Source organism: Leptolyngbya sp. UWPOB_LEPTO1 (assembly GCF_017302695.1).
GTDB classification, from domain to species: Bacteria; Cyanobacteriota; Cyanobacteriia; order Leptolyngbyales; family Leptolyngbyaceae; genus Leptolyngbya; species Leptolyngbya boryana.
The window spans coordinates 1-57,671 of sequence record NZ_JAFLCJ010000015.1 but is presented as its reverse complement, the minus strand read 5'-3'; the positions used below and the strand labels follow the sequence as shown (position 1 = coordinate 57,671).

The 57,671-nt window shown below is 46.6% G+C and carries 50 protein-coding genes, 1 other RNA gene and 1 pseudogene (1 of these 52 running past the window's edge); 28 read left to right on the top strand and 24 right to left on the bottom strand.

The genetic code is table 11. The features are described from left to right. Positions 1 to 66 carry the 5' end (the start) of a sterol desaturase family protein gene (locus tag J0L70_RS21150; protein WP_017290899.1) on the bottom strand. It extends 432 nt beyond the left edge of the window, so the window shows 66 of its 498 coding nt (coding positions 1-66); it begins with the start codon at positions 64 to 66; its stop codon lies off the left edge, out of view. A gap of 89 nt (positions 67 to 155) precedes the next feature. Between J0L70_RS21150 and J0L70_RS21145 the strand changes: the two genes are divergently transcribed. After that, entirely contained in the window at positions 156 to 473 is a 318-nt protein-coding gene (locus J0L70_RS21145) for a c-type cytochrome (RefSeq protein WP_287455769.1), read from the top strand. A gap of 53 nt (positions 474 to 526) precedes the next feature. Next, positions 527 to 958: a hypothetical protein gene (locus J0L70_RS21140; RefSeq protein WP_287455768.1), complete on the top strand. Its 432-nt coding sequence runs from the start codon at positions 527 to 529 to the stop codon at positions 956 to 958. 62 nt (positions 959 to 1,020) lie between these two features. On the opposite strand, the gene J0L70_RS21135 is transcribed toward J0L70_RS21140, so the two are convergent. The 4 genes from J0L70_RS21135 to J0L70_RS21120 form a co-directional block, all read right to left on the bottom strand. After that, on the bottom strand, positions 1,021 to 1,737 hold the full coding sequence (locus J0L70_RS21135) for a F0F1 ATP synthase subunit B (protein ID WP_268179885.1): 717 nt from the start codon (positions 1,735 to 1,737) through the stop codon (positions 1,021 to 1,023). Continuing rightward, complete coding sequence (gene coaD, locus J0L70_RS21130) at positions 1,647 to 2,198, bottom strand: pantetheine-phosphate adenylyltransferase (protein ID WP_190648490.1); 552 nt, start codon at positions 2,196 to 2,198, stop codon at positions 1,647 to 1,649. The genes J0L70_RS21135 and coaD overlap by 91 nt, the downstream gene beginning before the upstream one ends. A 151-nt stretch (positions 2,199 to 2,349) precedes the next feature. Further along, positions 2,350 to 3,522: an aldo/keto reductase gene (locus J0L70_RS21125; RefSeq protein ID WP_287455767.1), complete on the bottom strand. Its 1,173-nt coding sequence runs from the start codon at positions 3,520 to 3,522 to the stop codon at positions 2,350 to 2,352. Positions 3,523 to 3,548: 26 nt separating this feature from the next. Further along, complete coding sequence (locus J0L70_RS21120; protein ID WP_287455766.1) at positions 3,549 to 6,194, bottom strand: CBS domain-containing protein; 2,646 nt, start codon at positions 6,192 to 6,194, stop codon at positions 3,549 to 3,551. Positions 6,195 to 6,293: 99 nt separating this feature from the next. On the opposite strand from J0L70_RS21120, the gene psbZ reads away from it, so the two are divergent. From psbZ to J0L70_RS21105, 3 genes are all read left to right on the top strand, one after another. Next, positions 6,294 to 6,482, top strand: a complete 189-nt coding sequence (gene psbZ, locus J0L70_RS21115) for a photosystem II reaction center protein PsbZ (RefSeq protein ID WP_017290892.1) — start codon at positions 6,294 to 6,296, stop codon at positions 6,480 to 6,482. 248 nt (positions 6,483 to 6,730) lie between these two features. Then, a complete protein-coding gene (ribH, locus tag J0L70_RS21110) occupies positions 6,731 to 7,306 on the top strand; it encodes a 6,7-dimethyl-8-ribityllumazine synthase (RefSeq protein WP_017290891.1) in 576 nt (191 codons plus the stop codon). Positions 7,307 to 7,456: 150 nt separating this feature from the next. Further along, the gene (locus J0L70_RS21105) at positions 7,457 to 8,473 is read left to right on the top strand and encodes a sulfate/molybdate ABC transporter ATP-binding protein (protein WP_017290890.1); all 1,017 of its coding nucleotides are present in this window, start codon (positions 7,457 to 7,459) and stop codon (positions 8,471 to 8,473) included. 80 nt (positions 8,474 to 8,553) lie between these two features. Here the strand turns inward: J0L70_RS21105 and ssrA are convergent. Beyond that, positions 8,554 to 8,944, bottom strand: a transfer-messenger RNA (tmRNA) gene (gene ssrA / locus J0L70_RS21100). 138 nt (positions 8,945 to 9,082) lie between these two features. Here ssrA and J0L70_RS21095 point away from each other — a divergent pair. Beyond that, positions 9,083 to 9,553, top strand: coding sequence for a deaminase domain-containing protein (locus J0L70_RS21095; protein ID WP_287455765.1), 471 nt, complete (start codon positions 9,083 to 9,085; stop codon positions 9,551 to 9,553). Positions 9,554 to 9,567: 14 nt separating this feature from the next. Continuing rightward, on the top strand, positions 9,568 to 10,377 hold the full coding sequence (locus tag J0L70_RS21090) for a hypothetical protein (protein ID WP_287455764.1): 810 nt from the start codon (positions 9,568 to 9,570) through the stop codon (positions 10,375 to 10,377). A gap of 11 nt (positions 10,378 to 10,388) precedes the next feature. On the opposite strand, the gene J0L70_RS21085 is transcribed toward J0L70_RS21090, so the two are convergent. From J0L70_RS21085 to J0L70_RS21045, 9 genes are all read right to left on the bottom strand, one after another. Beyond that, positions 10,389 to 13,652 carry a WD40 domain-containing protein gene (locus tag J0L70_RS21085; protein ID WP_287455763.1) on the bottom strand — a complete coding sequence of 1,088 codons (3,264 nt, stop codon included), beginning with the start codon at positions 13,650 to 13,652 and terminating at the stop codon, positions 10,389 to 10,391. 271 nt (positions 13,653 to 13,923) lie between these two features. Next, the gene (locus J0L70_RS21080) at positions 13,924 to 14,904 is read right to left on the bottom strand and encodes an S-layer homology domain-containing protein (protein WP_268179897.1); all 981 of its coding nucleotides are present in this window, start codon (positions 14,902 to 14,904) and stop codon (positions 13,924 to 13,926) included. A 112-nt stretch (positions 14,905 to 15,016) separates the two neighbouring features. After that, positions 15,017 to 15,991 (bottom strand): SIS domain-containing protein, encoded by a 975-nt coding sequence (locus J0L70_RS21075; protein WP_287455762.1) that lies wholly within the window; start codon positions 15,989 to 15,991, stop codon positions 15,017 to 15,019. A 3-nt stretch (positions 15,992 to 15,994) separates the two neighbouring features. Then, positions 15,995 to 17,230: an MFS transporter gene (locus J0L70_RS21070; protein WP_268179901.1), complete on the bottom strand. Its 1,236-nt coding sequence runs from the start codon at positions 17,228 to 17,230 to the stop codon at positions 15,995 to 15,997. A 44-nt stretch (positions 17,231 to 17,274) separates the two neighbouring features. After that, on the bottom strand, positions 17,275 to 17,694 hold the full coding sequence (locus J0L70_RS21065; RefSeq protein WP_017290881.1) for a fasciclin domain-containing protein: 420 nt from the start codon (positions 17,692 to 17,694) through the stop codon (positions 17,275 to 17,277). A gap of 81 nt (positions 17,695 to 17,775) precedes the next feature. Continuing rightward, positions 17,776 to 18,477, bottom strand: coding sequence for a gamma-glutamyl-gamma-aminobutyrate hydrolase family protein (locus J0L70_RS21060; RefSeq protein ID WP_017290880.1), 702 nt, complete (start codon positions 18,475 to 18,477; stop codon positions 17,776 to 17,778). 68 nt (positions 18,478 to 18,545) lie between these two features. Further along, complete coding sequence (locus J0L70_RS21055) at positions 18,546 to 19,328, bottom strand: ABC transporter permease (RefSeq protein WP_190648465.1); 783 nt, start codon at positions 19,326 to 19,328, stop codon at positions 18,546 to 18,548. Continuing rightward, a complete protein-coding gene (locus tag J0L70_RS21050; RefSeq protein WP_287455761.1) occupies positions 19,325 to 20,113 on the bottom strand; it encodes an ABC transporter permease in 789 nt (262 codons plus the stop codon). The genes J0L70_RS21055 and J0L70_RS21050 overlap by 4 nt, the downstream gene beginning before the upstream one ends. A gap of 123 nt (positions 20,114 to 20,236) precedes the next feature. Beyond that, positions 20,237 to 21,256: an amidohydrolase family protein gene (locus J0L70_RS21045; RefSeq protein WP_287455760.1), complete on the bottom strand. Its 1,020-nt coding sequence runs from the start codon at positions 21,254 to 21,256 to the stop codon at positions 20,237 to 20,239. Between the two features lie 186 nt (positions 21,257 to 21,442). Here J0L70_RS21045 and ccsB point away from each other — a divergent pair, with 186 nt between their 5' ends. Then, entirely contained in the window at positions 21,443 to 22,402 is a 960-nt protein-coding gene (gene ccsB, locus J0L70_RS21040; RefSeq protein WP_287455759.1) for a c-type cytochrome biogenesis protein CcsB, read from the top strand. A gap of 33 nt (positions 22,403 to 22,435) precedes the next feature. Further along, complete coding sequence (locus J0L70_RS21035) at positions 22,436 to 22,822, top strand: KGK domain-containing protein (protein ID WP_017290875.1); 387 nt, start codon at positions 22,436 to 22,438, stop codon at positions 22,820 to 22,822. An 18-nt stretch (positions 22,823 to 22,840) separates the two neighbouring features. On the opposite strand, the gene J0L70_RS21030 is transcribed toward J0L70_RS21035, so the two are convergent. Both J0L70_RS21030 and J0L70_RS21025 read right to left on the bottom strand, forming a co-directional pair. After that, the gene (locus J0L70_RS21030; RefSeq protein ID WP_017290874.1) at positions 22,841 to 23,161 is read right to left on the bottom strand and encodes a DUF5615 family PIN-like protein; all 321 of its coding nucleotides are present in this window, start codon (positions 23,159 to 23,161) and stop codon (positions 22,841 to 22,843) included. 1 nt (position 23,162) lies between these two features. After that, entirely contained in the window at positions 23,163 to 23,381 is a 219-nt protein-coding gene (locus tag J0L70_RS21025) for a DUF433 domain-containing protein (RefSeq protein ID WP_026148973.1), read from the bottom strand. A gap of 164 nt (positions 23,382 to 23,545) precedes the next feature. Between J0L70_RS21025 and tilS the strand changes: the two genes are divergently transcribed. Then, positions 23,546 to 24,517, top strand: coding sequence for a tRNA lysidine(34) synthetase TilS (gene tilS, locus J0L70_RS21020; protein ID WP_287455758.1), 972 nt, complete (start codon positions 23,546 to 23,548; stop codon positions 24,515 to 24,517). Positions 24,518 to 24,633: 116 nt separating this feature from the next. On the opposite strand, the gene hmpF is transcribed toward tilS, so the two are convergent. Further along, positions 24,634 to 26,415: a pilus motility taxis protein HmpF gene (gene hmpF, locus J0L70_RS21015; protein WP_268179922.1), complete on the bottom strand. Its 1,782-nt coding sequence runs from the start codon at positions 26,413 to 26,415 to the stop codon at positions 24,634 to 24,636. A 144-nt stretch (positions 26,416 to 26,559) separates the two neighbouring features. On the opposite strand from hmpF, the gene J0L70_RS21010 reads away from it, so the two are divergent. From J0L70_RS21010 to J0L70_RS20980, 7 genes are all read left to right on the top strand, one after another. Then, a complete protein-coding gene (locus J0L70_RS21010; RefSeq protein ID WP_190648439.1) occupies positions 26,560 to 27,792 on the top strand; it encodes a response regulator in 1,233 nt (410 codons plus the stop codon). A 128-nt stretch (positions 27,793 to 27,920) separates the two neighbouring features. Continuing rightward, on the top strand, positions 27,921 to 28,286 hold the full coding sequence (locus J0L70_RS21005) for a response regulator transcription factor (RefSeq protein WP_017290869.1): 366 nt from the start codon (positions 27,921 to 27,923) through the stop codon (positions 28,284 to 28,286). A gap of 11 nt (positions 28,287 to 28,297) precedes the next feature. After that, positions 28,298 to 28,828 (top strand): chemotaxis protein CheW, encoded by a 531-nt coding sequence (locus J0L70_RS21000; protein ID WP_017290868.1) that lies wholly within the window; start codon positions 28,298 to 28,300, stop codon positions 28,826 to 28,828. Between the two features lie 255 nt (positions 28,829 to 29,083). Further along, the gene (locus J0L70_RS20995; RefSeq protein WP_287455757.1) at positions 29,084 to 31,723 is read left to right on the top strand and encodes a methyl-accepting chemotaxis protein; all 2,640 of its coding nucleotides are present in this window, start codon (positions 29,084 to 29,086) and stop codon (positions 31,721 to 31,723) included. A 194-nt stretch (positions 31,724 to 31,917) separates the two neighbouring features. Then, positions 31,918 to 37,518 carry a hybrid sensor histidine kinase/response regulator gene (locus tag J0L70_RS20990; protein ID WP_287455756.1) on the top strand — a complete coding sequence of 1,867 codons (5,601 nt, stop codon included), beginning with the start codon at positions 31,918 to 31,920 and terminating at the stop codon, positions 37,516 to 37,518. Between the two features lie 625 nt (positions 37,519 to 38,143). Further along, entirely contained in the window at positions 38,144 to 39,214 is a 1,071-nt protein-coding gene (locus tag J0L70_RS20985) for a glycosyltransferase family 4 protein (protein WP_287455755.1), read from the top strand. A 145-nt stretch (positions 39,215 to 39,359) separates the two neighbouring features. Then, positions 39,360 to 40,736: a glycosyltransferase family 4 protein gene (locus tag J0L70_RS20980; protein WP_017290863.1), complete on the top strand. Its 1,377-nt coding sequence runs from the start codon at positions 39,360 to 39,362 to the stop codon at positions 40,734 to 40,736. 200 nt (positions 40,737 to 40,936) lie between these two features. Here J0L70_RS20980 and J0L70_RS20975 read toward each other — a convergent pair whose 3' ends face one another. Both J0L70_RS20975 and J0L70_RS20970 read right to left on the bottom strand, forming a co-directional pair. Next, on the bottom strand, positions 40,937 to 41,071 hold the full coding sequence (locus tag J0L70_RS20975) for a hypothetical protein (RefSeq protein WP_017290862.1): 135 nt from the start codon (positions 41,069 to 41,071) through the stop codon (positions 40,937 to 40,939). Positions 41,072 to 41,098: 27 nt separating this feature from the next. Then, positions 41,099 to 42,184 carry an aliphatic sulfonate ABC transporter substrate-binding protein gene (locus tag J0L70_RS20970; RefSeq protein ID WP_287455754.1) on the bottom strand — a complete coding sequence of 362 codons (1,086 nt, stop codon included), beginning with the start codon at positions 42,182 to 42,184 and terminating at the stop codon, positions 41,099 to 41,101. Positions 42,185 to 42,579: 395 nt separating this feature from the next. Here J0L70_RS20970 and J0L70_RS20965 point away from each other — a divergent pair, with 395 nt between their 5' ends. From J0L70_RS20965 to J0L70_RS20945, 5 genes and pseudogenes are all read left to right on the top strand, one after another. After that, a complete protein-coding gene (locus J0L70_RS20965) occupies positions 42,580 to 42,741 on the top strand; it encodes a hypothetical protein (protein WP_287455753.1) in 162 nt (53 codons plus the stop codon). Positions 42,742 to 42,779: 38 nt separating this feature from the next. After that, positions 42,780 to 43,496: pseudogene (locus J0L70_RS20960) on the top strand (TauD/TfdA dioxygenase family protein); the annotation flags it as partial. An 889-nt stretch (positions 43,497 to 44,385) separates the two neighbouring features. Next, entirely contained in the window at positions 44,386 to 44,907 is a 522-nt protein-coding gene (gene cpcB, locus J0L70_RS20955) for a C-phycocyanin subunit beta (protein WP_017290859.1), read from the top strand. A gap of 59 nt (positions 44,908 to 44,966) precedes the next feature. After that, complete coding sequence (gene cpcA / locus J0L70_RS20950; protein ID WP_017290858.1) at positions 44,967 to 45,458, top strand: C-phycocyanin subunit alpha; 492 nt, start codon at positions 44,967 to 44,969, stop codon at positions 45,456 to 45,458. Positions 45,459 to 45,845: 387 nt separating this feature from the next. Beyond that, the gene (locus J0L70_RS20945) at positions 45,846 to 47,132 is read left to right on the top strand and encodes an MFS transporter (protein WP_287455752.1); all 1,287 of its coding nucleotides are present in this window, start codon (positions 45,846 to 45,848) and stop codon (positions 47,130 to 47,132) included. A 9-nt stretch (positions 47,133 to 47,141) separates the two neighbouring features. Here J0L70_RS20945 and J0L70_RS20940 read toward each other — a convergent pair whose 3' ends face one another. Continuing rightward, positions 47,142 to 48,839, bottom strand: a complete 1,698-nt coding sequence (locus J0L70_RS20940) for an iron uptake porin (RefSeq protein ID WP_287455751.1) — start codon at positions 48,837 to 48,839, stop codon at positions 47,142 to 47,144. A 772-nt stretch (positions 48,840 to 49,611) separates the two neighbouring features. Continuing rightward, a complete protein-coding gene (locus J0L70_RS20935; protein WP_287455750.1) occupies positions 49,612 to 49,968 on the bottom strand; it encodes a hypothetical protein in 357 nt (118 codons plus the stop codon). A 374-nt stretch (positions 49,969 to 50,342) separates the two neighbouring features. On the opposite strand from J0L70_RS20935, the gene J0L70_RS20930 reads away from it, so the two are divergent. The 4 genes from J0L70_RS20930 (at position 50,343) to J0L70_RS20915 (ending at position 53,087) form a co-directional block, all read left to right on the top strand. Further along, the gene (locus J0L70_RS20930; RefSeq protein WP_287455749.1) at positions 50,343 to 50,948 is read left to right on the top strand and encodes a thioredoxin family protein; all 606 of its coding nucleotides are present in this window, start codon (positions 50,343 to 50,345) and stop codon (positions 50,946 to 50,948) included. A 78-nt stretch (positions 50,949 to 51,026) separates the two neighbouring features. Next, positions 51,027 to 51,827 (top strand): SDR family oxidoreductase, encoded by an 801-nt coding sequence (locus J0L70_RS20925; protein WP_287455748.1) that lies wholly within the window; start codon positions 51,027 to 51,029, stop codon positions 51,825 to 51,827. A 6-nt stretch (positions 51,828 to 51,833) separates the two neighbouring features. Next, entirely contained in the window at positions 51,834 to 52,610 is a 777-nt protein-coding gene (locus tag J0L70_RS20920; RefSeq protein ID WP_287455747.1) for a sulfite exporter TauE/SafE family protein, read from the top strand. A gap of 180 nt (positions 52,611 to 52,790) precedes the next feature. Next, on the top strand, positions 52,791 to 53,087 hold the full coding sequence (locus J0L70_RS20915) for an antibiotic biosynthesis monooxygenase family protein (RefSeq protein WP_190648409.1): 297 nt from the start codon (positions 52,791 to 52,793) through the stop codon (positions 53,085 to 53,087). Positions 53,088 to 53,116: 29 nt separating this feature from the next. Here J0L70_RS20915 and J0L70_RS20910 read toward each other — a convergent pair whose 3' ends face one another. Further along, positions 53,117 to 53,461 carry a 4Fe-4S dicluster domain-containing protein gene (locus J0L70_RS20910; RefSeq protein WP_287455746.1) on the bottom strand — a complete coding sequence of 115 codons (345 nt, stop codon included), beginning with the start codon at positions 53,459 to 53,461 and terminating at the stop codon, positions 53,117 to 53,119. After that, positions 53,458 to 55,086, bottom strand: coding sequence for an FAD-binding protein (locus J0L70_RS20905; RefSeq protein WP_287455745.1), 1,629 nt, complete (start codon positions 55,084 to 55,086; stop codon positions 53,458 to 53,460). Before J0L70_RS20905 ends, J0L70_RS20910 begins: the two co-directional genes overlap by 4 nt. 259 nt (positions 55,087 to 55,345) lie before the next feature. Here J0L70_RS20905 and J0L70_RS20900 point away from each other — a divergent pair, with 259 nt between their 5' ends. Both J0L70_RS20900 and J0L70_RS20895 read left to right on the top strand, forming a co-directional pair. Next, positions 55,346 to 56,017: an HAD family hydrolase gene (locus J0L70_RS20900; protein WP_287455744.1), complete on the top strand. Its 672-nt coding sequence runs from the start codon at positions 55,346 to 55,348 to the stop codon at positions 56,015 to 56,017. Between the two features lie 345 nt (positions 56,018 to 56,362). Beyond that, a complete protein-coding gene (locus J0L70_RS20895; protein WP_287455743.1) occupies positions 56,363 to 57,319 on the top strand; it encodes a TauD/TfdA dioxygenase family protein in 957 nt (318 codons plus the stop codon). Positions 57,320 to 57,671: the final 352 nt, after the last annotated feature.

The window sequence follows — 57,671 nt, the reverse complement described above, 5'->3', positions numbered from 1 at the left end:
GACCAGACTCGCGAGAACAAACGCGATCGCAAAACACGCAACGCCAATAGCAATTTTCCCGATCACGACAAGCTCCTGATTTCCTCACAACATTTGCTATTGTGCCGAAGAAATCCGGAGTATGTCAAAATCCAGAAAACTGATTCGCAACCTCAATGCTGAAATTCATTGCCGTTCTCTTAAGTGCTGTTTTACTTTTTTCCTCGCCAGCTTGGGCAGACAATTCACCTGCACAGTTATTTGAGCTTCAATGTGCAGGCTGTCATGTAAATGGCGGCAACATTATTCGACGCGGAAAAACGTTGAAGCTCAAAGCCTTAGAAAAGAATGGATACGGGACAGTCGAAACGATCGTAGCAATTATCACCAATGGGAAAGGAAATATGTCTGCCTACAAAGATCGCTTGAGCGAATCGGAAATTCAATCCGTCGCCGAATATGTTCTCGATCGCGCCCATCAAAACTGGAACTGAAACTGAAATCTTGATGTATCGTGTTGAACACAGGATTACATAAGGATACAGAGATGTCGCAACAAGTTGTTGGCTGGCTGCAAGAAATTAAAGACCTACAGCAACAAGTCAAGGCAGCCCAAGCGTCAGAGCAGGCTGCTCATGCGAGTGCTGATAATTGGCGCAGACGCTATGAGATTGAAGCAGAACAACGCCGTTCTGAAGTTCTTGCACTACAAGATGCGATCGCTCAATTGCACGCAGAACTCGATCGTGTCAAAACTGCTTCGTATGCCTCCGAAACTGAAGTAGAATCCGAAATTTTTGAGATGCAAACCGTTTCAGAGCTTCAGGCGAAGTTAATTGAAGTGTGGAGCGATCGCAATCAACTCGCCCAAGATCTGCAAGCTGAACAACTCAGCCACAGCGAAACGCGCAAAAGCTTAACGACTGCATTAGGAGATGCAGTTGAAATGCTCTCGAATTTGAAAGCAGGACAAGGTTAAGACGAATCCCCGCATTGAGTGCAGCCGAAACTCAATCTTCGCGACAGATTCGGCTTTGCACTCTACTGCTGCGGCTTCCGTTGTTCTGGATTGCCCTTCGGCGGCATCGGTTTGGGTGGAGCAACTTGTTGTGGTTGCGGCTGATTGATTTGCAACTGTGCCCGACCATTGCGGACAATTCTTAGCATCTCTGTCATCTGCGATTCCATGTCGCGCAGCACCTTATCAGCGTACTCATCCGCCCCATTCTGCACGTCTTCGCTTTCCTCGATCGCCATGCGACGCATCTCTTCTAGATCTTGCTGAGCTTGGCGACGCATCTGCTCAATTTGAGCGATCGTTTGCTGTTGGACGGCTTCACATTCTTGCTGTACCGAGAGGCGAATCTGCTGCGCTTCTTGCTCTGCCCGTTGAATAATGCCGGACTCATTCATCAGTTGAGCCGCTCGCCGTTCTGCTTCTTCGACAATTTCTTGAGCGTACTGTTCTGCCTGATCGAGAATCTCATCTCGATGACGGGCAATTTCGACCGCTTCATGAAATGCTTCGGGCAAGCTCAACCGGACGAGATCTAACTGATCGAGAAACTGCTCTTCATCAATCAGCGTGCGACGCGATAGCGGAATTCTGGGGCTGTCGAGAATCATCTCCTCCAGCCGATTCAACTCTCTTTGAATATCGAGACTTCCTACTCTTTGCACGTCTCTTGCACCATTGTTGCGGCGTTCGGGAGCGGTGAATCCGTCAGGGCTGATACTGGGTGATTCTTGGCGTAGCATCGGTAAATATCTTCGGCGACATGGGTAGGAACAAGATGGTCGATCGAACCACCAAATCTGGCGATTTCTCGAACAACACTACTGCTCAGAAAACTGTGCTCGTTCGAGGTGGCAAGAAATACCGTCTCGATTTGAGTCGATAATGTTTTATTGGTGTGTGCCATTTGTAACTCCATCTCAAAGTCGGAAACGGCTCGTAATCCTCGTAAGAGGGCAGATGCGCCTCGCAGTTGAGCGTAAGTTACAGTCAAGCCCTCAAAACTATCGGCTTCCACATTGGGAATGTGCTGGACTGCGATCCGGATCTGCTCTAAACGCTGTTGAACAGTAAAGAGCGGAGTTTTGTTAGGGTTTCGCAGAACGGCGACGATCACTCGATCGAACAACAGCGCACCTCGCTTAATTAAGTCGAGATGTCCGTATGTAATCGGGTCAAAACTGCCAGGATAGATCGCAATCACAGAAAAAATTCAGTGCCTGCACTGAGGGCAATAAAACAGAATCTCCTTACTTTACCCTGTCCGAAAAAGTTTGCACGTTTAAATTTGCAGAAATTTCTAATTTCGTTTCGATGTTTACGGATGGATGAGGAGCGTCGATCGAGAAATTCTTCTATTGTTGCGATAGACGTTTCACGGTTTCGCCTCCCAGCAGTTGATCAGCCTCACGCAGAACGTCGAGAATGCGATCGCGAAATGGACTGTCTTGTAAAACAGGGCGCAATGCTTCTAGATCAATTTCACTGACGCGCGCGCCCGGAAACCAATGGCTGGCTTGACCCAGCAGGTTGTAGCGCATCTTCGCATAATCGACTAAATCGTAAGCGATCGCTAAATTTCTCAACCAGATCACTGTATGAAGATTTAAGCGTCCAGGAGTTTCATCGACCGAGGGTAAGCCAACGTGCCACCGCTTAAACCAATCTTCTCCCAATCGCTCGATCGCGGCTTGCTCTAGACGGTGAATGATTGGAGGCAGAATTTCATCTGCGCGATCTATCCACGCCAATGTTTTCAAATGCTCATCGAAATCAGTCGGTTTCGCGGCTCCAATACTCAAGGTATGAACCTGAGAATGACTGAGGCAGAATAAATCATTAAACACAACTGGAGAAAGCGGCGCACAAAGTTCTCTTAGCCTAGCTGGAGGCTCGTGCAGATTGCCGCCTTTGTTTGTCGGACTGATGATAAAAACGCCCATATCGTGAGCGGCTGCGGCTGCGATCGCGCTCCAATTTAGTTGATTGATGTAGTACCAATGCAGATTGACGTAATCGAATTGATTGGTTGCGATCGCTTTGATAATAATTTCTGTGGAACCATGTGTCGAAAATCCGACATGGCGAACTTTGCCTTGTTCTTGCAGCGATCTCACTACGTCTAAACAGCGAAGCGCATCTTCAAATGTTTCCGTGTCATTAATGCCGTGCAGTCCGAGCAGGTCAACATAGTCGAGTTTTAAATAGCTCAGTGAAGTCTCAAACGTTTTTCTAAATTCGTTTGGGTCTGCCACAGGTGCAACTTTGGTTTGAGCAATCAGCTTCTCGCGGGGCAATTTTGGCAGAATGTTGCCCAATTGCATTTCAGAAGAACCATAGCCGCGAGCCGTTTCGATGTGATACATCCCTAATTCAAACGATCGTCGAATTGTCGCTTCTAAGTTTGCCTGCTGATCGTTGGGGACTTCATCCGGCGCAACATCTTGCCATTTGAACTGATATCGCATTCCTCCGCAGGAAAAAACGGGCATTTGCAGTTCGGTGCGTCCAAAACGTCGATATAGCATTCGTCGATCGCCTAAAAGTTCAGACCCTATGTTAACGGATACCGCTTGTGTAGAAAGGCTTCAGCTTGTGAACGATCGCTAATCTCTCCGTCAAGCGTTGCTGCTAGCAAGTCGTCTAACATTTGCTTAAACTGCTTTCCAGGTTTGTATCCCAAGGCTTTGAGATCTGTTCCATCAATTGGTGCTTTGACCAATGACCAGCGCGAGAAATACGTCCAGATCAATCGCCGGATGGTTCTTGAACTTCTGACGGCAACTAATATCAGTGTTTCTGAGCTAAACAGTTTGAGCAATTGCACCATCTGGCTGGTCTTTTCACAGTGCGGCAATTGCTCTAACTGGCGTTCAATTTCTGCTAAATTTGCCAGCCGCTCGATCGCATCTGCGGGAAGCTGTAAGGCTTGAGCAAAGTTTGCTCGATCGTCAATTTTCGCAATCAACACTTCGAGCAAAATTTGCCAATGCGGAATGGTCATGTCACATCGCTGTAACCAATCTGCAAGTCTCATTTGTCGCCACAGACCTGCATCTAGCTTGAGCGTCGGGTGAATACAAGTAAGAGCATCCAGATCAGCGAGCTTGCGAATGGCTGCCCTCCAGTACGGGGCTTGCAAAATGTATTTCAGTTCTGCTTTCAGTCGAGTTTGCAATGCTGGAACAATGCGATCGCGCTGTTCATACACACCACTGTCGATCGCATGTCGAATATAGCCCTCGGTCTGGGGTTCAAGGACAAATCCCAATCGCACAGCAAACCGAACGGCGCGATAGATTCGAGTTGGATCTTCAATGAAACTATTCGCATGTAGCACTCGGATTTGCCGCGATCGCAGATCCAACACTCCCCCAAAGAAATCGAGCAGCTCACTCGATCGCGGATTGGTCAATCTCAAAGCCAAAGCATTGACGGTAAAATCGCGGCGATATAAATCCTGCCGAATTGAACTAGCTTCAACTTCCGGATTCGCCGCTGGATAAGGATAAAACTCAGTTCGTGCCGTTGCAATATCAATCCATAGTGAATCGAGTTCTGCATCGTTATGCCAAAGGAGTGCCGCCGTTTGAAACTTGCCGTGGATTTCTAAGCGGGCTTGAGGATAGAGAGCTTGTAGCGATCGAGCGAGTTCGACTCCTGCTCCAACCGTTGCCGCTTGATGAAAGCCATCCACAACTAAATCAATATCACTGAGCGCGACGGGTTCAGACGGATCAGCCAGTAACAGATCTCGAACGGCTCCGCCCACTAGATAAAGATGCCATCCCCGTTCTGCGGCGGCTTGAGCCGCGATCGTCAAAAGCTTCTGAAACGGTTCTGCAAATCGCTCCAATCTCAAGAGATACCGGAGTGGAAACAAATCTTTCTCAGGTTCTTTTTTGCCCTGATGCAATTGCCGCAACACATCCGTGCGCGTGACAATGCCAACTAAGTTTCCCTGTTCTAAAACTGGAAGCCTGCCAATGTCATACGTCACCATCAACGCTTCGAGCTCTGGGAGTGAAGTCTCTGGTGTAATTGTCTTCAAATTTGAAGCCATATAGCCCTTCACTGGCGCATGGCTAAACCCATGATGCAGCGCGATGTCTAAATCTCGACGGGAAATCACGCCAACGAGTTGATCCTCTTGATTCACGATCGACAATCCCGAATGCCCATACCGCAACAAAATCCGCTGTGCATCCTCGATCGTCGTTTCAGGTCGGATCGTCCGCACAGGTGAAGACATCAATTCGCGCGCACTCAAAGGCTTGGGAATCTGCGCCTTGAATTGTTCAATTAAGCGATCGAGAAATGCCTCCGCATCGACATCTCGCACACTCAGCGAAGCGGCTTTTGCATGTCCCCCGCCTTGGGGTTGAAAGAGGTCATTCAGATTCGTCCCGTCAATATTAGATCTTCCAATTACGGTTAAGGCTTCTCCTGTCCCTCTGGAATAGCGATGCCCAAGTAAAAGCGCATCGCTTTCGGTCAACTCCATCAAGCTCGAAGCTAAGCTCGACAATCCAGGCACAAATTCCTCTGTTTCGAGCATTACCCAGGCGAGCGTATTCCCTTCAATCTCCTGAGTGTGTAAATGCTCCATGGCTGTGCTCAAAAGTGACTGCAACTGTGGAGATAACCCTGGATCGACATATTGCGCGATCGCTTTTAAGCTTGCACCTTGCTGCATCAACCAACCGAGCGCGAGCGCATCTCTCGCCGTCGCATGATCAAATGTCAACGACCCCGTATCGACATGAATTCCCAATGCCATAACGGTTGCTTCGATCGGTGTAATTGAAATTTCTTCCGCTTGCAACTGTTCGACCACGATTGTCGTGGTCGCGCCAACAGCATCAAAAAATGTTTGTTCAGCCACAATATCCCGATCGACTTCAACATGATGGTCATATAAAGTAATTTCCACCTGTGGCAAATCGAGCCATACAGCCGTACTGCCTAAGCGATCGCGCATTTGAGCATCCACGACCGTAATCGATCGAATCGATTCGGGTTTGACCGACCGCCGTTCAATCATCGGATACTCATCTCGATGCAGCGCCAAAAAATCTCGAACTGGAGGATGCGCTCCTCCCGACAAAACGATGCGAGACTGCGGACGTAACCGACTCACCCCAACAGCCGCGCCGAGGGTATCAAAATCCGCTGTTGTATGGCATAGAATCACGTCCATGTTTTCTGATAACGTACTAATCAGGACTTTTCGATCGCGTCTCGGTTATTTATAAAAAGAAATTGAGACACTCACAAACGCTGTTTTAGGGAGAGAAAAATGACATTCATTTTCCAACTCGCATTGTTGGCACTCGTTTTATTTTCGTTCATCATGGTCGTTGGCGTACCTGTCGCTTACGCTTCCCCCCAAAACTGGGACACCTCCAAGCGCTTACTCTATCTTGGCTCCGGAATCTGGTTTGCTTTGGTGATTGTGGTCGGGCTTTTAAACTATCTCGTGATCTAAATTCATGCGTATACTGGGGAGGAACTTGGGGTTCGTCCCCAGTTTTTTGAGTTTACTTGAAGATCTCTCAGTGTTAGTACGGAGAAGAAACTCTAAAATCTGTGGACTCAAATGTAAAATCTAAATAAATAGAGCGATCAGCACTATTCAAAGCCTAAGTTCCCAAGTTAAATTTAAGTGAATCCTCGGAGAAACTCTCTTTGGGGAAAACTGGTAGCTATTGAAGTGTTGATACTCAGATTCAAACGATGACAATTTTTGAAGGAACGTTCTCTCAGACCGAATCTCTGCGGTTTGCGATCGTGGTTGGGCGATTTAACGACCTCGTGACCACCCGCTTGTTAGAAGCTTGTCAAGATTGCCTGAAGCGCCACGGAATCAATGTTGATCCGCATGGCACACAGGTTGATTATGCCTGGGTTCCAGGTGCATTTGAACTCCCTCTAGTGGCACGCCAATTTGCGCTGTCAGGGCGATATGATGCCGTCATTTGTTTGGGGGCTGTGATCAAGGGACAAACTCCTCACTTTGATCATGTGTCTTCAGAAGTCTCGAAAGGGATTGCTGCGGCAGGTTTTCAGACTGGCGTACCTGTCATTTTTGGAGTCTTGACGACTGATACGATGCAGCAAGCTTTAGAGCGCGCTGGCATCAAGAGCAATTTAGGCTGGGAATATGGTATGAGCGCGCTGGAGATGGCAAGTCTTATGCGACAAGTCAAGGGCAGTGTGAACAATCAGCAGTTCAATCCTTCTCTCTCTTCGTCTCTCCCGCATACGCTGCCTGTGTCTCATTCCGACTCCACGGGCAACAATGTCCATTAAGTTTTAGGTTTGTGGTTGAATGTTTTCAAGACATCTCTTTCGGGGATGTCTTTTTTTTGCGATTCCTTTAACCAATCGATCGCGGGATTATGTTATAAAACTACAGTAATCTTATCAAGAAAGTGGGAATTCCCTTTCGAGGTCAATGCCGTGGGTATCGTAGTACAGGACGTTTCTAAGCGATTTGGCAGTTTCCAGGCCGTAGATCAGGTCAGTTTGGAAATCAAAAGTGGCTCGTTGGTGGCACTTCTAGGGCCATCAGGTTCAGGTAAATCGACGCTGCTGCGGCTGATCTCAGGATTGGAAAGTCCAGATTCAGGACGAATTTTTCTCACGGGCGAAGATGCGACCGATCGCAGTGTTCAGGATCGCAATATCGGCTTTGTGTTTCAGCACTATGCTTTATTTAAGCATCTCACCGTGCGGCGCAATATTGCATTCGGCATGGACATTCGCAAAATGAATGCTGAAAAGGTCAAACGCCGTGTGGACGAGCTTTTAGAACTAGTGCAGTTGACGGGATTGGGCGATCGCTATCCGTCTCAACTCTCCGGAGGACAGCGGCAGCGGGTCGCATTGGCGCGAGCATTAGCAGTAGAGCCGAAAGTTTTGTTATTAGATGAGCCATTTGGAGCTTTAGATGCGAAAGTGCGCAAAGATCTGCGGGCTTGGCTGCGGCGACTCCATGATGAGGTACATGTGACGACCGTGTTTGTGACGCACGACCAGGAAGAGGCGATGGAAGTCTCGGACGAAATCGTAGTGATGAATAAGGGCAAAGTCGAACAAATCGGTACGCCTGCCGATGTGTATGATCATCCGGCGAGCGCATTTGTGATGAGTTTTATTGGCCCAGTGAACGTGCTGCCCAGTTCGTCTAGAATTTTTCAAAATAATGGCTTTGATTCGGCGCATCCGGAGATGTTCTTGCGACCACATGATGTATTAGTCGAAACCTCTCCAAATGGTTCGACGGTTGCTGCGCGAGTGACGCGATTGATTCACTTAGGTTGGGAAATTCAGGCGGAACTGACGCTGGATGATGGACAAGTCGTGTCGGCACATCTGACCCGCGATCGCTTTGATGAGTTGAATCTTGTTCCTGATCAACGGGTGTATGTCAGACCCAAAGACGCAAAATCTTTCCCGCTCTATTATTCGATTTAATCAAGATTCGATTCAATCGATATTTAACTCCATCAATATCGATTGAATCAATCATTCAATGAGTAAAAGTCAATCAGCAAAAGTGGAGCTGACGGGAGTCGAACCCGTGTCCAAACTGGGTATTAGCTCTATCAATCATTCACAGGTTTAGCTTCTCTAATCCTCGAAGCGGGAACTGTCCTTTGTCCCGGACAATAGGATGCTTTGGTATTGTCTTAGCTAGAATGCCGACCAAAGGCGAAATTCTAGAGCAACCGTTGGGGTTGTGCTTACTATCTTTAACGGTGTCAGACGGTAAGCGCTCGAACCTGAATTAGAGGTGTTTTATGCTGCAACAGGTGCAGTTTTACGAGCGAAAGGTACGATGTTGTTTGCATCTATTTTTTTGAGCCTAGATTTACGAGAGTGGACTCCCTCTCGACCTGCATCTCGATGGAACGTTCGCCAACCTGTCGAAACCGTTACAGCCCCGTGATGTTTTCCTAGTATAGCGCGGTTTTTAGAGATGTGTTCTTGATGTGAGTCGTATTAAGACCCTTTAATTTGCTAAATAAGCGATCGCGACCAGTAAAATTGGGGGTTGTGATAACCGCAGTAGGTGCGCGTGCAGTGGATGAAATCTCAAAGTTGTTTGGTGAAGAAATTCCAGAGATTATCAAAGCTGAACTTCTGGCAAAGGCTAAAACTGTGCGGGAAGACTACATTGGAAGAGATTTCCCATCAGGCAATGTCGCCGTTGCAAAAGTCGTACTGTCCAATGGAGCTATACTTTTTCAAGAAGGAACCTCAAGAGCGAGAAGCCCCTCGCCTCTCCCTACTCCAAAATCTGCCGGGGGGATATTTGAACCGAGTATCGACTCGCATTCTCAACGACTAATGGAGACTGATGCAGAATATAAGATTCTGTCCGCACTTGCTCTAACTCTACTTGAAGAGTTAAAGCAAGTTCAAGTTGAAGGAAAACTTTACCTCTATACTGAAAGGAAACCTTGTGAGAGTTGCCAAAATATTTTGCGACAGTTTAGGGAACTCTTTCCAAGTGTAGGAATCAGCGTTGTCTGGGATCATCCTTATCCTTAGTTGGAGGAAAACTTATGGAACTTGGATTCGTAACCAGTAACCCGCGAAACTATCAATCTTCTGCAGCAAGGAAACTACCCACTTCTCTCCAACGGCTGTTATCTCAAGTGAATCAACAGCGTTATGAAGAACTTTACGAAGAGAATACAACTGGAACATCCCTAAAGGATGCACTCCAAGAAATTTTGGATGGTTTTCGTTCACTGGATCAATTGAGGTGTCATCCTCGCTGGATTTGGATGGCTGTGCTCCTAAGCTTGACTGCAAAACCTACGGTAGAAGCCTACTTACCCAATGACAACAGACCCAGGATTGCGATCGCCCTAATGCTGATGCAACTAGAGGATTGCCATGATGCAACGTTGATTCCAAAAGCAATCCAAGAGAAAATCATCTTACCGCTTCGTGAACAGATTGCAGACAGCAAAATTTCAAATGATTTAACTGGATCAGTTCACAAGCAGCTGTGTCCATCTAAACTGGTCGATGTCCTGTTTCCCAGGTTATCTGAAGGATGTCAAGCCTTAGACGAAAGTTTAGATGTTCTTAAAAATGGATTGAAGGCGCTGAATCAAAGTGATGCACAACTTGCGTTACTCAGCATTTTAGAAGATTGTTTCGAGGGATATGCAATCTTTCCTGGCACTTCTGAACGGCATAAGCTACTGACTTGGTGGCTTTATGAGATTGTCCCTGCGGTTTGGGACTTTCACCTTCCTCAATCTTTCATGACGATTAGAGGTGTTCAGACCGTTGAGACAATCTTAGAAAGCTTCATTTGGGAACCCTCAGATACACTGCTCCTGCTCGATCTGCTGCACTAAGAAAATTAGGCTCAAGAACATCCTATTGTCCGACTTCCCGCCAATTGACAGCCTGTCTTCATCAGTGAGTTGAGATCAAGGTTCCAAATCTTCAAGCCATACTGGTTGCCGACACTGGACAAGGATTGGTCATTGGCGGTGAATGTCAGTTGCTCGATCGGATCTTTAGCGCCGAGGAGGGTTTTGAGGAAAGTTCCATTCTGCATATTCCAGAGACGAATCGTACGATCGCGTCCGCCGGATGCCAAAATTTGTCCACTAGCATTAAAGCTTAAACTGGTGACTTCCTCTTCATGCCCGGTCAGCGTTTGCGTGGGAATGGCTTCGCGTTCGGTCGTTGCTGAGCCAACATTCCAAAGTCGAATTGTTTTATCAACTCCAGCGGATGCGATCGTTTTGCCGTCCGGTGTGAAAGCCAAATCGTTGATGCCTTGCCCGACTGCTGTGCGGTCGTGACTGCCGAGGAGAACCGGATTTTGACTATCGGGATACCAGAGATGGATGGTGTTCGTTGTGGTTCCAGCCGCGAGGATGCGACCATCAGGACTGAATCGAATCACACTCGCGACTGCATTATGTCCTTTAAAGGTGTCGAGGATGCGACCATTTGAGATGCCCCAGAGTTTGATCGTCTGATCGGCACTGCCCGATGCGAGAACTTCACCGTCGGAGCGGAAGCTGAGGGCTGTGACAGCTTGAGTATGGGCAGCTAAAGTTTGAATCAGAATGCCTTTTTCGACATCCCAAATTTTGATCGTCTTATCTGCACTTGATGAAGCAAGGCGTTTTCCATCTGGACTGAAGATGAGTTTGGCGATCGCAGCTTTGTGTCCACTCAATTCTGTTTCACGTTGTTGAAGTTGAGCGTCGTTTTGTCGCCAAATCTGAATCGTGTTCTTGCGCGTTGAAACGGCAAAAGTTTTTTGATCAGGACTGAGAGTGGCATTGGAAAATCCAGCACCGATTGGTGTTGAGCTACCTTCAGCCATCGAGACAGCTTGTTGAAGCGTGGCGATCGCGCTCAATTTCAAACTCTCTGGCACAAAATTCCAGGGACGATCGACGCTTTGCAACATTTGCCCCGCTTTGAGGGCGGTTGCTAAGGCTTGGCTGTCTTGATTCGACTGCATTTGCGTTGTTGCAGTGCTGGAGAGGGTTTGAACCTGATGAATCCGATCGTTGCGGTACATATAGGCTCCAATGCCTGCCATGCTAAGCGTAACGACTCCTAGCGTTTTGAGTGCCGTTGTTGCCAGTTGGCGAGTTTCAGGGGCTTGTGTACGCTCAGCCGCTTTGCTCCAGGCAGTATTCGCAGTTTGATGGAGGTTGCGGGTGGAGCGATCGAGATTTTGAACCGCATCAGTGGCGATGTGATTCGCTTCAGCCACACTTTGACGATAAAGAGTTTGACCAGAATTTGCGGCTTGGCGGGTCGCCTGGCTCAGCGAACCGATCTTTTTCGAGAGTGAGTTGCGAAGGAGGGACACTTGCTGTTTCGCCTGCGTTTGTTGGGATGTTGCAAAGTTCCCGACCGATTGGGTGGCTCCGCGAACTGTTCCATTAAACGCGATCGCTGCCGAATTCCAGCGTTTTTTTATCACGCGCTGGAAGCGCTGAACCTGCCGTTGAGTGTCAGGGCGTGTTCGAGGGGGTTTAACAGGCGCGATCGAGTCTGCAACTTCAGGCAAAGCGTGTTGAGATTCAACTGAGTGAGAGCCGAGTGCGATCGATTCTGCGAGGTCGGAAGCGGCGGCTTCGTGTTCTGGTTCGATCTCGTTTGGTGGACTTGGTTCTTGCGTCAGTGGAGCCGACTCTACCCATTCGAGGGAAACTTCCGAAACGGCAGGGGCGATTGCGATTGGCTCGACCACTTCTAACCGTGGTTCTTCGATAGGACTCGGTGCGAAGGAAATCGGAGAATCTGCAACGGGTTGTTGAATCGAGCTAAGGTCTGAGCTAGGTTCCGGTGCAGCGGAAACGTTGGCTTCTGGTTGTGTTTCCTGAAGTGAAATTGGTTCTGGGATTTCTGGTCGCGCCAGCTCGATCTCATCAATTGCTGGCTCAATGGGTGGAGTCGGTTCGACCGGAATCTCTTCGACTTCTGGAGCTTCAATTAATGGGGTTGGCAGGTTTGCGTCGAGAACAGAAGGCTCAACGAATTCGGAAACAGGCTCTTGCGCTTTTGGCAGGACAGGCTCGATCGAGATTACTTCTGGGATCGGTTCAGGAGCAGGTTGTTCAGGAACAATCTTTTGGAAGGGTGGAATCGTTGACTCGATCGTGGTTGGTTTCTCGATCGGGGGTGGAATGAGGTTTTGCGCATCAAGCGTTGGCTTGCGTCTCGAGGCAGATCGAGCAAGCGGTGGTTCAATATCAGGTGCTTTGATCTCTGGGAATAGATACTCTAATGGATCTTTGGGGCGAATGCCGATTGGGAGTTGCAGTTGGGTATTACCGAATCGAGCAGGTTTTTGCACGATGGCTTTGGAAGAACGATTTTCTCCATCTCGGTGCAGCCATTCCAACTGCTGATTGGTGCGATCGATGTATTGAATCATGCGATCGTGAACGTAATTTCCCAAAACAGAAGCCGTGACGATGCCTTGAGGATTTGCGGCTCCTCCGCGCAATCCTTCAATCAAGAAATGGCTAAAAATGCTGTGACCCAATTCGGGAAATTTCCAGGACTGTTGCTTGTGATCGCAAGACAGTAACGCTTGAAATCCGGGATTCTGAGATGCGCGTTGCCGAAACATCTCGCTCAATTGCCAGGTTGGATTATCTAAAATTTCAGGTGTATCAGTTTGCAGCGTCATTCCATTTGCATGACATGCATCGATCCAGAGGATTTGCTGTTTTGCCGCGCAGTTTCCAAGTGATCCCAAGAGACTAATCGCGCTTAATCCCGTTTGCAGCATGGCATCTTTCTGCGTGTCAGCTAAGCAGAATACGACTTGCTGCATTCGCGAGTCGAGTGCCCCATGTCCAGCAAAATAGAACAGAACCGTATCGTCTGGCTTGGCATGTTCCACAATGTCTTGCAGGCTCGATCGCACTTCGCTCAGGGTCGGGGGTAGCGCGTTATCGTGATGCAGTTTCAGGCTGGTATCAGGAAATTCCTGAATGACTTCTGTGAAGGCATCTGCCAGCCGCTGAGTATCGACTGTGGAGTATTGCAGGATCGGAAATCGCTGATCGTGGTACTGGCTAACTCCCACAAGGAGAATCCAGAGTTTCGCTTGACCAGTTTTGAGCGCGAGTTGGGCGTGACTCATGGCAAAGGAATTATTGACGCTAATTCAGAATTCGCAACAAGAAACGACGCACCCGGTAAGTTCTGCTACTTGAAATAGTCCGAATTATGTCCGATTGTGGCGTATCAGCTTCGGGTGAGTCAAATTCTAGGTTAAGAACTTCCGACGGAAAAAAGCGGCAAAAGTTCGGATCAGGCGAAAAAATTTATGGAATTGGAGGTTGCGTGAAGTGATCGTAAATTTACGGAGAGGTGGGGAGTAGGGAGAAAAAACATGCCCCACTCCCTACTCCCTACTTCGTCGGTGTAATCCGCCCCTCTTTCACCAGTGCTTGATAGATCAGCGCTGCCGCATCTGCTCGCGTTGCAGTGCGAGTTGGAGTGAGTTCTTGAGGACTGGGATATCCTGTGATGAGTCCTGAGTCGATCGCGGCTGCAACTTTCTCTTGTGACCATTTTGGCAACTGGGCTGCATCTTTAAAGTTTGTCAACGTTTGCGCTACAGGCGTTTGAGGTTGAAGTTTTAACCCTGCGGCAAGTGCGACTTGAAGCTGATATAACGGGATTTGCTGATCGGGACGGAAATCGCCTTCCGAATATCCACTCATAAATCCAGTCTGAATCGCATCATCGATCGCGGATTTTGCCCAATAATTTGCAGGCACATCTTGAAATTCAACGCTTTGCCGCTGTTTCGGTTTCCCAAATGCTTTGCCTAATAAGGAAGCAAATTGTGCGCGGGTGAGCGATTCATTTGGCTTAAAGACTCCACCGTCAAATCCGCTAATAATTCCACGACGTGACAATTCCCCAATATAAGCTCCTGCCCAAAAATCGCTGGGCACATCTGAAAATCCAGTGACTGGCTTCGCAACTCCTGGCGATGCAGGAGTATTCGGCGACGGAACCAGATTCGGCAACGCAGGATTGGGAGCCGGAACAGTTGCGATCGGCGTTTGAATACTGGGAACCATCGTTTGCACATTAGGCTGTGGTGCATCTGTCGCCTCAATTTGCGGAACAGCTAATGTCGCTTGCGGTAGAGGTGATGCGGGTGCTGTTCCGACGATCGCATTCGGTGCAGCCGTTCCACTCGGTAAAGGCGGAGAAGAAGCCGTAGGTTTTGGTGAACCTATCAGGGAGCCGAGATCAAAGCCAGAGTCTTGCTGACCCAGTGCCCAGAAGAAGATGCCCCCAATGCTAAGGAACGCCACAAACATCGCGATGAGTTCATCGGACGTGAGACGATGACGAGGATCTGGAGAAGAAGTCATTTCAGTAGGAATATTACTTTACGGAGCTTTATTCACACCCAAATCCTAAAGCAATTTTCCAACCAGCGATAGAGGGAAACGCAAAGATTGGTGAACCTTAGTTAGGATGGGCTTAAGTCGTGAGAGATTTTGCAATATTTCTGGGTCGGTCAACATCTATCCTGCGTAGGGTTGCTAAGTGGTAAGCCAACAGTTGCAAAGCCACAACTGCAAGGAATGGACTGAACAATTCGGGGACTGATTTTGCGGTTATCTCGATCACATGATTTCCATGAGCACGAATCCGATCGATTGTTTTTTGTATACGAGAATCATCTTCTGTCACGATCGCTAATGTCGGAATTTCTGCATCGAGCAATGCGATCGGACCATGAAGAAATTCCCCCGCAGCATACCCTTCTGCATGTGTGTAAGTTGCTTCTTTGAGTTTCAATGCGCCTTCTAATGCAATCGCAGTATTAATTCCCGAGCCTAAAATGATCAGATCACGCGTTTCTTTTAGAGTTTGAGCAAGTTCAACGATTGTATTCTCATTGAGCAATTTCTCCATTTGTTGTGGGATTTGCTTGAGTGATTCAAGATGTGATGCAAATTCTCGATCGCTGAGTTTTTGATTCTCATGTGCAATTTGAAATGCTAACTTGTAAAAAAGTACAATCTGTGATGTAAATGTTTTAGTTGCAGCAACGCTTTTCTCTTCACCTGCATTTGTATAAATTGTGTGATCAGCAAATCGAGTAATTGTGCTGTCAATTCCATTGGTAATGGCAACTCGCTTCGATTGAACTTGTTGAAGTGCAGCAATTGTATCGGCTGTTTCACCAGATTGTGTAATCGCGATCGTAATTGTATTTGGAGTTTCCAGCAGTGGGGCTGAAAGAGATTCAGACGACGATCGCACTTGAGTAGGAATTTGAGCAATCTGCTCAAATAGAAATTGCCCAATCAAACCTGCGTTCAGGCTAGTTCCACATGCCAGAATGTTGATGCGATCGGGAATTCCAATTGAAATTGTCCGATCGAGTTGATGACGAATCACGTCTGGCTGTTGGTGAATCTCTTTGAGCATGAAATGAGGAACATTCATCGTTCAACCCACTTTAGAAACTGCATACGGATCTTTTCCATACCCCAAGGCGAATCGAAATGAATCAGCAACGCTCTTACTCGATAACGTCATAAACACAATCAAGCCAGCAAACGCCACACAAGCCGCAACGAGATACAAACTGCGATAGCCGACAATATTAGAAACGAGACCCAGAATCGGACCTGCCAACGCAATTCCTAAATCGAAACCCCCGACAAATAATCCAAAAATTCGTCCCCGCTCAAAAGGCTGACAGCGATCGGCAACTAATGCAATCATAATCGGCAAAAATGTGCCGCCTCCAAATCCTTCGAGCGCTCCGGCTAAGAGAAATTGATTGGCATCGGTTGCTTGCCACAGAACCAGCATTGAGATGGCATAGCCCAACAGACCAGCCGTAATAAATCGACCTCGCCCATAGCGATCGCTGGCTTTGCCTGCCACAAACCGTGTCAAAAAGCTTGTGATTGCTGCTGCTGTGTAGAACAGTCCTGGATTCAGTCCAACTCCTGAATCTTTGATATAAAGCGGTACGAATGTTGCGATCGCACCAAATGCGATGCCGACGAGCAGCATGGTAATCGTTGGAACTCGAATGCGATCGCTGATCAACAACTGCCAGAACTGATCTTTTTCTTTTTGGTCTTGAGGAGCATACATGACAGGCGGAGCTTTCACAAACATCGCACAAGTCATACTAATCAAGCCAAGAATTGAACTCATCACAAACACAGGTGCATAAGTCGTCAACTCTTGCAGATATCCGCCAAGCGCTGGTCCTAATGCCATTCCAATCGGATTGACCAAGCTCATGTAACCGATCAACTCCCCGCGATTTTCTGGCGGTGCAAGATCAACGACCAGTGAACTATAAGCGGTTGTGAAAGCTGCAATACTCAGTCCATGAAATGCTCGAATCAGCATCAGTACTGGAATCGATTGGGTCAGTAAATGACAGACTGGAGCAAGGGTTGCGGCTGAAATTCCAATCAGTAGCACAATCTTTCGTCCCTGCTGATCGGCTGTCTGACCAGCTTGAGGACGAAAGAGTAATAACCCGATCGCAAATGCTCCCATCACCATACCAAGTTGATCATCGGGCGCGCCGATCGATTTGACATAGAGGGGCAAGGTGGGAAGCAGGCTTGCTAGACTTGCCCAAAATAGCAATCCTGCCGTAAATAGCACCCCTAAATTCCGCTGCGTCCGAGGGGTCAACTTGGCAAACGTACTCAAAATCCTGTCCTGTGCGATGAAGAGATCCTAGGATAGCAAACTGTTTAGCCTCCTGCGAGCAGTGCAGGCATCAACACACCCTCGATCGCATGAATCACGCCATTTTCTGCCAAGATATCGGCTTGTGCGATCGCCAGATCATTCACTTTGATGCCGCCTTGATGATCGACTGCAATCACTGAGCCTTCTAAAGTAGGTGCTTCTTCAATCTCAGTCAAATCCTCAAACCTCACATCTCCTGGCAAAACGTGATAGCTCAAGACTCTCCGTAGTTTGGGCAAGTCTTGTAGCAATTCATCTAGCATTCCCACTGGTAATTTTTCAAAGGCTGCATCGGTGGGAGCGAGCAGTGTAAAAGACCCATCGAGATTTTCTAATTCGGGTGCGATTCCGGCTTTGTCGATCGCGCTCAACAACGTCTTAAATGATCCGACTTCAGCCGCTGTTTGCAAAAGATTCGTCATTGTTTTCGTGTCCTGTACTATTGCTCTTTCTCTAAGGAAAGAACATTGCCCGCCTAACTCGCATCGAACGTAAGAGAGAACTCATTTCTTACAAGCGTCTATAAACGATCGAAAGAATCTCTGATGCGCTGGATCTTGCATGGACAATTCTGGATGCCATTGCAACGCGATCGCCCAAGGATGCTCTGAATGCTCTAACGCCTCGATTAATCCATCGTTGGAGCGAGCCGCCAACTTCCACACATCCGAATGAAACTCAACTGCCTGATGATGCCAAGACACAATATTCATCTGAGTCTTGCCTAATAGCTCCGACAATCGGCTCTCAGCTAGTACTTCAATCTCATGGGGAATCGGACGACGCGGATTATCTAACCGATGATCAATGCTATCTCCAAAGACTTCGGGCACATGCGGAATCAATCCGCCTCCCGTTGCCACAGTCAAAACCTGCATTCCCCGGCAAATCCCTAAGACTGGAATTTCCCGCATCAATGCTAACTTTGCTAGCGTAATCTCAAACGTATCGCGATCGTCATCTATCCCGTAAATCTCAGGATGATCTTCGCCATTGTAATGAATCGGATGAATATCCCCGCCTCCGGAGAGAATCAACCCATCGATCGCATCGAGCAACGATTCAAGATGACTTTGAGTGGGAGGAAGCAAAATTGGATTGCCGCCAACCGATTGCACTGCATCTACATAAGTTCCAGGTAGCACAACTTCATTGGTCGCATTGCGGCTGTGGGTCGTAATTCCGATTAAGGGCGCACGAGTCATAGTCTGAGTGAGAGAACAATGACAATAGCTTAACCAGTTCTGCTCGATTGGATCGAGTACATTCGCTACTAACTAGATGCACTGGTGTAGAATCTCAGCGCAAATCGCCAAAAACTGTGTGCAACAAATAAAAGTGCGATCGCTAAACCTCCCGCTCCAAGCATCCATTCAAACTCGACTCGTCCTAACATGGCTTCGGCTGGAATGGTCGTGAGAAAAGCAACGGGAACAATAAACGTGAAAAAGAATTGATACGCGATCGGATAAGCTGCCATTGGATACCGTCCCGCTTCAATCAATCCCCGCAACACTTCTGTCACATTGTAGATTTTGACAAACCAAATGCTTGTCGCCCCCAATATGAACCACAAGCTATAGAGAATTGCTAATCCGAAAACTAATGGAATCAGACTGAGCAGATACGCATTCACACCAATCCCTAATCGAGTGCCCGCATAAAAAATGACGATCGCGCCAAAAATAATATCGGGAATTCCCCAAGGTGAGATGGTATGCCCAGACAACCAAAACTGAGAACTAATCGGTTTTAGCAACACAAAATCCAAGGTTCCTTCCTGCACATGCCGCACAATTCGGTTCAGATTGGGTGCGAGAAAGGTACTGGAAAAGCCTTCTAGTAATGTGAATACTCCCACAACGATCAATGCTTCTTCCCATCTCCATCCAGCGAAGGTGTAGCCTGTTCGATAAAAGAGAAATAATCCAAACAAACTTCCGACTAATCCGCCTAAGCTTGTCAGTGCTGCGATTAGGAAGTTAATGCGATACTCTAGTTCAGCAGCGATCGCAGTACTCCAGAACAATCGCAGCACTTGAAAATACCGTCTCATGCTCCCATCCCCGAATATTGTTTCAAGCCTTGCCGCCACAACCAACGATTGAGCGCGAGAAATCCGACAATCCAACCTGCCATCACTAAAAATCCTTGCGCTGGATTCGTTGGTAATCCAACCAGCAAGCTCGCTGGAAAATTGACTAAATAAGGGAACGGCGTAAACAAAGCGAGTGTTTTCACGACAGGCGGAAAGACTTCAAGCGGTGCAATCACCCCAGACAAAAATAGATACAGCAAAAACCAGAATTCTTGCAATGAACTTGCCCGCTCTGTCCAAAACGCACAGAGTGCCAAAGTGTACTGAATCAGAAAGTTTAGCGAGAAAGCTAATACGATCGACACCACAAACAGTAACACTGTTCCAACGCTCGGAACCCAGATTGCAGTTGGGTAAAGGAGAAAGAATAAGACAATTAGTAGTATCGCAAATGGAATCCGGGCAAACCGTTCTGAAACATGCGAAAACACATGATGCCAAGCCGGATCAAGCGGTTGTAACAATCTGAGTGAGAGCTTGCCTTCGACAACTTCCCGTTCAAACTCCCAAATCACCCACACAACCGTCAATTGACGCACTAAAAACACGGATAAAAAGTAGCGTGCAAAATCGGTAGGAGAAAGTCCAAAATTGCTTTGCTGAGCAGCTTGTATCCACACTCCCATCAAAATAATGGGCAATGATCCTGAAAGCACCCACAGAATTAACTCTGCTCGATATTCCACCATATAGGCGTAATACACCAGCAGCAAGGTTTTGAACACACGAAAGAACCGTTTCATTGGCAATTGAGTTTTTTCTGACTATCGCCCATTATCGCAGTCAGAACATCCCTCAATGGGATCGAGTCAGAATTTGCAGATGCAGAACGGGAAGGCAGACTCGTTATCCCGTCCGCGCCTGAATTAACTCGCCTCCGATTTCAACAATCGATCGAGCAATGAAGCTGGACGCTGAGCATATTGCCACGCAAACGCATGACGAAACGCTGCATCCTGACAAGCCTGCAACTCTTCAAACCCAATCACATCCTGTGTCAGAAGCGTTTCATACTCAAACGGCAGTCGTACATCATTCAAACCCGCATTATCTGTACAGATCGCAATATCAACGCCTGCGTCAAAGCATTGATCAAACACCTGTTTGAGTTGGCGAATCTCCTGAAGCGTTCCCGTTTTCAGATAAGTCGTCGGACAAACCTCCAAACATTGCTTCCGTTGCGCGACTTCTTTCAACAGATGCGGATACCGAAGCGGAATCTGAATCCCATGCCCGATGCGATTCAAAAATGGCAGCAATTCCGGATAATGTCCTTCCGTTTCATACAAATGGCAAGTCGCTTTGATATTGAGCGATCGAGCATATTCAAACAACTCGATAAACTCTTCCATTCGCTCCCCATAGTAAGCATCACCGCCTGCCAAATCGATCGCGCAAATATTCTCCGGCATCTGCGCCGCCAAATCTACGATCGCTCGATTCACCTCATACGGCAGCTTCGAGTGCATACACAGGATTTGACTGCTGACGATTGGATACTCCTTCAATCGACTTGATCGCCCCACAATCTGAGCAATCTCAGTCATTTGCTCAATCCGACGCGATTGATCCAAATTCGGATTCGTTCGCAAATAAGGCGTATAGCGAAGCTCCAAATACGCCAAATTCTCGAAAATATAAGCTCCGCGCATCAAACGATAAATGAAATAGGGCAACGCTTCCGCCGTTTGCACCCCTTCCACGATCGTATGCAATTCCAAGTACTCATCCAAGGTATTGCGAGGTCGAGTATAAAAATCCTCAAACTCCGGATAATCGGAAAACCGTTCAATTAAATCTGATTCACTTCGTTCTAAATAACGCCAGAGAATCCGAGGCACAACCGATCCACCCAAGTGACGATGCAATTCTGCGTATAAAGCCACAAGCACCTCTTCTATGATTCTGATGATTTGTTCTCTATTCTGACGTGTTCTTTTAAACTTGTCTGGGTCTTTGCAATACCAAAATCCAAACTTCATTACGACACTCGGTAAAACTCGGAACGCCCCTTCGCCTTATACAATTGAGAGACACTGTAAACTTCGATTAATCCCCGTAAGGAAACAACAATGGATTTGGTTGCACTCCAAGGCGTTTTAGATAATCTGTCATTTGCTGTGTTATTCGCCACAATGCTGATCTATTGGGTTGGTGCAGCCTTTCCCCAGGTGCCTTACGCATCGACTCTGGGGACGGCAGGAATGGCGATCGCAAATCTCTCTACGGCTGCACTCCTTGCTGCTCGCTGGATCGAAGCAGGCTATTTCCCCCTCAGCAATCTTTACGAATCGCTCTTTTTCCTGGTCTGGGGCATTACCACGATGCACTTGATCGCTGAAAATATGAGCAAAAGCAATCTCGTCGGCATTGTCACAGCGCCCGTTGCAATGGCAATCACGGCTTTTGCCGCTCTGACGCTACCCGATACGATGCAGGCTTCTGCGCCATTGGTTCCTGCCTTGAAATCCAATTGGCTGATGATGCATGTCAGCGTCATGATGCTCAGTTATGCAACTTTGATGGTGGGATCGCTTTTGGCGATCGCGTTTTTAGTCGTCACTCGTGGACAGAATATCGAACTCCGAGGCAGTTCTGTCGGAACAGGCAGCTACCGTGAAAAATCCTATCAGCTTCACCGCTCAGAAGAAGTGAGTGTCAATTCAGGTGGAACCGCAGTTTTAGAAAAGACCACCCTTTCCCCGCAACGTCTGACTCTTGCAGATACCTTGGACAATATTAGCTACCGCGTGATTGGACTCGGCTTTCCGCTGTTGACGATCGGTATTATCGCAGGCGGCGTTTGGGCGAATGAAGCCTGGGGTTCTTATTGGAGTTGGGATCCCAAAGAAACGTGGGCATTGATCACGTGGCTAGTTTTTGCGGCTTATCTGCATGCGCGCATCACCAAAGGCTGGCAAGGTCGTCGTCCTGCTATCCTTGCCGCAGTAGGATTTGTCGTGGTTTGGGTCTGTTATTTAGGGGTGAATCTTTTGGGTAAAGGACTCCATAGCTACGGATGGTTCTTATAATGCACAAGAGAACGCGATCGACGAGGATTGAGAATGGATAACGGATTTACCCCAATGAATGATGATGAAGTCTTGTTCGTCGATCGCGGTCGCGTGTTGATGACCAATCCGACGTTCAAGGTGAGTGAATTCCTTGACCAGTTGGCACAAGCGGTCAGCGATCGAGAAGGGGAATGGACAGAAGATAACGAAGCCTGGTTTGAGGATGGTTTAGAGTGTGAAGCACTGCGCTTCAATTCAGGCACAGGCTGGCAACGTGGCAGAGTCAGAATTCGCCTAGAATTTGCGCCGTTGAAACCGCAAGAACGATTACCAGAGCGCTCCTCGGCACGCCAACCGGATGTGCTCCAGCCAGAACCGCTCACCGATCGTTTGCGTCCGCGCAACATCGATGACATTTACTCTAACGACGACTATTAATGTCATATGGTTTGGGTTTTACGCGCTCACGATCGTAGCCTGCCCTTTCATTGCGGTCGGCAAAATTGCTAACACTGCCGGAGCTAAAGGCTTCAAATCTGCCAAACGGTTAGAAGATGCTTGCAAAACGATGACTGCAATATCGAATGCTGGCAGGTTTTGTTGGAACGCTAGGTTACGATCGACCGTAAGGAAAACATCGAACTCTAATGCTGCAAGTTCAAGCAGTTGCCCGTCTTTGATTCCTGCCCATCCCATTTGCGGAACAGGTTTCACGTCATAGTCAGAGAACTCTCTTGCCAGCCTACGATCGATACACTCGTCTAACAAGAGGTTCATGCTAAGCGACCATCCTGACAATTTGTTTCTCTGCCTCTTCTAGTAAGGCAATGACCTGTTCTCTACTGACCGTTGGAAATCCGTCTAGAAAATCATCGATCGATTCTCCTGCTTTTAGGTAATCCAAAAGAGTCTGCACAGGAACTCTAGTGCCTACAAAAACTGGCGTTCCGCCCATAATTTCAGGAGATGAACTAATTACTGAAGAGTGTTTTGACATGAGTTTCAAAGTTTGAATAAATTTCGCTTTTATCGCTTATCGATTCTAGTAGAGTCATATCGGCTGAGTTTTGATCTCTCCCGATATTGTGCATTTCATCACTTCATCACTTCTCGTCCTATCATAATTGGACTACGGTTCACTTGAATTGACTTCTTGCTACCATGGCGAGTTCTTGGACACCTCTCCACGCCAAAATTCATCGCACTCTTCGTAGCCGATCGCTACTTCCAAAACACGAATCGATTCTAATTGCGCTCTCCGGGGGTCAGGATTCTCTCTGTCTCGCTCAACTTCTCATCGATTTACGCGATCGTTGGAATTGGCATCTCGCGATTGCTCATTGTGATCATCGCTGGCGCGCCGACTCCCAAGCCAACGCTGATCACATTGCGACTCTCGCTCAATCCTGGAATCTCCCCTTCTATCTCAAAACTGCCGATTCTCCTCCCCCCAACGAAGCGTCCGCAAGAGAATGGCGATACGCTCAACTGCAATCGATTGAAGGATTTCACACCATCGTTACTGGGCACACTGCCAGCGATCGCGCTGAAACTCTTTTATTTAATCTAATCCGAGGCAGCGGAGCAGATGGGTTAAGCTCGCTCAATTGGACACGTCAACTGACTCCAACAGTCAAACTGGTACGACCCTTGCTCGAAATCATGCGATCGCAGACTGCTGAATTTTGCCGCGATCGCAACCTTCCCATCTGGCAAGACAGCACAAACAATGATCTAGCCTATGCGCGCAATCGCATTCGCCAAGAGTTGCTTCCTTCCCTCAAGCATAATTTCAATGCTCAAGTCGAATCCCATCTCGCCCAAACGATGGAACTCTTATCCGCTGAAGTGGAATATTTAGAAACAGTCGCTTCAGAATTCTATGAAACCGCGATCGACATAACTTCTCAAAGTCTCGATCGCACCATTCTTCGTAAAATTCCTCTCGCGATTCAGCGCAGAGTCATTCGTCAATTTCTGATGCGATCGCTCAATTTCAACCCAAACTTCGAGCAAGTCGAAAAATGCGTTGGATTGATTACGGCTCCAAATCGATCGCGCACTGATCCGTTCATCGGAAAAACGATCGCAGAAGTCAACGCAGATCAGATTCAACTCAAGTCCCTCGACTAACCTCACTCAAAGAATTCCAAGCTCAGAGTGACGAAATTCTCACCACTCTTTAAAGTCCTCTAAGTTTTGGAATCGAGGGAGATTTAACTCCCTCCAATCGAAGCAAGAAACATCGATTAAGCCATCGCAAATTCCGGCTTTCGAGTCAATTCTGTAATCGCCCGCTTCATGTCTTCGATCGCAGAGTGCTGTCCACCTGACTGTGCAATCACTTCCAGATGTTGACGCATTGTTGTAATCGAATCCTGAATCGGTTGCAGCATTTCTTGATACAGGGCAACTCGTCCTGCCAGTTCTGCTGCTGAAACTCGCTGAGATTGCAATGCTTCCTCAAGTTGCTTCAACTCATTCCGCTTTGCTTCTTGCTCACCCGATTGTGAATTCACGTAATCCTGAGCCTGTTGAATCGCAGATTCAATCTCTCGAATTCTTGCCTCAACTTGTTGCAACTCTTCCGACTGCTTTTGACGTTGAGTTTCAATCTGAGCAAATACGACTGACAAATCCAATTCGCTGTCTTGATCCGACTCCGCCCCACCTCGACGAATCAGAACGGATTTATGCTGACGAAGTTGCAATTCTTTCTCTCTCAAACTCCGGCGCTGACCAACCAAGGTCTGATTGAGAAATTCGTAAGCATCCTGCTCATCCGTCAATTCGTTTTCGAGACTCATGCGATCGAACTCACTCGCCTGAGCAATTCTATTTTTAAGTTCTTGAATCTCTTTCTCTTTCAAGCGAAGTTCTTCTTCTTGCCCATGTACAAATTGAGAAGACTGGTCAAACTCGCCCTGTAAGCTCTGGACAATTGATTTAAGTTCCTCGATCGGCAAATTCTCCAGTTCTTGAATATCAACCTGTACCTCTCCACCTCCACCTGCGATCGCGGTTTGCAGATGTTGATGTAACTCAGAATGATATTGAATCTGTGCAGTCAGCGATTGTGCAATTTCTTGCTGGCTCTTTAAGACCGACTGCTGCGACTTGATCTCAATTTTGGCATTTTCGAGCGACTCTTGTGCTTGGTTCCAAATATGCCACTGCTCAGCAACGTAATCTGCTTTCTGACCGACTTCTTGGCGCATTTGCTCGGTTAACTGCCGTTGTTCTTCTAGTATTTGCCAATGATGGCTGAGCAGATTTTGCTGATAGTCTACGAGTTCATTGCACTGCCGAACCGTTTCGGGAAGAGTTGCTGATTCAGTGAAGCGATCAAGCATGTGACACAGTTCTTGCGCCTTCGCCTCATCTAACACACAAGCACCGAGTAATTCCTCTTTGCGTTCTTCTAGCTGTTGTCTTTGCCCTTGCAACTGCTCCCAAGCGCCAGCCATTTCTTGACGATTGCGTTCTAGCTCTTCTTGCTGACGCATCACCTCTTCGCGAACAGCTTGAAACTCTTGGCGTTGTTGCTCCATTTGTTGGCATTCAATTTCCAACTGCTGCAACTCTTCTTGCCGAGCTTCCATTTCCATTTCGCGGCGAGTTAACTCCTGACTTTGATAAGTCAGCGACTCATTCCATTGCTCAATTTCCTCTTCTTTCGTGCGAATTTTTTCTTGCAGTCGCGAAAAAGTCTGCAAAATGTTCGCAATCGGGCGACCTGCTTCCTGAACGCGCTGTACCTGCTTGTTGCCCGTTAAATCAACCAGTAAAAGTGACCCAGGACTAAATTTATTCGCTTCTTCTGAGGGAATCACTTCTTCTGCGGTAATCGTGCTCCAATTCTGTTCACCTCGCTGACAAGCCAGTAACTTCAGTTCAGACTTGCCACCGCCCATGATTCCGCCTTTCTTCTGAATCACTTCTGCTAGATACAGCACAACTAAAAGCTCTCCTATTCGATGCCCAATGCTTCGCTTAATGTGCCCGAATTGTTTGCGTTCTACCCAACTCACTGAAAAAAACTATCATGCTACGAAATCTCACCTTGCGAAAAATCCGGTTCACCTGAGCATTAATAGATACAATGTGTGGACAATTCACGTAGCTCTCATTCTGGGGTCTCCGTGAATGCCGAATTGTCTCTATAGCACAACTCTATGCAAGGTCAACTCAGCGAAATTGACATTAGGAGTATCCTGCAACTGATCGAACTGGGTCAGCGCACAGGAGAATTGTTCGTTGAAGCGTACTCACCTTCTGGTGTCGTGCATCGTCGATCGCGCAATCACCCCTCTTGGTTTGTCTTTTTCCTGAATGGTCAAATTGTCTATGCAGGGGAAACCGAATCAGATCTGTCTCGCTTAAGAGATTACTTGCATCGGTATCGGGCTGAAACTACGATCGACCAAATTCCTGCTTCGTCGATCGCGACTTTCAATACGCCAGAATACGGCTGCTTGTGGGCGTTACTCGAAAATCATCTCGTGACACCCGCTCAAGGACGCAGCATTATTCAAGGCATGGTGCGTGAGACATTATTTGATCTGCTGAGTTTACATCAAGGCTCTTTTATTTTTGAGCTAGGAAACGCCCTGACTCCGCAGCTATTGACGATGGAAATTGCACCCTTGGCGAGAAATGCGTTGAAGCAAGTCCAAGAGTGGAAACAGCTTCATCCGTATTTACATACTCCCGACCAATGTCCCATCATTGTTGATCGAGAGCAGTTATCCGCAGCTTTACCGAAAGCCACTTATCAACTGCTCGATCGCTATACCGATGGACAAACCTCAATTCGGCAGATCGCGCGTTATTTAAACCGTGATATTTCTGCTGTCGCGAGGGCAATCTATCCGTATGTTCAGCGCGGTTGGCTACAACTCAACGCCGTTCATCCTTCGGTGCATTCTACTTCTCGCACTCCTTTAGAATTGGGACTCAATGCTAAGGCTCCAAAAGTCCTTTGTATTGATGACAGTTCAACTGTGTGCAAGGCAGTAGAATTAATGCTGGATCGCAATGGGTACGATGTCAGTACGATCGAGAATCCACTGACTGCACTGAGTCTTGTCTTTCAAATTAAACCGGATTTGATCCTCTGCGATATTGCGATGCCAGAACTCGATGGCTACGAACTTTGTGCCATGTTGCGACAATCCACAGCATTTCGGCAGACTCCAATTTTGATGCTGACTGGGAAAGATGGATTCATCGATCGTGTCCGAGCACGCATGGTTGGAGCTACAGACTATTTAACGAAACCTTTTGGAGAGCATGAGATTTTGATGTTATTAGAAAAATATGTTGGGGTTGGACATCCTGAAATCCTGACAACCACACAGCAAGTTTTAGATGCGTTAGAGGCGGAATTAAATTTAAATGCCTCGTAAAAATACTTGATTTTTGAATGGTATCAGATTAATTCAGTATTTGCGGGTACTTTGTTAGTAATGATTCAAGGTCAACAGGGGCGAGTTTCTCCCGTCATCGGTTTAGCCAAGCTCACAGGTAGGGGGTTATGAGTACAGTTTTAGTCGTGGAAGATAGTGTCACCCAAAGAGAGATGATCACTGATCTGCTCAAGGGAAGTGGCATTGAGGTGACGATCGCGACCGATGGCGTTGAAGCCTTGGAACACATTCAAGGGCATTGTCCTGATCTTGTGGTTTTGGATATTGTCATGCCTCGAATGAATGGCTATGAGGTTTGCCGTCGGCTCAAAGCCGATCCCAAAACTCAGAAAGTGCCAGTCGTGATGTGTTCGTCCAAAGGAGAAGAGTTCGATCGCTATTGGGGCATGAAGCAGGGGGCAGATGCCTATATTGCTAAGCCCTTTCAGCCCACTGAACTCGTCGGTACAGTCAAACAATTGTTGCGCGGTTAGGAACAGTCGTAATGGTGGGAAGTCCAGATTTCTTAACAGGAAGAGGGCAGGATCAAGCGCCCGAATTTCAGGAGTTAGAAAGCCCCGAAGGTGAGTTGCATTTGCGATTTTACACACCCTCTGGAGCTGAGTTTGCGTTACCTGCCACTGGAATTCGAGAAGTCCTTTCTCCATCCCCAGACCGGATTACGCCTGTTCCGAACGTTTCGCCGCTTCTGCTTGGCACACTCAATGTTCGAGGGCGTGTCGTTTGGGTGGCAGATTTGGGTCAATTCTTGGGCGATGCGGCTTCCCTCAACACCGATCGCCCAGAGATTTCGGTGATTGCGATTGAAGATCAAGACATTATGTTAGGGCTAGCGGTTGATCGGATTCTAGGAATGGAATGGCTCGATATCGAGAATGTCCAAGCGACGACGGCGGCTCCCGATAGTGTTGCACCCTTCTTGCGCGGAGAGTGGGTACTCGGTCAAGATGGGAGCCAATGTTTGCGCCTGCTCGATCAGGTGGCGATTTTGCGATCAGCGAGGTGGGCAGCATGAAACAATGCCTAATTGATTCTTCACATTATTCAGATCAATTTGTAGATTCTGTAAAGGAACAGGGGAACTATTTTGCAAAGGAAAGTTCCCTGAACGGTAAAGATTTATTTGCTGAGGGGGGAGGCGAAAACTTGAAATTTTTTTCGGTACATTTCGCCATACTAGGTCGCAACATGTATTATTCTCACTTTACCCTAACTGCTCCTATTTTCAAATCCCGTTTTCAGAGCAGCACGTACTTGCAGGAGGAGGCATATGGCACGAGGAAATGAATTCGCTCAAGAATATCAGCAGGCAGAGCGCGCCTATATGCAGGGCAAGTATGAAGAAGCGGCTGGCATCGTCGATCGCTTAGTTGATAATTATCCTCAAGATCCTAGTGCTCGACTCTTACGGGGTCACATCTACTGCTATGGCTTACAAAAGTATGATGTGGCGCAAGAGCAATACCAGTCTGTTCTCGATCTCACCTCTGATCCAGAATTTGTTGATTACGCGAATAGTGGTCTGGCTTATGCGGGTCAATTTTCAGATAGCTCTGCCGATAGCTTTGCAGATACCAGTCTAGAAACAGATTATTCAGGATTTGACGAATCTGCTTATCTATCACAAGAATCTGCAAATTCACTGGATGACTTCGCATTCGATGACGATTTCAAAGCAACTACAGAAGAATCGTCGTCTTTTGGAAATCCCTTTGGCGCACAGCACAACGGTGATGGTTCAAAAGTTGGAGCTTCGATCGGGTTAGATGATCCGTTTGCAGTTTCAGCTTCATCGGATGCGCCGTTCTCAATGCAGGACGAATCCGTAGTGGGCCAAGACTTCTCGAATGCACTGGATGATTTTGATCAAGTCTTTGCCTCAGATGATGAGCCTTCGCACGGCAGCATGTCTACAGTTTCAACTGATCCAGGCATGTCCCAGGGAGACATGGCTGTTCCAATCAGTCGCGTTACAAGTCGGGATACCAGTGAAGAAACTTTGTTTATGGCGGCTCCGGGCTTCTATGATGAGCAAGCTGCAGCTGCATTCGAGATGCCAACTGAGCAGAACAAATTTGCGCCGATCTACGATGAGCCGCAAAACGGCAGTCGAAATCATCCGGTCTCAACGCCAGGCAATCAAAGCAATGTTGATTTCCTAGACGATTTTGAAGACTTTGATGATCTGGGAAATCTTTCAGATTTTGATCTATCTGAGGATTCAGCCGGATTTACCAGTCCTTCGATTGGAAGTGCGTTTGGATTCAATTCAAATATGTCCGCTGCTTCGGACAGCGCTGAAGTTGATTTTGGGCAAGGTTCGGATTTTGCACCTTCTAATAGAGATGGTTCAGCCTTCCAGGATGATGAACTTTTCAGCATGTCCAGCACAACTGAACAGGTCCCAAGTTTTACGACTCAATTAGATGTTCCAAGTTCAGAACCGACTCCGACTGTTGAACAAGGTTGGTTAGCTCCACTTGAGAATGCTTCATTCGCAACTAAGCAGTTGATTGCTGCTGGAGCTGCTGGGATTGTCTCAGCAGTAGCGGTTGCAGTGGTTAGCTTTGTCGCTTCCAATCAGGCGGCTCAAAACAATAATGGAGCTGTTGTTTCTCAGCTGCGCACAACTGGGATTGTGATGGCTCTGGCGAGTGGTGTTTGCGGTGGTGGTGCAGCATTTGCGGTCGGTCAAATGACTGCTCGGCATATGAAGCGATCGACCGATGACCTCAAAGCCCAATTTGATTCGGTCTGTCAGGGCAATCTTCAAGCACGGGCTACTGTTTTTGCAGAAGATGAGCTTGGTCAACTCTCGACCAACTTTAACCAAATGACTCGTGTGATTCTGACTACGACCAGCGAGGCGCAACGTAAGGCAGAAGAACAAGAGCAAGCGAAAGAAGATTTACAGCGCCAGGTGATTCGCTTACTCGATGATGTAGAAGGTGCGGCTCGCGGTGATTTGACGGTACAAGCAGAGGTTACTGCTGACGTCCTTGGAGCGGTTGCTGACTCATTCAACTTAACCATTCAGAACCTGCGTGAAATCGTTCAACAGGTAAAACAAGCTGCACGTCAGGTCAGTAAGGGTTCCACGGAAAATGAGATGTTCGCTCGCAGTTTGTCTTCTGACGCATTGCGTCAAGCTGAAGAACTCGCGGTAACCCTGAACTCTGTACAGGTGATGACCAACTCAATTCAGCGTGTAGCAGAGAGCGCTCGTGAAGCCGAAGAAGTCGCAAGAACTGCGTCTTCGACTGCCTTGAAGGGCGGTGAAGCGGTAGAACGTACTGTGGCTGGTATTCTCGAAATTCGAGAAACAGTGGCAGAAACGACGCGTAAAGTTAAACGACTCGCGGAATCTTCGCAAGAGATTTCTAAGATTGTTGCCTTAATTTCGCAGATTGCGTCTCGAACCAATCTTCTTGCATTGAACGCCAGTATTGAGGCAGCAAGAGCAGGAGAAGCAGGACGAGGATTTGCAATCGTTGCAGATGAAGTTCGACAGTTAGCAGACCGAGCCGCAAAAGCGTCGAAAGAGATTGAACAAATCGTATTACAGATTCAAGGTGAAACTGGATCAGTAATGACCGCGATGGAAGAAGGAACTCAACAAGTTATCGAGGGAACCCGGCTCGCTGAACAAGCGAAGCGCTCACTCGAAGACATTATTCAAGTATCGAGCGTCATTGACACACTTGTGAGATCAATTACCGCCGATACGGTTGAGCAGACCGAAACTTCACGGAACGTCGCTCAAGTGATGCAATCCGTGGAATTGACTGCACAAGAGACTTCGCAAGAAGCTCAACGCGTGTCAGGGTCACTGCAAAACCTAGTAGGGGTTGCGCGTGACTTGCTAACGTCGGTAGAACGATTCCGGGTAGAAACTGTTGATCGGAAGTAAAAACGATTCTGCTCAATCATTTTTGTGCCAGATCGAATAACTTCCAGTACAGTAAAGCCAATTGTACGGAGTGTTCTCACCTTGGTGGAACGCCACCCCAACTGAGATGACTTTTTCATTCTCATTGGTCATTTTCATCCCAGAGGCTCAACCAGTCTCAACGGAGATTACTCATCTACAGAAAGGACAGTGTGATGCAGCCGGAACAACAGCAGCGAATCATGGGCTACTTTATTGAGGAGGCAAAAGACCATCTCAATACGATCGAGCAGGGTTTGCTGAATCTGCAAGACACCATGACAGACCCAGAAATGGTAAATGAGGTCTTCCGAGCGGCACACTCGGTGAAAGGTGGTGCGGCGATGTTGGGCTTGAACAGCATTCAGAAGACCGCCCATCGGTTGGAGGATTACTTCAAAACCTTAAAGGAAACGCCCACAATTCAGTCTGATCAAAAGCTAGAGACGCTCTTGTTAAAGGTGTTTGATACGCTAAAAGAGCATTTAGAACAACTGCAAATGCCGACTGGGTTGGATGAGGATGAGGCACAAGCAGCGCTGGTCACGTTGGAACCTGTCTTTTCGGAAGTTGAATCACATCTAGCGCAATTAGAACGCAAGGCATCGGCAGGTTCGAGTAAGGGAACGGTGATTCAAGCTGAGAGTGTTTTGCAAGATAATGCTCTACTGTTGATTTTCCAAAACGATGTTCCAGCGCAATTGCGGGAAATGCTGCAAATCTTCCGGCAAGCAGAGACAAATCTGGATGCACGAGTTCGCTTACAGGAAATTTGTGCGGGCTTGAAAGGACTTGGAGAAGCATTTGGATTGGCGAGCTGGAGTCAGCTGATTGAAACAGCCAGTCAAGCGATCGGTAATTCTCAGAATGCATACCGAGACCTGGCACCACTTGTGATTACTGAGATCAAGTTGGCACAGGGGCTGGTGTTAGCAGGACGAGAAAAAGAGATTGCACCGAGCCATGCTTTACAGGCAATGGCTCCGGCTCCGGCTGAAACGGCTGAAACAGATCTAGAATTGGCAGACTTCTTTGCGATCGCCAACACAGAGAGTTCAGAAGAGCTAGACTTCTCTGGCTTAGATTTTGCAACAACCTCTACGGATGCTGCGGATGATCTGAGCTTGGATGATATGTTTGCTGCATCAGATGCGGAAACAGATGACTTGAGCGCATCGAATCTGGATGAAATGTTCGATCTAGCAGTATCTGATAGTGTAAGTGCCTCGGATGATCTGAAGTTAGATGGCATATTGGATTTATCAGCGTTAGATGATCTCCCATCTGAAGAAGTTCTTTCTTTCGATGGCAATGGCGCTGATATGGGAATGGACGAACTCAATAGTCTTGCTGACCTATTTGAAGGTGAAACGCCGGATCTGGGAGCAACTTGGCAGCAGGAAGAAGTCATTGATCTAGAAGTAACTTCTTTTGAGGCGAATCATTCGGAAAGTCATAGTTTTGGCAGTATGTTCTCTGAAGCATCTGAAGAGTTCGGTTCAGATGATTTAGCAGAACTGTTGAGTGGAGAAGCGTCAGATTTAGGAAGTGCTCTATCATCTGAGGCGGCTGATGAGTTCGAATTGCCTGATTTTTCTGACGATATTACTGAATTTGGAGTGCCTCCTACGCCGATCGAAGATCAAGCCATCGATAATCTAGGTTTGGATGAGCTAGACGGCTTGGATTTAGTAGCAGAGAGTAATTTACCTGTGAGTGGGTTTGAAGAAGCTGAAGGCTCTTTAGACAACCTAGGTGAGCTATTTGCAGGACTAGACGATAATGATTTAGGATTGGCTGCTTCAGGCGAATCTGCTGTAGAAGAAGCGCTTACATTCGATTCTGCTGATTTAGAAAATATCTTTGAAGAAAATCCGTCTGATGGACTGAATCTTAACGAATTTGAGATTGAACCTGCTGAAGAAGATGTCTCAACGAATACACCTGCTGAATCTCTGGAAGTAGGTTCAGCAGCAGTGCTATCACCTAATACGTGGGATAGTTTGGATCTAGAGATAAATTCCGACGATTTTCTGGTTGAAACAGAAATTCTCAATGGTCAAGCTGATGCAGAGCAGCTTTTCGATGAGAACGAGTTGGAACTAGGTGGGCTTGAAGATTTAGAACTTGAAGATCTGAATTTGGGACTAGATGACTCAGAAACTCTCAATGGTCAAGCCGCTGCTTCACAGCTTCTTGATGACTCAGATTTCGGGCTTGATGGCTTTGAAGACGCGGGATTAGAAGATTTAGAATTGGGACTAGATGCTTCGGAAGACGCTGTTCTTAATTCTCTCTTTTCTGAAGGATCAGCAGAGGGAGACTCGATCAAGGATTTGGCACTCGAATCACAGTCATCTCTGTCTGAAGATTTACAGTTGGGTGAATTGCTCAGTGAATCAGACTTCAACCAAAACGGTTCAGCTGCTTCTAAATTGGATGAGTTAGGTTTTGAGCATGAGGGCGATCTGAATCTTGATGGATTGGATCAGCTTGGCATTGAAGAAGATAGTCTCTTTGAAGCAACGAACAACTTTTCTGCACCCAACGATGTACTTGCAGATCTCTTGGATTTCTCTTCAGATGAGGCTGAGCTAGAAGCGGAACTTAATCTTGAGAGTTCATCGTTGATCGATGCAGAGGATGCTCTTGCCGATTTGTTAAATTTCTCAAGCACAGAGCCAGATTTTGATGAAGAATTAGGACTTGCCGATGAAGCCCCAGGAACATCAGCAGATCCTCTTTCTGCTCTGCTTGACTTCGATGCTGAGCTAGAAAATCTCAACGGCGTAGCGGCAAGAGATGAGGTGGAACTGCTTGACTTTGCAACAGATGATCTATCTCGAGAGTCTGAATCAGAAGAGTATGAATCAGAGTTACACAACGGTTCCATTTCAGATGCAGACGATGCAGTTGCAGATTTACTTGACTTTTCATTTGAAACTGGTGCTGAAGAACCTTCTGCATCTGCTGATGAAAATCTGTTTGATTTGGATACACTGATTGGTTCTGACTTCTCTGAATTAGCTGACGAATCTTCAGCAGTCGAATTAGAAAGCACTTCAGATTTTGACTTGGGATTTAGTGAAGATTTAGAGGCATTCGCTGATGAATCTCCGGCAGTCGAGTTAGAAAATATCTCAGACTTTGACTTGGGATTTAGTGAAGCTTTAGTGACTGAGCCTCAAGATGATTTTGCCGACCTCAGTTTAGATTTATTCGGGGCAGAGGTACAGGGTCAAGCAGCAGAGGAAATTCAGCCAAGTCTGACAGATAATCTGGAGTTGGGCGATTTTGAGTCTGGAGATGGAATTGAGCCTGATGATCTAGATGCATTGCTGAACGAAACAGAGAGCGATGCAGATGCTGACTTAAATTCGCTGTTGGGAGTTGGAATTGGAACCGCCGCGATCGCAACGGGGTTAGGGGTTGGCATGGCTGCGATGAACTCTCAGCCCGAAACGCCAGCATCACAAGACGAATTAGATGAACTTGATAGTCTGTTAGACTCAGATGATGAGCTGGATGCGTTGTTAGGTGAAACATCGAATGAGCTTGATGATCTTGACTCGCTCTTAGATGAGCCTTTATCGAACGAAGCTGCAGCAGGAGAGAATTTTGATGATCTCGAATCTCTACTCGCAGATGCACCAGAAGTGACCTCTCCGCAAACTAGCGTTGTTGCAAGTCATGCAGATGATGCAGAATTCGGCGACTTGGAGAAAATGCTTGAAGAAGCTGACCAAACGATGGGCGGTTCTCCAGCGAATCGGGCAGCAGTAACTCCAGGGCGGCGTTCTCCTCGTGCTGCAAAAGGCTTTAGTGAGCAAACGATGCGGGTTCCAATCAAGCATCTTGATAACCTGAGCAATTTGGTTGGGGAACTCGTTGTTAATCGAAACAGCTTGGAGCAAGACCAAGAACGTTTGCGGCAATCGCTGGATAATTTGTTGTACCAGGTGCAGCAATTAAGTGATGTTGGTCAACGGATGCAGGACTTGTATGAGCGATCGCTGCTTGAGAGTTCACTGCTTGCAAGTCGTCAAAATCATCGCGTTCCCTTTGGTGGTTCAGAACGCAATGGCGGCAATGGACATTCGACAGGGGTTGAGTATGACCCATTAGAAATGGATCGCTTCACCGGATTTCACTCGCTCTCGCAAGAGATGATTGAGTTAATCGTGAGAGTTCGAGAGTCTTCTTCTGACATCGAGTTTATTGTCGATGAAGCAGATCAAGTGACTCGAATGTTCCGGCAGGTGACGACCCAGTTACAAGAAGGATTAACACGATCGCGAATGGTTCCGTTTGCTCAAACGGCGGATCGGTTGCCTCGTGCGGTTCGAGATATCGCGATGAAGTGTGGAAAGCAAGCTGAGCTTGTAATTGAAGGGCGCGATACCTTGATTGACAAAATGATTCTGGAGCATTTATATGACCCAATGACTCATTTGGTGAACAACGCAATCACCCACGGTATCGAAGATCCTGAAGTTCGTCGTGCAGCAGGAAAGTCGCCGACAGGCCGGATTACGATTCGGGCATTCCACCAAGGAAATCAGACGGTGATTTCTGTGTCTGATGACGGAGCAGGGGTAGATGTGGAACGGGTCAGATCGAAAGCGATCGAGAAAGGTTTGATCACGCCCGCAGAAGCGAAGAATGCGTCTCGTTTGGACATTTATGATCTGCTCTTCCATCCAGGATTTAGTACGAAAGATCAAGCGGATGACTTCTCAGGTCGCGGTGTTGGGATGGACGTGGTGCGCACCAGTCTCAGTGAGATTCGGGGTGCGATTAGTACAGATTCGGGGCAAGGCAAAGGCACGACCTTTACGATTCGCTTACCGCTAACGTTGAGTATTTCTAAAGCGCTTTGTTGTATTAGCGATCGCGCTCGGATTGCATTCCCAATGGATGGGGTCGAAGATATGCTCGATCTCCCGAAAGAGCGGCTTCAAACGGACGCAGAAGGGAATCCCTGTATCAGCTGGCGTGATACATTGCTGCCGGTAAGACCCTTGAAAGATTTGCTGGGATATAACCGTCATCTTAGCCGTGGTAATGTATACGGCGGAAATCAGGAAGACGATATGGTTTCGATCGTCATTTTGAGAAGTGCCGGAAATTATTTGGCACTGCAAGTCGATCAGGTGTTGGGTGAGCAAGAAATTGTAATCAAGCAGCTTGAAGGTCCTGTCCCCAAACCAATTGGAGTTGCGGGTGCGACTGTGCTTGGGGATGGGCGGATTATGCCGATTGCGGATGTCTTGGAACTGATTGACTTATCTGTAGGTCGAATTCGTCGCGATGCTGGCTCCATGTGGGAGCAGGGAGCGGGTCAGCCTGTTGTTGAGACAGTTGCGAAGACTGAGCCGATGGTGCTGATTGTCGACGACTCGATTACGGTACGTGAGTTATTGTCGATGACATTTAATAAAGTCGGATATCGGGTGGAACAAGCCCGCGACGGTCAGGAAGCGTGGGAAAAACTCAGATCAGGGTTGCCGTGCGATATTGTATTCTGCGATATCGAAATGCCGCGAATGGACGGATTAGAGTTGCTGTCTCGGATTCAAAAAGATCCGAACTTGGCGAATTTGCCAATCGCAATGCTCACCTCGCGTGGTGCAGACCGACATCGCCAAATGGCAGCATCTCTGGGCGCAAGTGGCTATTTTACAAAGCCTTACCTGGAAGAAGCACTGCTGGATGCGGCGCAGCGGATGTTAAAAGGAGAAGTTTTAATTTCTGCTAATCATTCTGGGAACAGTTAGGACAAATTTGCTTCTAAATCTTCAAGGCGGAACCGCAAGTTCCGCTATTTTTATGAAGTTTTAGAATTTTCTTAAAAAAAGCGGAAATCTATCGATCGGTAGAGCCTTTTTTGCGATAACCTACAAATCTGAGCCTAAATCTATAGATTTCATGTAGATTTCCTCGCGTAGATACTTCCCTACAAAACTTTACATATTTTAACTTTTGGTAGGAAAAGTGACATACATGCTCATTTTCAACGAGCGTGAATTGCATGGATAAAGTGCAAGATTTCGTAATGTCCGAACACCGAAGTAACAAGCGATCGTGGAAGTGACTACAAGCCTTCTGTAGCGTCATATAGAGATAGATCAAGAATAGGCTAGGAATTAGACGGAACTGGCAATTCCAGAACTGCAAAAATGCCAGTTTCAGTAAGTACAAATGCTGAGGGCATCTCGTAGTATTCACGTAGTGTTTTCGTGAGTGAGGTGGTATTTCTCACGCTGTCAAGTCGAAATGCCCGTCTTGGCAAATTGCGAAATTTACATTAAATCTGACTTAGCTCTCCTAGGAAGCAAGAAAAGAGAGTCTCTGCTAAAGGTGTGAGGCGACTAAATTGTTTGACCTTGTAGGAGGTTTTGTATGCGGATTGCTCAAGTTACCCCGTTGTGGGAGCGTGTTCCTCCCCCAGCGTACGGTGGCATTGAATTAGTCGTGAGCCTGTTGACGGATGAGTTAGTACGTCGAGGTCACGAAGTCACATTATTCGCCACAGGGGACTCGATCACCTTGGCGCAGTTAGAATCGGTGCATCCTCGTGCGATTCGGAATGATCCGACGGTGAAGGAATACCAAATCTACGAAACAATGCAACTGGGGAACGTTTATCAACGTGCACATGAGTTTGATATTATTCATTCTCACATGGGTTGCCCAGCTTTACCCTACGCACAATTAGTGAAAACGCCAACGGTTCATACGCTACATGGCACATTTACTTCGGATACGTCAAAGGCTTATGCGTATGCTCGATCGCAGCCTTATGTGAGTATCTCAGATGCTCAGCGCGAACCTAGCCTGAATATGAACTGTGTTGCAACGGTTTATAACGGAATTGATGTCGATAGTTACAAGTTTTATGCTGAACCGAATGATCCGCCTTATTTAGCGTTTCTGGGTCGCTTGTCGCCCGAAAAGGGGCCGCATCATGCGATCGAGATTGCGAAGCGCACCGGAATGCGATTAAAAATGGCTGGAAAGGTTGATATCGTCGATCAAGAGTTTTACGAAGAGGTGCTTTTACCGCAGATTGATGGTGAGCAGATTCAATATCTGGGTGAGGCGAATCACGTTCAGAAGAATATTCTCATGGGTGAGGCCGTGGCGACGCTCTTCCCAATCACTTGGAGAGAGCCGTTTGGGTTAGTGATGGTCGAGTCGATGGCGGCTGGAACTCCAGTGATCGCAATGCGATTGGGTTCGGCTCCAGAAGTGATTCGAGATGGAAAGACGGGATTTTTGTGTGAGACAGTGGATGAGTGTGTTGCGGCTTTGGATCGGGTAGCAGAGATCGATCGAGCGGTGTGTCGTCGGCATGTGATTGAGAATTTCAGCGTCCAGCGGATGACGGATGGATACGAAGCGGTGTACCGCCAGTTGCTAGGAGAGCGGCTGTTTCAGGTTAATGGCAAAGTGTTGAGCAAGTTCAAGTAGCAAAATTGCGAATCTGAAAGGGAAGGGGTTTTAAGGTAGGGACGAGGAAGTAGGGGGCTAGAGAAAAGTGTTTCTTCCCATCTCCTCACTTCTTACCTTCTCACTCCCCTCGCTTGTGCTGTTTAAATTTGTTGAGGTGGAATTTATGGTTATCAGTCCTGAGAAAAATGTAAAGTCTTCGATCCAGAAGGCTCCAAGACAATCGATCGCTTTAATTTCAGAACATGGTGATCCGGCGGCTGAGATTGGTCGGGAAGAAGCGGGTGGTCAGAACGTCTATGTTCGCCAGGTGGGAGAGGCCCTGTCTCGCTTGGGGTGGCAGGTGGATATGTTTACTCGCAAGGCAAATCCGGATGATGCGACCATCGTGCAGCATAATCCGCATTGTCGAACCATTCGCTTGAAAGCGGGTGCAGAAGAGTTTGTGCCGCGGGATCAATTGTTTGAGTTCATGCCGGAATTTGTCGAGTCGTTTCTCAAGTACCAGGCAAAGCAGAATTATCCGTTGATTCATACGAATTATTGGATGTCGGCTTGGGTGGGGTTAGAAGTTCAAAAAACACATAATGTTGAGCTTATTCACACCTATCATTCGTTAGGTGCAGTGAAATATCAGTCGGTTCCGAATCGCCCGACGATCGCGGAAACCCGCTTAGCAGTTGAGAAACAAATTTTAGAACAGGCTCGGTGTATCGTTGCGACGAGTCCGCAAGAAGAAATGATGCTGCGATCGCTCGTGTCTGATGCAGGGCGGATTGAAGTCATTCCTTGTGGGACGGACTTAAAGCGATTTCATGTGATTCCGAAGTTGGATGCTCGCAAGGAATTGGGATTAAAGCCGACTGATGAAGTGGTGCTGTATGTCGGACGATTTGATCCGAGGAAGGGAATTGAAACCTTAGTTAGAGCGTTTGCCTTGATTCATCATAGTTCGGCTGATCCGTCGAATTTAAAGCTGGTTATTGTTGGAGGAAGCGCAGCAGATAAGCTGGATGGAGACGAACGCCAACGAATTGAACAACTCGTGGCTGACTTAGGAATTGCTGAAAATGTGATTTTTGCGGGACGTGTGGGTCACGATCGCTTGCCGCTTTATTACACGGCGGCGGATGTGTGTGCGATTCCGAGCCATTATGAGCCGTTTGGATTGGTCGCGATCGAGGCGATGGCGTGCGGGACTCCTGTCGTGGCTTCGGATGTCGGTGGGTTGAAGTTTACGGTGGTTCCGGGTGAGACGGGCTTGCTCGTTCCGCCTCAAGATACGGCGGCATTTGCGGAAGCGATCGGTCGGATTTTGGATGATGAACTGTGGGCGAGAAAATTACGCAAACGGGCTTCGGAACGGGTGCAGCAGAATTTTAGCTGGACTGGGGTTTCGGCACAGTTGAGTGATTTATATCGTCGGTCGTTGGCAGAGTCGATTATGGGAGATGGAGTGATTTTAGCTCCTCGCAAAGTCGCTTATTCCAGAGTCAATACGATTCCAGCGAAGAGTTTGACGAATTTGACGAAGGTGTCGTAGAGGTATTTAGCTCGATTAAAGTGAGCATCTGGCAATCTTCAGTTCTACCGAGTAAAACATTGAGGATGAGATCGAATTCGGCGGAATGAAGATTGTCTGATAGTTCAAATCAGGTAATAGCAACTTGGTATATAGCAACTTGGTATGTCGCGACAGTCATCAGCCCTGCTATTCCAGTCGATCGATAATTGTCGTGACAACTACAATCGAAACTCATCTGCGATCGCTTGTCGCAGAGCAGGGCTGATGACTGTTCTACCGCCAATGTGACTATCGTTGAATAGATCTGATTTCAACTCACCGAAACATTCAAGTTGAACATCGCGGTGATACATCACTGAACTTCAGTTCAATTGATAGGCTTAATTCAAAGCAAAAGCAGCGACTTGATCAGGTGGCAGAATCGCGTCTTGAACTTTGACTGGTTTCGGAATCAGCTTGAGTTGGTAGTAGGTATCTGCAACTCTCTGTTGCTCAGCAATGATATCGTTGGTTACTGCAGTGAGTCCAAACACTCTGCGCTGTGTTGCTTTCTTGACAGCTTCTGCATCTAGCTTCAGTGCATCAGTGAGCACAGTTGCAACTTCATCACGATTCTTGTCAGACCAATTTTCTAGATTCCGAACTTCCTCTAAAATTGCTTTCAAGATTTTAGGTTGCTCGGCGGCAAACTTACGTGATGCAATATAGTAGCCGCCTAACTTATTGACATCTGTCCCATCTGCGAGCACGCGAGAATTTGTTCCTACTTCAGCTGCTGCGAAAAAAGGATCCCAAATTACCCAGGCATCTGCATCTCCTTTGACGAATGCTGCGCGAGCATCTGCTGGGGTTAAGTAGATAGGCTCGATATCGCTAAATTTTAATCCTGCCTTTTCTAGTAGTTGCACAATCAAGAAATTTGCACTTGATCCTTTAGCAAACACTACTTTTTTACCTTTGAGATCGGCAACACTCTGAATTGGTGAATCTTTAAGGACAAGTACACCATTACCTTTTGGATTCGGAGCAATCGCGGCTGCGTAAGTTAATGCGGCTCCTGCGGCTTGAGCAAAAATAGGGGGTGATTCTCCGACTGGACCAATATCGATCGCACCTGCATTAAGTGCTTCAAGCATAGGCGGGCCTGCGGGAAATTCTGTCCATTCTACTTTCACGCCTTCTGAAGCTAAGCGCTTATCAATATCGCCTTTTGTTTTGAGCAAGATCGTTGCCTTCTGAATTCCAAAGCGCACTACATTACTTGTCGGTGCTTTTGCTGCAACGGGAGAGGCGTTTGGACTGTTCGAGGCAGTCGGCGTTGTGGGAGAGCAAGCTGCGATCGCAATACTCAAACCAAACCCCAGTAAAGCAAAGCGCAGCCAAACCGGGATAGCTAACGTGCTATCCCTAAGACTAAAGGATCGACCCACAACAGATCGTAAAACAATGAAAATTCGATTGAGCATAGCTGGTTACAATGCAAAAACTAACGGTAAACTTTGGTGTGGTCAGACTGTTGTTTGACAAATGATGAAAATCCGTCAAGTTAAATCTACGTAAAATTGGTAGAGATACTGTAGATTTAACTTGACCGATAATGTCACATCCGCCTTGCAAAATCAAGATCTCTGTTGAGCGATTGCAGCCAATTGAATCGAGCTCTCAGCCATATTTTGTATCGATCTGACTTGACATTTTTGGTCAATCTGCCTGTGTGCAGTATGACGAGAATCTAGAATTTCTTTACGACTTATTCTTGACTAAGTCGGTAGATATAACGGAGAATTGCTCAGTTAGTTCGTCTAACAATTCGCTCAACTCGATGCAAAGCGAAGTACAAGACTCTGGAGACTTTTAAGCAATGACAACAACGACAAGTCTAAAAGTTCAACCGATCGCTGGACGGATTGGGGCTGAAATCGGCGAAATTGATTTGCGTGACGCTCTTACGAATGAAACGATTGGTGAGATTCGCAAAGCACTCGTACACTATAAAGTCATTTTCTTTCGAACCAGAACTTAGATGCTGATGGACAGGTTGCATTTGCGCGTCGGTTTGGTGAGGTCACAACGGCTCATCCCACAGTGCCATCGCTTGAAGGACAGCCAGAAGTTTTAGATTTGGACTACGATCGCACGGTGGCTCGCGCAAATCATTGGCATACTGATGTGACGTTTGTCGATCGCCCACCGCTCGGATCAGTTCTCAGAGCAGTAACCATTCCTCCAGTTGGTGGTGATACTGTTTGGGCAAATTCGGTCACTGCTTATCAAGATCTGCCTGAATCTCTTAGAAATCTAGCCGATCAACTTTGGGCGGTTCATAGTAATGCTTATGACTATGCGGCTCCTGCTCTAGATTTATCGGAAGAATTTAGAGCTTACCGGGAAGTGTTTACTTCAACGGTCTACGAAACAGTTCACCCGGTTGTCAGAGTGCATCCTGAGTCAGGAGAGCGGGGACTTTTTATTGGTGGATTTGTGCGGCGTTTGCAAGGGCTATCTCAAACAGAGTCCAATGATCTGATTCGATTGCTACAGTCTTATGTCACTCGCTTAGAGAATACAGTCCGCTGGCGCTGGCAAGCAGGAGATGTCGCATTTTGGGACAACCGAGCGACTCAGCACTATGCGATCGCAGACTATGGCAATCAGTCTCGCCGGATGCAGCGAGTTACTATCTCAGGAGATCTTCCGCTCAGTGTTGATGGTAAGCATAGTCAAGCCCTGAAGGGAGATTCATCTTCTTATACACCGCAAGAACCTGTCATAGCTTAATGTCAATTTGTCTCAAAGATGGGAATCGATCGTTGAATGAGGTTGAGTCACAAGCATTCACCCGCCCCAAGATGGAATTCGGGACGAAAAGATAACGTGAGCGCAGTAAAACATCCGCTTAGGATTGCTTCGCTCATCGAATTATTTTGGATGTAAAAAGACGAGAAGTACTGTCATCAAGAATAGAAACTGCATGATAATTTTTGTCTAAAAAGCTAAGGCGTTTCGGCGAAAATATGAGTGGTTTTTTGTTTTTAATGACTTTCCTACTTTTGGGCTTTATAATTCAACAAATTAAGTACAGTTGTAAAAATAGAAGCAAACTTCAACAGGTAGTTTGCTTCTATTTTCTTGCGTTATTAAGTAAATTGTTTTTAGCAATGCTTCTATCAATTTTAATAAGCGAAACTCAATTATTAATAATTTGAATTGATGAACTAATCGAAAAATCTAGAGGATTCTGAGAGCAAATCTTTAAGTTTTGAAAAGTAATTTTTTGGGGTAAAACGCCGACTTGGCGAGCAATTTACTGAATTAATCTTGTGATTTGTATATGTAATAACTTAATTGCTTTTTATCATTAATGATTGAGGAGGGATTTAATCAGTTCTAAAAATACTCCTCTTTTTTATGATGTTTAACTGACTTATTTGCTCAATATTTTTTAACAAAAATAGGCATAACACTGTTGTAAAAACTAATTTGTAGGGGATAAATGCAGTTTGAAATTCTTCCGAACTGTTCTCGTTATTTCTAATAGAAGAATTAGAAATAACAGGCTAATTTCCACTTGATGTTTTTCAGGATTTTAGGAAATATAGTATTCCCTTCTATGACTTGAGTTTTAGATTCAAATTTTCGTCAACGTTACAATTAGGAGAAGGCAATAATGGTACAAGATGCGTTTACAAAAGTGATTTCTCAGGCAGATGCTCGCGGTGACTATCTGAATCCGGGTCAGCTCGATGCTTTGCTTGGTTTGGTGCGGGATGGCAATAAGCGCATTGATGTCGTTAACCGAATTTCCGGTAGCGCATCTGCGATCGTTGCAAATGCTGCTCGCAGTCTGTTTGAAGAACAACCTCAACTGATTGCTCCAGGTGGAAATGCTTACACGAACCGTCGGGCGGCTGCTTGCTTGCGCGACTTGGAAATCATCTTGCGCTATGTCACTTATTCAATTTTCACGGGTGATGTCAGCATTTTGGAAGACCGAGCATTGAACGGCTTGCGAGAAACTTATTTGGCTTTAGGCGTTCCGGGTGCATCGGTTGCGGCTGGAATTCAAAAGCTGAAAGAAGCATCGCTGGCGATCGCAGGTGATCCCAATGGTGTTACGCAAGGAGATTGCAGCAGTCTTCTAGCGGAAGTTGCCACCTACTTCGATCGAGCAGCGGCAGCAGTTGGCTAATCAATTGCACATTTCTCTGTTTTATCTATTCATGTACACATTTAGGAGAATCTTGATCAATGTCCAAAACTCCATTAACTGAAGCGGTGAGCGCTGCTGATTCCCAAGGACGCTTTTTGAGCAGCACTGAATTTCAAGTTGCTTTTGGTCGGTTCCGCCAAGCCGCAAGCTCATTGGAAGCAGCGAAACAACTGTCGAGCAAAGCTCCGAGTTTAGCTGAAGCTGCTGCAAACGCGGTTTACCAAAAGTTCCCCTACACCACACAGTTGCAAGGTCCAAACTATGCTTCTGATGCACGCGGCAAGTCGAAGTGCGTCCGCGACATTGGCTACTACTTGCGGATTATCAGCTATGCTTTGGTTGCTGGAGGGACGGGTCCTATCGATGATTATCTGATTGGGGGTTTGTCTGAAATCAACCGTACATTCGAGCTTTCTCCAAGCTGGTACATCGAAGCTCTCAAACACATCAAATCCAATCACGGTTTGACAGGTGATCCTGCTGTGGAATTGAACTCCTACATTGATTATGTTGTCAATGCTCTGAGTTAGCAGTCTATCTCCGATACAAGTTAAAAGCGTCTAGCCCTTCATGTAGCTTAGTTGAGTTAGCTACATGAAGGTTTTCTTTTTAAGATGAGAAATGAATGTTCTGCAGCAATTTACAGAATGCTGGCTTTCAAGAGACAGATTTGCCTCAAGCTTTTGTGAATATCACGCTTCACGCAATTAGAAAGCTTAAACTCTATTTCAACCTGTTGCCTATAGCGAGTGATGCTCTGATTGCGGCTTGGAAAGATTTACCTCAATGCAAAATTATTTATTTAGAATATCTAACAGTTTGTTTTTCGTATAGTAAGATAACAGAAGATCGATCCCTGAAACTTATTCTAGGTATCAATCTTGTTGGTTTTATCAGTGGAAGCAAATTGTTAGGTTATGGCAAATTTGTATCAGCGATTCAGCAAGCAAGTGCGGTTCAAACTTCACCTGCCTGCATTTCGATCTCGTAACTTTCGACTTTATTTTTTAGGGCAAACTTTTTCTCTATCGGGAACCTTTATGACTCAAGTCGCGGTTCCTTGGTTGATTTATGATTTGACTCATTCGCCTTGGTTACTGGGTCTAGCAGGCTTTCTAGGATTTCTACCTACACTCATTCTCTTGCCTTTAGCAGGCGTATTGTCTGATCGCTGGAGTCGGCATTATATCCTAACGATCGTGCAACTCCTGGGTATGGTTGTTTCGGGTACTTTGACTGCGCTTGTCTTTACTGGGATGGCGAACTTCCAGTCTCTGCTGTTGCTGAGTGTTTTATTGGGGATGGTGAAAGGGTTAGATATGCCAATTCGTCATGCTTTTGTCAGCGAGATGGTCACAGAGCGTGAGGATCTGGCAAACGCGATCGCGCTCAATTCGATTATGCTCAGTAGTTCTCGATTGTTTGGACCTGCACTCGGTGGTATCTTGCTTGCAACGGTTGGAGCAGGCTTTTGCTTTCTATTTGATACGCTGAGCTATCTTGCAGCAATCTGGGCGCTAGCATCAATGCGGTTGAATCGCCCAGCCATCTCAAAATCGAAGGTCAGTGCTTGGAAATCGTTGAAAGAAGGATTTAACTATGTTCGGAATTTTCTGCCTGTTCGTATGATTATCTTGCTCTTGGCAATTCAAGGCGTATTTGGTATTTCTTATACGGCTTTATTGCCTGTGTTTGCAGCAGATATTCTTCGAGGCGGAGCGAGTTCGCTCGGATTTCTGAGCGCATCAGGAGCCGTGGGATCGGTGCTGGCTTGTGTTTATCTTAGTCAGCGTCGAGGCATTGCTGGATTAGAGCGAACGATTGGATTGTGTCCTGCGGTTATTGGGATCGGGTTGATTGCCTTCTCAGTATCACGATCATTTTTACTTTCTCTTGTGATTTTAGTATTTGTAGGGGCTGCGGGAACACTGCAAGTTGCATGTAGTAATACTGTGGTTCAATCGATCGTGGAGGATAGTAAACGCGGCAGAGTGATGAGCATTTATGCCATGTCTCTGGTGGGAATGATGCCGTTTAGTAACTTGATAGGAGGAACGCTTGCTCATTATCTAGGAGCACCTCAAGCGTTAATGGTCTGCGCGATCGTTTGTTTTCTCGGATCGATTTGGTATGGTCAAAAGTTGCCTGATCTGACGCGCTCAATTCAAATGGTGACTGCATCGCGTCAGAGTGTCAACCTTTAGCAACTCACTTTAGAAACTAAAGTTTGTGCGAACTGTTCCCACCAAAATCGAATCATTATTACGATTTTGCTCAGGATTAGTAATTAGAAAAACACCAGGAGTAATGCTGACGTTGTTGTTCACTTTGAACGTGTAGAACGCTTCTAGATGTAGTGAAGTATCTGAGTCAACGCGGCGAGCGGCTGTGGGAGTAGGGCGGAAATCATTACTCGTTGCTTTGGGAGGAATCCCAACAATGATCCCGCCGAGATTTCCTTTCTTAAACAGATCGGGAAATGCAACTGATATCGCTCCGTTCAGGATGGTTGCTTCGTTTTCTGCTCCTTTAACTTGGAAAGCGCGAGTATAGCCAAACCATCCTCCAATTTGGAGCGTAGGGCTTGTTTTCCAGAGAAATTGCAGCCCGAAATTATCGGAAACAGTTGCATTTTGCTGGAATGGGTTTCTCGCAAAAGCGCTTCCTGTTCCTCCTGTTAGGTTGAACCCAGTGTTGGAACCAAAGTACTTGCGTCCATAGCTCAACGCAATATCAAAGTTGCGACTCGGCGTAAAAGTGAGTTGGCTATAAAGCAGATTATTGCCGCTAAAAATTCCTCGTCCTGCATTAGGATTTGGAGCTTGAGTATCATCGGTTAAGTAGCCTAAGCCGAATCTAAGCTGCGGACTAAACTGATGAGACACCCCAACACCTGCACCGTCAAAACCAGGTCGATAGATGGTTGGATTGTGAGTTGCGAATCGAGAAATAGCACCATTTGCACCTCCGATCAATGGATTGAGATTCGGTGCAAATACAACAGGCTGAAGCTGACGAGTTCCAACCCAAACCGTGGTCTGATTTCCGAGTGGAAATCGGTAGTGGAGAGAGTCGAGATATAAGGAACTCTCTGGAAAACTGCTTCTGTCGATCGTTAAACGAGTTTCAGCTGTTCCCGTTGACGTTTGTAGATTGGGAACGTTATTGGCAGCAAGACGAGTAAAGAGCAAATCTTTACCCGTGAAGCTCGTCAAGAGAGACAGCCTCACCCGATAGGCAAAGAAAGCTTGAGTGTCATCTTTGGTATCGTTTGCAGCAGTATTGTTTGCGCGATTTCCAAAGGTATCAGCCGCAATGAAAATTGCATCCCCTTGCAGTTTCGTTGTGGTCGAAAATTGTTGTTTCTCTAGTGTCGTAGTTCGTGCTTCTAGCTTATCGACCCGCCCCCGCAAGGTTGCTAATTCTGTCGCAAACTGTTCTTGTAATTTTTGTAGGGTTGCTAAATCTTCTTTCTTAACTAAATCTGCTGTCGCTGCTGCAATCAGTTCATTGACTCGATCGAGGCAAGCATTCAGTCCGGCTGCAAACTCATAGCGAGTCAGTGCACGATTGCCGCGATAAGTGCGATCGGGATATCCGGCAATGCACCCATAGCGTTCGACCAAAGACTGTAGTGCTTGAAAAGCCCAATCGGTTGGTCGAACATCCGAAAGCTGAGAAACCGAGGTGACTTGATTCGACAGTCGATTGATGGGCTGCACAGTTGAGTCAAGAGATTGCTCGATTTGAGAAACGCTTGGAGTAGGTAGATTTGAGCGAGTCTGCTCAATCGGTAACGGAGTGACCTCTGAAGCCGCTGCTTTCGTGGCATGACTGGTTGATGCCAGCAAAATACCAGTACTTAGAAACAGTGACCAAGAGAATCGAGAATTCCATGAAATTTTCAACATTCAATAACCTCACATCCAAATTTGCAAACATCGCTAAGGACAAGGGCAAGTACGATTCAAAGCAAGAATGATTTGATCTCACTGCTGAAATTCGGCAGCAAGAGATCCGCTTTGTGGTAGGACAGTACTTTGGTCGAAGGCGCACTTCAAGCGGCGTAGAAGCACCCCTTCAATTGATGCGATCGACACGAGTAATACGATTAACCGAGTCTTAAAACCACTGTAAATCTATAGGTATTAAGTAGTTTTATTCGTTCAGAGTATCGTTTCACAAGCTTTTCTATAAATCAAGCTAAATTGAATACATTTTCCCGGAGAGACTCGTTTCAGGCTCAAACAACTGTAATGATTCTGCAGATAAATTGTGACAGCGATCGCAATTATTCATAAAGGAAAGGTTGATTTATTCATGGAAATAGGCTCATAATACTACTTAATCTCTATCGATTCACCGTAGTACAAGAGCAAGGAAAAATTCTTAAACCTCTTATCCTAGACGGAGTGTGTGGACTAGTCGCCAATTAGCTTCATGTGCATCCCGTGATTCGGAGATTAGAATTCTTGTTTCATGAAAAATCCCTCTTGCTTCGCGACATCGTTGGGGGATGTTCCAGAGCGAGAGGGAACCGTTGATTGAGTTTTGCTTGAAGGGACTTCAAGAGTGATGTGACGATCGCGCACTATCTTATGAGTGTGACCGAACTGCTATCGACAGTTCGGTGATCTCAGCGATAGTCGCGCGATTTTATCTCCTCTCTTGAAGAATCGAAAGCTAGTCGCTGATCCGAGGTTCAGCCAGGTTGAGTTCGATCGCTCGAATGTATGCTGGGTTGTTCAGCGCATCAGATGAAACTTGTTTCGCTTGAATGCCAGCTTTGACGATATCGTGAGCCGTAATGCGTCCTGTTGCAAGCTCCCAAGAGAGTTGGCTACCGCTAGGAATGCCCTCAAGGTAGCCACTGCGGGCGAGATTGGACAGGTTAAAGGCACTTGCGCCTGCGACGTTGCTAGGAATATTGGGAGTCACGATCGCAACTGATTTTTCAGATGCACCTACTTTTGTAATTGGAGCCAGCGCAAAACAGAGCGACAGCACAGTCATGCCGCCAGCAAGTTTCTTGTATCTCATGGAAAAATCTCCTAACTAATAGATGGACTAGTCGCCAACTCGAACTATCGTTACATTTCTATTCTTCTCTAGATTTCTAGAGAAGAAATGTTTTTGGCGCGATGTTTTGCAGCGAATCGGGTCTTGAGTATTAGTTGTGTGCATTTATCTGTGAGCTTTGATATTGAGATAAATGTTGTCTCAATATCAGACTTTCCAAGGGTTTCAGCTTCTTTGCGATCGATATCAGACTGATATGAAGCTGTAAATTCATCGAGAGAAAGTAATGCCAGAAAGTAAATCTACTAATAATTCTTATAGTTAATTGTGCTGCTATGGACAGCTTTTAACTATCCCGCTTTACTGTAGTTTCTTTGTGATTCAGGAGTTTTTTTATGGTGCTTACTCCTTCAATAATGCTGACTTTAGGAGCATTGGCAGCCGATTTTCAACTTCCCGATGTTGTGACGGGTCAGACGATTACTCTTGCTGATTTTGCTGACAAGAAAGCCTTGCTCGTTTTGTTTATCAGTCGTCACTGCCCGTATGTGCAACATATCAAATACGAGCTTGCCCAATTGGGACAAGATACGCGCGATCGAGGTCTTGGAATTGTTGCGATTAGTTCCAATGATGTGATGACTCATCCTGATGATGCACCCGATTCTTTAAAGGAGTTTGCTGAGGAACTCACCTTATCTTTTCCGCTTTTGTTCGATGAAAGTCAGCAGACAGCGAAAGACTATTTTGCAGCTTGCACTCCCGACATTTTTCTATTTGATCAAGGTCGTCGCTTAGTTTACCGTGGGCAATTAGATGATAGTCGTCCAAGAAATGATATTCCGGTAACGGGCAAAGATTTAAGAGCCGCGATCGCAGCAGTGCTCTCTGACCGACCTGTTGCTTATGACCAGAAGCCGAGCATCGGATGCAACATCAAATGGAAGCTAGGAAATGAGCCAGTTTATTTCAAAGTGGCGGTCAGCACTCCTGTTTCTTAGGCGCTCTGAAAATCGATGAACGAATGACGAGTGAACTCAGTTAACCTCTTTCTGTAAAGTAAGGATCAACGCGAAACTATGGCAATTGAATTGAACTTGGCTGGAAAATCTGCGATCGTCACTGGAGGAAGTGCAGGAATTGGGTTGGCGATCGCAAAAGCTCTCTATCATGAAGGCGTGAATGTGGCGATCGTGGCTCGTGATGCTCAGCGGCTCGAAAGCGCTATCTCAGAGATTCTTGAACTCCCAGAGCAAGGCAATCGAGTGATTTCAATTCGCGCAGATTTGACCCAAGCAGAAAGTATTGAGAAAGTTGTTTCTCAAGCGATCGCAGAATTTGGGCAAATTGACATTTTGATCAACAATGCGGGATCAGCACGAGCGGGATCATTGCTCGATCTTGAAGATGAGGCATTTATTGATGCCTGGAACTTAAAATTGCTCGGTTATATTCGCCTAGTCAAAGCAGTCATTCCTGATTTCATTAGTCGTCGCGATGGACGCATCGTGAATATTATTGGTGGTGCTGGCAGAACGCCCCGCGCTAATTTCCTGCCGGGTGGAACAACAAACGCTGCGTTACTCAACTTCACGAGAGGCATTGCGAAAGAACTCGCTGCATATAATGTGAGAATCAATGCAATCTCACCAGGATTTACTGCAACTGAACGAGCCGATCGATTAGCTGCGCAAAATGCTCGCGATCGCGGTATCACGGTCGAAGAAGCCAAAGCAGAAACGATCAAGGCAATTCCTCTCGGAAGAATTGTGCAGCCTGAAGAGATTGCTGCATTAGCGCTGTTTTTAGTTTCCGATCGCGCTGCTTCAATTACAGGCAGCGAAATTTTGGTGGATGGCGGTCAAACGCCTGGGGTCTAGAACGAAATGGTTTCAACTCCTCTAACGCCTTTGACCGGATTGCTGCTTTTCGGTACTGCCTTTATCGCAGGAGGACTGAATTCAGTCGCAGGTGGCGGAAGCTTTATCACCTTTCCCACCTTGATGTTTACAGGAATCAATCCAGTTGTTGCAAACGCGACGAACAATACTGCAATTTGGGTTGCAGCGCTAGCCAGTGCAGGAGCTTACCGAAAAGATCTAGGTGTTCCTAGAAAACAACTCATCTTACTGTGTGGTGTGAGCCTAATGGGAGGAGTGATTGGCTCGATCGCATTGCTCTTTACGTCACCGGATGTCTTCAAGAAATTGATCCCTTACTTGTTGTTGGTCGCAACGCTCGTGTTTACTTTTGGAGAACCTGTTAAGAAGTGGTTGCAGCGTCAAGATCAGAATCCTTCAACTGCGCCGCCACTGTTGAATGTGATCCTGGCGCAGCTTGCGATCGCTATCTATGGCGGCTTTTTTGGGGCAGGCTTAGGCATTTTGATGCTGGCAACACTGTCATTTTTGGGAATTAAAAGCATTCACAGTATGAACGCTTTCAAGACGTTTTTGGGAAGCTGCATCAATGGAATTGCGATCATCCCTTTCATATTTGCAGGGGTGATTGCTTGGCAGCAAGCGACTGTGATGGCGATTGGAGGCTCGCTAGGTGCCTACTTGTGCGTTCACTATGTCCGAAAACTGAAGCCTCAAGTGATTCGGAACTTTGTGATTTTGGTTGCGGTGAGTATGACCATCTATTTTTTCGTGCAAAACTGAATGCAGATGATATGCAGCCAGAAAGTCTAGATTACGATCTCATTAAGAAATAACACGGTCATAGTAAACAGGTGGAAACTGGCATGAAGCATCTATGCATTATTTTCAATCTGGATGGTACGTTAGTTGATGTTGAGAAACTTTATGTTACCCAAACGCGATCGTTAGCCAGTTTGTATCATGATTTTAGAGGTTGCAATCTTAGAAGTTAAACCCGGACTCGCACAGCAGTTTGAAGCAGCGTTCCAAACTGCTGTGCCCATTATTGCTTCAATGTCTGGATATATTTCTCACGAACTGCAAAGCTGTGTCGAAACTCCAAATCGTTATATTTTGCTAGTACGTTGGCAAACTTTAGAAGATCATACAATCGGTTTTAGGCAATCCAAAGAGTATCAGCAATGGCGATCTCTTCTACATCACTTCTATGATCCTTTTCCTACTGTGGAACACTATCAAATCGTGGAATCGAAGTAGTATCTTTTTTGCGATCGCCAATCCTAAAACTAATTTGCGGCATAGGGACGTGTCAACTGGCTCAGCTTATGGGCTGTATCCTGGTCACTATTGTTTTGTCTGCCATATCCCCAACCTAATGTGCGGCGATATTCGCCCATAATTCCGCGATCGATTAACTCATCCTCATCGACTTCAACTTTCGTATGCGATTCAGGTGCAACATACAGCGCATCCGCAGGACAATACGCCTCACACATGAAACAGGTTTGACAATCTTCTTGACGTGCAATGACAGGCGGTTGATCAAGAACCGCATCAAAGACATTCGTAGGGCACACTTGCACACAGATATTGCAAGTGATGCAACGTTTGGTACTAATTAGTTCGATCATGATCTTGCTCCAGCAAATACAGTTTGAGGAGTAGCAACTGCTTCCGAAATCCAATCGCGTCTTACCCAAAGTTGATCCAAGCCACCTGTTGCTAGATAGTAACGCTGATGGGGATCGGTTTCTGGATAATCCACGCGAATATGACCGCTCCGGGTTTCCTGACGATGCAATGCGCTAAAGTATGCCCATCGTGCTACAGCCGTGAGGGCTGCGGCTCGGCGTGAAAATTCGATATCTCGGACGGTTTCTTGTTTAGCAGTGCCTTGCACTTGTTGCCAGAGTGTTTCTAGTTGATTGAGAGAAGTCTGGAGCCCCTGTTCAGAGCGGAAGTAGTTCTTCTCTAGTGGGAAGACCTCATCCTGAACACCTCGCACGATCGCATCACTATCAAAAGGCTCGGCTGTGGAGGAATGCGATCGTAATCCTGCTTGACCAGCAGGACGCGCAACTCGCTCATGCGCATGAGTTCCGAGACTCTTCGCGAAAGCGGCTGCACCTTCTCCAGCCCATTGCCCGGTTGAGATTGCCCATGCTGCATTCGGGCCACCGCCACCTGAGCCTAACCCTGCAAGAAATTCGCGTGATGCAGCATCACCTGCCGCATAAAGCCCTGGAACCGTCGTTGCACAACTCTCATCTACAATCCGAATTCCACCTGTTCCCCGTACCGTTCCTTCTAAGAGCAATGTAACGGGCACTCGTTCTGTGTAGGGATCAATCTCTGCTTTCTTATAGGGTAGAAATGCGATGAAATGGGACTTTTCAATCACAGCTTTCACTTCAGGTGTCGCACGATCGAGTTGTGCATAGACCTGACCTTTGAGTAAAGCATTTGGCAAAAAGGAAGGATCACGCCGACCATTGACATAGCCTCCGAGATTATGACCTGCTTCATCTGTGTAGGTTGCCCAACCAAAAGGAACGCCCCGCGTGACGGTAGCATTGAACGCTGTTGAGATCGCATAGTGGCTCGATGCTTCCATACTCGATAGTTCGCCACCTACTTCTGCCGCCATGAGCATTCCATCGCCTGTATTGGTATTGCATCCTAGGACTTTACTCAAGAAAGCACAGCCCCCGTTTGCGAGCACGACTGCACCTGCACGAACAGTATAAGCTCGATGCTGTTGACGTTGAACTCCTCTTGCACCTGCTACTGAACCATCATTCGCAAGTAAAAGCTCTAGGGCAGGACTTTGATCGAGAATCTGCACACCTGCGCGCAGCAGAGTTTTGCGAAGAATCCGCATGTATTCAGGCCCATAGTAGCTCTGACGCACAGATTGACCATTCTCTTGTGGAAAGCGATAGCCCCAATCTTCGACTAAGGGTAAACTCAGCCAAGTTTTTTCGATGACTCGCTCAATCCATCTCAAATTTGCGAGGGTTTGTCCTGCTTGATAGCGTTCCCATAAAACAGTATTCCAATTTTCTGGCGAAGGAGCCATAATGCCATTCCCACTCGCGGCAGCAGCTCCGCTCGTGCCTAAAAAGCCTTTATCAGCGACAATGACACTCGCACTTTGAGAAGCTGCTGCCCACGCTGCCCATGCAGCAGCAGGCCCACCACCGATCACAAGAACATCGGCAGTTAAATAAAGCTCATTTTCACGGTTAATACTCACGATTCTGATGTTCCCTGAAAGGCTAGAGTGAGTGCTCGTTCTACGATCGCACTATTGATTAATTCTGCGGTTAGCACACAGATTTCCTGACTATTACATGAGTCGCTTGCAGAAACAAGTCTAACCGGATACAAATTATACGTTAACCATAATATTAGAGTTTCTAACTATTTTTGAATTATTGTGGAGTATAGCTGAATCATCTCAATTGATTCCAACTCAGAGAAATAGAGAAAGACTGAATTCTATACCCTGAACTATGGCAAATCGGAAACTGGTGATTTTTGATTGTGATGGAGTATTGGTAGATAGTGAGCAGATTCTGCATCGCGTGTTTGCGGAAATGTTGACTGAAGTTGGCTTGCCAATTACGTACGAAGAAACGACTCGGCAGTTTATGGGACAATCACTTGCAACTTGCATAGCGCTGATCGAACAATCCTATCAAAAAACATTGCCCAAAGATTTTATTGAACGGTGCAAAGCACGAGAATTTGCTGTATTGCGTCAAGAGTTACAACCTGTTTCTGGTATTGCTGGCGCTTTAGAGAGAATTACTTTGCCAAAATGCGTGGCATCGAACAGTAGTCATCGTCATATTCAGCTAGTTTTGACCCTAACTCAGCTGTTGGCTCACTTTGATGGAAAACTCTATAGTTCTCATGATGTCGATCGTCCTAAACCGTTTCCAGATGTGTATCTTCATGCAGCACAGCAAATGGGGTTTCAGCCTGAAGAGTGTGTTGTGATTGAAGATTCTATTCCAGGGGTGCAGGCAGCATATGCGGCTGGAATGACCGTTTTCGGCTATATCTCACATCAGCCAATTGAAACACATCGAGATGCGCTAGTCGCAGCAGGAGCGAATGTTGTTTTTGAACAGATGCAACAATTGCCAAATTTGATTGATGCTATCAAATCACCTCACTAATTCTTTGATCGCTTGATCACATTTTCTATTCTTTTTTTGCTTTACTTGAGCGGTTTCCAGCAACATAAAATGATTGTCAATTCATAAAAAAAGTAGTAAGGTTTTTTCAGCAACGATTCGTTTTTTGGAATGTAATTGGATTGAGTGGAAACATTCCGAATTTGCAGATTTTGAAGGTTCTAGTTGCTGAAAGATTGCGAGCTTCCGAGTCACGAACTGATAAAGTTTGAGAGCTAAATGTGTATCTATATGGGGTAGATAGGCAGATTTCTTTAAACGATCAATCTTACAACTACAACTTTTGCTGCAGACCAAACTTTGAAGACTCTAAAGGAGACTCTAGACATGGGTTATAAGCATATTGAAGTCAAGCCTGTCAGTACTTACATTGGTGCTGAAATTGGCGGTGTGAATCTTGCTCAACCTCTTTCTGAAGATGAAGTGAAAGAGATTCGTAAGGCATTGTTGAAGTGGAAGGTGGTCTTTTTTCGGGGTCAGAATGTTGATCATGCAGGACAAGTTGAGTTTACTTCTCGTTTCGGTGAAGTAACATTTGCACATCCTTTGGGAGAGCCAGAACCAGTACCAGGCTTTCCGCAGCTTAAGCCTGTCGATCGCAAAATCTATGAAAGACAATATGGTTTTCGCACAGGTGGCCCTTGGCACACTGATGTCACGGCTGCTATCAATCCGCCTGCTGCATCAATCTTAAGAGCCGTCAATGTTCCTGATGTTGGCGGAGATACGCAGTGGACAAATCTTGTGGCTGCTTATGAAGGGCTTTCTGCACCATTGAAAGCATTAGCCGATACTTTGAAAGCGGAACATCGCTTCAATGGTGGAGGCTATCAGCCCAGTAACTCAAAGTTTACTGAACGTATTGCCGTGAATCCTTTGGCTTCGATTCATCCCGTTGTGCGAGTGCATCCTGAAACGGGTGAACGTGCTTTATTTGTGAATCCTGGCTTTGTTTCGCGCATTGTGGATGTCTCACCTGATGAGAGCAAGCTGCTGCTAGAGTTGTTCTTTAAGCAAATTACGAAACCTGCTTATACAACTCGGTTCCGCTGGCAGAATGGAGACATCGCGTTCTGGGATAACCGTGCAACCGCGCATCTGGCTCCTCAAGACTTGGATCATGTCGAAGTCGATCGACTGCTCTACCGTACAACCATTACGGGAGATGTGCCAGTTGGAGTGGATGGCTCTCGCTCAGAAGTCTTGCATGGAGAAGTGTTTGATGCAGAAGTACCGTCTGTTTTCAAACAGAAAGCTGAGCAACATGCTGGAGCATCTGCATGAACGATCGTGCTCTGATGAATTGTGGTGTGATTAAGCGATGACCTTTTACTCTGGGCTGTCTTTCGGCAGTCCAGTTCTTTAGTAATTTGAGGAATATAATGATGAGTCAAACTCAATGGACGGCAGTTGATAACTATATTACTGATTTGCTTGTGCCTTCTGATCCGGCTTTATACCAAATCTCCAAAATATGACTACAGATGATATAACTCAGATGTAGCATTCCGTCAGCGACGATGGCAGGCGTTTACAAGCTAGAGATTCAAGAAAGCGCTGAAGAACTGAAACAACTACTCAGGGCACAAACCACGGCGACAGGTAAAGAACGGCTCCAGGTGCTGTATCTGTTGCA

What these genes read in the sequence shown, in the direction of transcription:
- J0L70_RS20990 (WP_287455756.1), top strand. Translation starts at nt 31,918, where the DNA reads ATGCAGCCGGAACAACAGCAGCGAATCATGGGCTACTTTATTGAGGAG.
- J0L70_RS21125 (WP_287455767.1), bottom strand. Translation starts at nt 3,522, where the DNA reads ATGCTATATCGACGTTTTGGACGCACCGAACTGCAAATGCCCGTTTTT.
- J0L70_RS21025 (WP_026148973.1), bottom strand. Translation starts at nt 23,381, where the DNA reads ATGTCAAAACACTCTTCAGTAATTAGTTCATCTCCTGAAATTATGGGC.
- J0L70_RS21010 (WP_190648439.1), top strand. Translation starts at nt 26,560, where the DNA reads ATGCAAGGTCAACTCAGCGAAATTGACATTAGGAGTATCCTGCAACTG.
- J0L70_RS21135 (WP_268179885.1), bottom strand. Translation starts at nt 1,737, where the DNA reads ATGCTACGCCAAGAATCACCCAGTATCAGCCCTGACGGATTCACCGCT.
- J0L70_RS21065 (WP_017290881.1), bottom strand. Translation starts at nt 17,694, where the DNA reads ATGACGAATCTTTTGCAAACAGCGGCTGAAGTCGGATCATTTAAGACG.
- J0L70_RS20910 (WP_287455746.1), bottom strand. Translation starts at nt 53,461, where the DNA reads ATGATCGAACTAATTAGTACCAAACGTTGCATCACTTGCAATATCTGT.
- J0L70_RS21055 (WP_190648465.1), bottom strand. Translation starts at nt 19,328, where the DNA reads ATGAGACGGTATTTTCAAGTGCTGCGATTGTTCTGGAGTACTGCGATC.
- J0L70_RS20970 (WP_287455754.1), bottom strand. Translation starts at nt 42,184, where the DNA reads ATGCTCAATCGAATTTTCATTGTTTTACGATCTGTTGTGGGTCGATCC.
- J0L70_RS20925 (WP_287455748.1), top strand. Translation starts at nt 51,027, where the DNA reads ATGGCAATTGAATTGAACTTGGCTGGAAAATCTGCGATCGTCACTGGA.
- J0L70_RS21140 (WP_287455768.1), top strand. Translation starts at nt 527, where the DNA reads ATGTCGCAACAAGTTGTTGGCTGGCTGCAAGAAATTAAAGACCTACAG.
- J0L70_RS21145 (WP_287455769.1), top strand. Translation starts at nt 156, where the DNA reads ATGCTGAAATTCATTGCCGTTCTCTTAAGTGCTGTTTTACTTTTTTCC.
- J0L70_RS20995 (WP_287455757.1), top strand. Translation starts at nt 29,084, where the DNA reads ATGGCACGAGGAAATGAATTCGCTCAAGAATATCAGCAGGCAGAGCGC.
- J0L70_RS21085 (WP_287455763.1), bottom strand. Translation starts at nt 13,652, where the DNA reads ATGAGTCACGCCCAACTCGCGCTCAAAACTGGTCAAGCGAAACTCTGG.
- J0L70_RS21060 (WP_017290880.1), bottom strand. Translation starts at nt 18,477, where the DNA reads ATGACTCGTGCGCCCTTAATCGGAATTACGACCCACAGCCGCAATGCG.
- J0L70_RS20930 (WP_287455749.1), top strand. Translation starts at nt 50,343, where the DNA reads ATGGTGCTTACTCCTTCAATAATGCTGACTTTAGGAGCATTGGCAGCC.
- J0L70_RS20895 (WP_287455743.1), top strand. Translation starts at nt 56,363, where the DNA reads ATGGGTTATAAGCATATTGAAGTCAAGCCTGTCAGTACTTACATTGGT.
- J0L70_RS20965 (WP_287455753.1), top strand. Translation starts at nt 42,580, where the DNA reads ATGACAACAACGACAAGTCTAAAAGTTCAACCGATCGCTGGACGGATT.
- J0L70_RS20945 (WP_287455752.1), top strand. Translation starts at nt 45,846, where the DNA reads ATGGCAAATTTGTATCAGCGATTCAGCAAGCAAGTGCGGTTCAAACTT.
- J0L70_RS20980 (WP_017290863.1), top strand. Translation starts at nt 39,360, where the DNA reads ATGGTTATCAGTCCTGAGAAAAATGTAAAGTCTTCGATCCAGAAGGCT.
- J0L70_RS21090 (WP_287455764.1), top strand. Translation starts at nt 9,568, where the DNA reads ATGGAACTTGGATTCGTAACCAGTAACCCGCGAAACTATCAATCTTCT.
- J0L70_RS21030 (WP_017290874.1), bottom strand. Translation starts at nt 23,161, where the DNA reads ATGAACCTCTTGTTAGACGAGTGTATCGATCGTAGGCTGGCAAGAGAG.
- J0L70_RS21035 (WP_017290875.1), top strand. Translation starts at nt 22,436, where the DNA reads ATGGATAACGGATTTACCCCAATGAATGATGATGAAGTCTTGTTCGTC.
- J0L70_RS21050 (WP_287455761.1), bottom strand. Translation starts at nt 20,113, where the DNA reads ATGAAACGGTTCTTTCGTGTGTTCAAAACCTTGCTGCTGGTGTATTAC.
- J0L70_RS21120 (WP_287455766.1), bottom strand. Translation starts at nt 6,194, where the DNA reads ATGGACGTGATTCTATGCCATACAACAGCGGATTTTGATACCCTCGGC.
- J0L70_RS20920 (WP_287455747.1), top strand. Translation starts at nt 51,834, where the DNA reads ATGGTTTCAACTCCTCTAACGCCTTTGACCGGATTGCTGCTTTTCGGT.
- J0L70_RS20915 (WP_190648409.1), top strand. Translation starts at nt 52,791, where the DNA reads ATGATTTTAGAGGTTGCAATCTTAGAAGTTAAACCCGGACTCGCACAG.
- J0L70_RS21000 (WP_017290868.1), top strand. Translation starts at nt 28,298, where the DNA reads ATGGTGGGAAGTCCAGATTTCTTAACAGGAAGAGGGCAGGATCAAGCG.
- J0L70_RS21005 (WP_017290869.1), top strand. Translation starts at nt 27,921, where the DNA reads ATGAGTACAGTTTTAGTCGTGGAAGATAGTGTCACCCAAAGAGAGATG.
- J0L70_RS21080 (WP_268179897.1), bottom strand. Translation starts at nt 14,904, where the DNA reads ATGACTTCTTCTCCAGATCCTCGTCATCGTCTCACGTCCGATGAACTC.
- ccsB (WP_287455759.1), top strand. Translation starts at nt 21,443, where the DNA reads ATGGATTTGGTTGCACTCCAAGGCGTTTTAGATAATCTGTCATTTGCT.
- psbZ (WP_017290892.1), top strand. Translation starts at nt 6,294, where the DNA reads ATGACATTCATTTTCCAACTCGCATTGTTGGCACTCGTTTTATTTTCG.
- J0L70_RS20985 (WP_287455755.1), top strand. Translation starts at nt 38,144, where the DNA reads ATGCGGATTGCTCAAGTTACCCCGTTGTGGGAGCGTGTTCCTCCCCCA.
- J0L70_RS20900 (WP_287455744.1), top strand. Translation starts at nt 55,346, where the DNA reads ATGGCAAATCGGAAACTGGTGATTTTTGATTGTGATGGAGTATTGGTA.
- ribH (WP_017290891.1), top strand. Translation starts at nt 6,731, where the DNA reads ATGACAATTTTTGAAGGAACGTTCTCTCAGACCGAATCTCTGCGGTTT.
- cpcA (WP_017290858.1), top strand. Translation starts at nt 44,967, where the DNA reads ATGTCCAAAACTCCATTAACTGAAGCGGTGAGCGCTGCTGATTCCCAA.
- J0L70_RS20940 (WP_287455751.1), bottom strand. Translation starts at nt 48,839, where the DNA reads ATGTTGAAAATTTCATGGAATTCTCGATTCTCTTGGTCACTGTTTCTA.
- cpcB (WP_017290859.1), top strand. Translation starts at nt 44,386, where the DNA reads ATGGTACAAGATGCGTTTACAAAAGTGATTTCTCAGGCAGATGCTCGC.
- J0L70_RS20975 (WP_017290862.1), bottom strand. Translation starts at nt 41,071, where the DNA reads ATGTATCACCGCGATGTTCAACTTGAATGTTTCGGTGAGTTGAAATCA.
- J0L70_RS20935 (WP_287455750.1), bottom strand. Translation starts at nt 49,968, where the DNA reads ATGAGATACAAGAAACTTGCTGGCGGCATGACTGTGCTGTCGCTCTGT.
- tilS (WP_287455758.1), top strand. Translation starts at nt 23,546, where the DNA reads ATGGCGAGTTCTTGGACACCTCTCCACGCCAAAATTCATCGCACTCTT.
- J0L70_RS21075 (WP_287455762.1), bottom strand. Translation starts at nt 15,991, where the DNA reads ATGAATGTTCCTCATTTCATGCTCAAAGAGATTCACCAACAGCCAGAC.